Source organism: Escherichia sp. MOD1-EC4550 (assembly GCF_963876935.1).
Taxonomy (GTDB): domain Bacteria; phylum Pseudomonadota; class Gammaproteobacteria; order Enterobacterales; family Enterobacteriaceae; genus Escherichia; species Escherichia coli_F.
Window position 1 is genome coordinate 57,672 of sequence record NZ_CAWNSE010000012.1, and the last position, 56,267, is coordinate 113,938.

General features: G+C 50.6%; 62 protein-coding genes, 1 tRNA gene and 1 other RNA gene (1 of these 64 only partly in view). 25 read left to right on the plus strand and 39 right to left on the minus strand.

All coding sequences use genetic code 11. The annotated features are described in order from the left end of the window. The 9 genes from pabC to yceD all read right to left on the minus strand — a co-directional run. Positions 1–55: the 5' portion of an aminodeoxychorismate lyase gene (pabC, locus tag AACU19_RS07605; protein ID WP_105278045.1), read on the minus strand. 755 nt of this gene lie to the left of the window's left edge; the window shows 55 of its 810 coding nt (coding positions 1–55); the start codon lies at positions 53–55; the stop codon falls past the left edge of the window. Positions 56–174: 119 nt separating this feature from the next. Continuing rightward, positions 175–1,416, minus strand: a complete 1,242-nt coding sequence (gene fabF, locus AACU19_RS07610) for a beta-ketoacyl-ACP synthase II (RefSeq protein ID WP_000044678.1) — start codon at positions 1,414–1,416, stop codon at positions 175–177. 87 nt (positions 1,417–1,503) lie between these two features. Next, entirely contained in the window at positions 1,504–1,740 is a 237-nt protein-coding gene (gene acpP, locus AACU19_RS07615; RefSeq protein ID WP_000103754.1) for an acyl carrier protein, read from the minus strand. Positions 1,741–1,950: 210 nt separating this feature from the next. Continuing rightward, complete coding sequence (gene fabG, locus AACU19_RS07620) at positions 1,951–2,685, minus strand: 3-oxoacyl-ACP reductase FabG (protein WP_001008535.1); 735 nt, start codon at positions 2,683–2,685, stop codon at positions 1,951–1,953. Between the two features lie 12 nt (positions 2,686–2,697). After that, complete coding sequence (gene fabD / locus AACU19_RS07625) at positions 2,698–3,627, minus strand: ACP S-malonyltransferase (RefSeq protein WP_000191372.1); 930 nt, start codon at positions 3,625–3,627, stop codon at positions 2,698–2,700. Positions 3,628–3,642: 15 nt separating this feature from the next. Next, a complete protein-coding gene (gene fabH / locus AACU19_RS07630) occupies positions 3,643–4,596 on the minus strand; it encodes a beta-ketoacyl-ACP synthase III (RefSeq protein ID WP_000288132.1) in 954 nt (317 codons plus the stop codon). Between the two features lie 67 nt (positions 4,597–4,663). After that, on the minus strand, positions 4,664–5,734 hold the full coding sequence (gene plsX / locus AACU19_RS07635; RefSeq protein WP_000197578.1) for a phosphate acyltransferase PlsX: 1,071 nt from the start codon (positions 5,732–5,734) through the stop codon (positions 4,664–4,666). Positions 5,735–5,814: 80 nt separating this feature from the next. After that, positions 5,815–5,988: a 50S ribosomal protein L32 gene (gene rpmF / locus AACU19_RS07640; protein ID WP_000290727.1), complete on the minus strand. Its 174-nt coding sequence runs from the start codon at positions 5,986–5,988 to the stop codon at positions 5,815–5,817. Positions 5,989–6,039: 51 nt separating this feature from the next. Then, positions 6,040–6,561, minus strand: a complete 522-nt coding sequence (gene yceD / locus AACU19_RS07645; protein WP_001174481.1) for a 23S rRNA accumulation protein YceD — start codon at positions 6,559–6,561, stop codon at positions 6,040–6,042. Between the two features lie 198 nt (positions 6,562–6,759). On the opposite strand from yceD, the gene yceF reads away from it, so the two are divergent. Continuing rightward, positions 6,760–7,344 carry a 7-methyl-GTP pyrophosphatase gene (gene yceF, locus AACU19_RS07650; protein WP_001125202.1) on the plus strand — a complete coding sequence of 195 codons (585 nt, stop codon included), beginning with the start codon at positions 6,760–6,762 and terminating at the stop codon, positions 7,342–7,344. A 111-nt stretch (positions 7,345–7,455) separates the two neighbouring features. On the opposite strand, the gene rluC is transcribed toward yceF, so the two are convergent. Further along, positions 7,456–8,415: a 23S rRNA pseudouridine(955/2504/2580) synthase RluC gene (gene rluC / locus AACU19_RS07655; RefSeq protein WP_000846356.1), complete on the minus strand. Its 960-nt coding sequence runs from the start codon at positions 8,413–8,415 to the stop codon at positions 7,456–7,458. Positions 8,416–8,987: 572 nt separating this feature from the next. Between rluC and rne the strand changes: the two genes are divergently transcribed. Then, positions 8,988–12,173, plus strand: coding sequence for a ribonuclease E (gene rne / locus AACU19_RS07660; protein ID WP_105278047.1), 3,186 nt, complete (start codon positions 8,988–8,990; stop codon positions 12,171–12,173). 184 nt (positions 12,174–12,357) lie between these two features. Here the strand turns inward: rne and flgL are convergent, their stop codons facing one another. From flgL to flgB, 11 genes are all read right to left on the minus strand, one after another. Next, complete coding sequence (flgL, locus tag AACU19_RS07665) at positions 12,358–13,311, minus strand: flagellar hook-associated protein FlgL (RefSeq protein WP_105278048.1); 954 nt, start codon at positions 13,309–13,311, stop codon at positions 12,358–12,360. Between the two features lie 11 nt (positions 13,312–13,322). Next, positions 13,323–14,966, minus strand: a complete 1,644-nt coding sequence (flgK, locus tag AACU19_RS07670) for a flagellar hook-associated protein FlgK (RefSeq protein ID WP_000096479.1) — start codon at positions 14,964–14,966, stop codon at positions 13,323–13,325. A gap of 65 nt (positions 14,967–15,031) precedes the next feature. After that, the gene (gene flgJ / locus AACU19_RS07675; RefSeq protein ID WP_105278049.1) at positions 15,032–15,973 is read right to left on the minus strand and encodes a flagellar assembly peptidoglycan hydrolase FlgJ; all 942 of its coding nucleotides are present in this window, start codon (positions 15,971–15,973) and stop codon (positions 15,032–15,034) included. Next, positions 15,973–17,070, minus strand: coding sequence for a flagellar basal body P-ring protein FlgI (flgI, locus tag AACU19_RS07680; RefSeq protein WP_105277117.1), 1,098 nt, complete (start codon positions 17,068–17,070; stop codon positions 15,973–15,975). The genes flgJ and flgI overlap by 1 nt, the downstream gene beginning before the upstream one ends. Positions 17,071–17,081: 11 nt before the next feature. Further along, entirely contained in the window at positions 17,082–17,780 is a 699-nt protein-coding gene (gene flgH / locus AACU19_RS07685; RefSeq protein WP_001295442.1) for a flagellar basal body L-ring protein FlgH, read from the minus strand. Between the two features lie 52 nt (positions 17,781–17,832). Then, a complete protein-coding gene (gene flgG, locus AACU19_RS07690; RefSeq protein ID WP_000625837.1) occupies positions 17,833–18,615 on the minus strand; it encodes a flagellar basal-body rod protein FlgG in 783 nt (260 codons plus the stop codon). 170 nt (positions 18,616–18,785) lie between these two features. Further along, the gene (gene flgF, locus AACU19_RS07695; RefSeq protein WP_000349311.1) at positions 18,786–19,541 is read right to left on the minus strand and encodes a flagellar basal-body rod protein FlgF; all 756 of its coding nucleotides are present in this window, start codon (positions 19,539–19,541) and stop codon (positions 18,786–18,788) included. Positions 19,542–19,560: 19 nt separating this feature from the next. Beyond that, a complete protein-coding gene (gene flgE / locus AACU19_RS07700) occupies positions 19,561–20,766 on the minus strand; it encodes a flagellar hook protein FlgE (protein WP_032183932.1) in 1,206 nt (401 codons plus the stop codon). 25 nt (positions 20,767–20,791) lie between these two features. Further along, a complete protein-coding gene (flgD, locus tag AACU19_RS07705) occupies positions 20,792–21,487 on the minus strand; it encodes a flagellar hook assembly protein FlgD (protein WP_000020484.1) in 696 nt (231 codons plus the stop codon). Positions 21,488–21,498: 11 nt separating this feature from the next. Continuing rightward, on the minus strand, positions 21,499–21,903 hold the full coding sequence (gene flgC, locus AACU19_RS07710; protein WP_001196460.1) for a flagellar basal body rod protein FlgC: 405 nt from the start codon (positions 21,901–21,903) through the stop codon (positions 21,499–21,501). Between the two features lie 3 nt (positions 21,904–21,906). Further along, entirely contained in the window at positions 21,907–22,323 is a 417-nt protein-coding gene (gene flgB / locus AACU19_RS07715; protein ID WP_000884705.1) for a flagellar basal body rod protein FlgB, read from the minus strand. A gap of 154 nt (positions 22,324–22,477) precedes the next feature. Between flgB and flgA the strand changes: the two genes are divergently transcribed. The 3 genes from flgA to flgN all read left to right on the plus strand — a co-directional run bounded on the left by flgA (position 22,478) and on the right by flgN (position 23,927). Continuing rightward, positions 22,478–23,137, plus strand: coding sequence for a flagellar basal body P-ring formation chaperone FlgA (flgA, locus tag AACU19_RS07720; RefSeq protein ID WP_105278050.1), 660 nt, complete (start codon positions 22,478–22,480; stop codon positions 23,135–23,137). A 75-nt stretch (positions 23,138–23,212) separates the two neighbouring features. Continuing rightward, positions 23,213–23,506 carry a flagellar biosynthesis anti-sigma factor FlgM gene (flgM, locus tag AACU19_RS07725; protein ID WP_000020882.1) on the plus strand — a complete coding sequence of 98 codons (294 nt, stop codon included), beginning with the start codon at positions 23,213–23,215 and terminating at the stop codon, positions 23,504–23,506. 4 nt (positions 23,507–23,510) lie between these two features. Beyond that, positions 23,511–23,927, plus strand: a complete 417-nt coding sequence (gene flgN, locus AACU19_RS07730; protein ID WP_000197347.1) for a flagella biosynthesis chaperone FlgN — start codon at positions 23,511–23,513, stop codon at positions 23,925–23,927. Positions 23,928–23,966: 39 nt separating this feature from the next. Here flgN and murJ read toward each other — a convergent pair whose 3' ends face one another. The 4 genes from murJ to rimJ all read right to left on the minus strand — a co-directional run bounded on the left by murJ (position 23,967) and on the right by rimJ (position 27,779). After that, the gene (gene murJ, locus AACU19_RS07735) at positions 23,967–25,502 is read right to left on the minus strand and encodes a murein biosynthesis integral membrane protein MurJ (protein ID WP_001050688.1); all 1,536 of its coding nucleotides are present in this window, start codon (positions 25,500–25,502) and stop codon (positions 23,967–23,969) included. Between the two features lie 109 nt (positions 25,503–25,611). Next, complete coding sequence (locus AACU19_RS07740) at positions 25,612–26,535, minus strand: Gfo/Idh/MocA family protein (RefSeq protein ID WP_105278051.1); 924 nt, start codon at positions 26,533–26,535, stop codon at positions 25,612–25,614. Position 26,536: 1 nt separating this feature from the next. Next, on the minus strand, positions 26,537–27,184 hold the full coding sequence (locus AACU19_RS07745; protein WP_105278052.1) for a YceH family protein: 648 nt from the start codon (positions 27,182–27,184) through the stop codon (positions 26,537–26,539). A 10-nt stretch (positions 27,185–27,194) separates the two neighbouring features. Beyond that, positions 27,195–27,779 (minus strand): ribosomal protein S5-alanine N-acetyltransferase, encoded by a 585-nt coding sequence (rimJ, locus tag AACU19_RS07750; RefSeq protein WP_000468190.1) that lies wholly within the window; start codon positions 27,777–27,779, stop codon positions 27,195–27,197. Between the two features lie 235 nt (positions 27,780–28,014). On the opposite strand from rimJ, the gene mdtH reads away from it, so the two are divergent. The 10 genes from mdtH to AACU19_RS07800 all read left to right on the plus strand — a co-directional run bounded on the left by mdtH (position 28,015) and on the right by AACU19_RS07800 (position 35,441). Continuing rightward, a complete protein-coding gene (mdtH, locus tag AACU19_RS07755) occupies positions 28,015–29,223 on the plus strand; it encodes a multidrug efflux MFS transporter MdtH (protein WP_000092207.1) in 1,209 nt (402 codons plus the stop codon). Between the two features lie 63 nt (positions 29,224–29,286). Then, positions 29,287–29,934: a glutaredoxin 2 gene (gene grxB / locus AACU19_RS07760; RefSeq protein WP_000780912.1), complete on the plus strand. Its 648-nt coding sequence runs from the start codon at positions 29,287–29,289 to the stop codon at positions 29,932–29,934. 133 nt (positions 29,935–30,067) lie between these two features. Next, on the plus strand, positions 30,068–30,628 hold the full coding sequence (locus AACU19_RS07765) for a lipoprotein (RefSeq protein WP_001353288.1): 561 nt from the start codon (positions 30,068–30,070) through the stop codon (positions 30,626–30,628). 105 nt (positions 30,629–30,733) lie between these two features. Further along, complete coding sequence (gene pyrC / locus AACU19_RS07770) at positions 30,734–31,780, plus strand: dihydroorotase (RefSeq protein WP_105278053.1); 1,047 nt, start codon at positions 30,734–30,736, stop codon at positions 31,778–31,780. Positions 31,781–31,852: 72 nt separating this feature from the next. Then, positions 31,853–32,098 carry a DNA damage-inducible protein I gene (dinI, locus tag AACU19_RS07775; RefSeq protein WP_001217754.1) on the plus strand — a complete coding sequence of 82 codons (246 nt, stop codon included), beginning with the start codon at positions 31,853–31,855 and terminating at the stop codon, positions 32,096–32,098. A 287-nt stretch (positions 32,099–32,385) separates the two neighbouring features. After that, entirely contained in the window at positions 32,386–32,640 is a 255-nt protein-coding gene (gene bssS / locus AACU19_RS07780) for a biofilm formation regulator BssS (protein ID WP_000414437.1), read from the plus strand. 114 nt (positions 32,641–32,754) lie between these two features. Next, entirely contained in the window at positions 32,755–33,873 is a 1,119-nt protein-coding gene (gene solA, locus AACU19_RS07785) for an N-methyl-L-tryptophan oxidase (protein WP_000872836.1), read from the plus strand. A 47-nt stretch (positions 33,874–33,920) separates the two neighbouring features. Continuing rightward, on the plus strand, positions 33,921–34,034 hold the full coding sequence (locus tag AACU19_RS07790; RefSeq protein WP_001253418.1) for a YceO family protein: 114 nt from the start codon (positions 33,921–33,923) through the stop codon (positions 34,032–34,034). A gap of 261 nt (positions 34,035–34,295) precedes the next feature. Continuing rightward, complete coding sequence (locus AACU19_RS07795; RefSeq protein WP_105278054.1) at positions 34,296–34,862, plus strand: cytochrome b; 567 nt, start codon at positions 34,296–34,298, stop codon at positions 34,860–34,862. Positions 34,863–34,865: 3 nt separating this feature from the next. Further along, entirely contained in the window at positions 34,866–35,441 is a 576-nt protein-coding gene (locus AACU19_RS07800; RefSeq protein WP_000749261.1) for a YceI family protein, read from the plus strand. A gap of 41 nt (positions 35,442–35,482) precedes the next feature. Here AACU19_RS07800 and trhO read toward each other — a convergent pair whose 3' ends face one another. Next, positions 35,483–36,535: an oxygen-dependent tRNA uridine(34) hydroxylase TrhO gene (gene trhO / locus AACU19_RS07805; protein WP_001353290.1), complete on the minus strand. Its 1,053-nt coding sequence runs from the start codon at positions 36,533–36,535 to the stop codon at positions 35,483–35,485. 224 nt (positions 36,536–36,759) lie between these two features. Between trhO and lpxL the strand changes: the two genes are divergently transcribed. From lpxL to AACU19_RS07820, 3 genes are all read left to right on the plus strand, one after another. Then, positions 36,760–37,680: a kdo(2)-lipid IV(A) lauroyltransferase gene (gene lpxL / locus AACU19_RS07810; protein ID WP_001353291.1), complete on the plus strand. Its 921-nt coding sequence runs from the start codon at positions 36,760–36,762 to the stop codon at positions 37,678–37,680. Positions 37,681–37,851: 171 nt separating this feature from the next. Next, positions 37,852–39,078, plus strand: coding sequence for a multidrug efflux MFS transporter MdtG (gene mdtG / locus AACU19_RS07815; RefSeq protein ID WP_000074172.1), 1,227 nt, complete (start codon positions 37,852–37,854; stop codon positions 39,076–39,078). An 82-nt stretch (positions 39,079–39,160) separates the two neighbouring features. Continuing rightward, entirely contained in the window at positions 39,161–39,535 is a 375-nt protein-coding gene (locus AACU19_RS07820) for a MysB family protein (protein ID WP_000180063.1), read from the plus strand. Here the strand turns inward: AACU19_RS07820 and AACU19_RS07825 are convergent, their stop codons facing one another. The 3 genes from AACU19_RS07825 to mdoG form a co-directional block, all read right to left on the minus strand. Next, complete coding sequence (locus tag AACU19_RS07825) at positions 39,536–39,763, minus strand: YceK/YidQ family lipoprotein (protein WP_032183917.1); 228 nt, start codon at positions 39,761–39,763, stop codon at positions 39,536–39,538. Positions 39,764–39,933: 170 nt separating this feature from the next. Continuing rightward, positions 39,934–42,477, minus strand: a complete 2,544-nt coding sequence (mdoH, locus tag AACU19_RS07830; RefSeq protein ID WP_071830455.1) for a glucans biosynthesis glucosyltransferase MdoH — start codon at positions 42,475–42,477, stop codon at positions 39,934–39,936. Next, the gene (gene mdoG, locus AACU19_RS07835; protein ID WP_001300662.1) at positions 42,470–44,005 is read right to left on the minus strand and encodes a glucans biosynthesis protein MdoG; all 1,536 of its coding nucleotides are present in this window, start codon (positions 44,003–44,005) and stop codon (positions 42,470–42,472) included. Before mdoG ends, mdoH begins: the two co-directional genes overlap by 8 nt. A gap of 393 nt (positions 44,006–44,398) precedes the next feature. On the opposite strand from mdoG, the gene mdoC reads away from it, so the two are divergent. After that, positions 44,399–45,556 carry a glucans biosynthesis protein MdoC gene (mdoC, locus tag AACU19_RS07840; protein WP_001070350.1) on the plus strand — a complete coding sequence of 386 codons (1,158 nt, stop codon included), beginning with the start codon at positions 44,399–44,401 and terminating at the stop codon, positions 45,554–45,556. Between the two features lie 7 nt (positions 45,557–45,563). Here the strand turns inward: mdoC and clsC are convergent, their stop codons facing one another. From clsC to csgB, 6 genes are all read right to left on the minus strand, one after another. Then, on the minus strand, positions 45,564–47,045 hold the full coding sequence (gene clsC, locus AACU19_RS07845; protein WP_123057622.1) for a cardiolipin synthase ClsC: 1,482 nt from the start codon (positions 47,043–47,045) through the stop codon (positions 45,564–45,566). Then, positions 46,987–47,520 carry an O-acetyl-ADP-ribose deacetylase gene (gene ymdB / locus AACU19_RS07850; protein WP_000857405.1) on the minus strand — a complete coding sequence of 178 codons (534 nt, stop codon included), beginning with the start codon at positions 47,518–47,520 and terminating at the stop codon, positions 46,987–46,989. The genes clsC and ymdB overlap by 59 nt, the downstream gene beginning before the upstream one ends. Before the next feature lie 94 nt (positions 47,521–47,614). After that, complete coding sequence (ymdA, locus tag AACU19_RS07855) at positions 47,615–47,926, minus strand: protein YmdA (protein WP_105278056.1); 312 nt, start codon at positions 47,924–47,926, stop codon at positions 47,615–47,617. Between the two features lie 120 nt (positions 47,927–48,046). Next, positions 48,047–48,379 carry a curli assembly chaperone CsgC gene (gene csgC, locus AACU19_RS07860; RefSeq protein ID WP_000992818.1) on the minus strand — a complete coding sequence of 111 codons (333 nt, stop codon included), beginning with the start codon at positions 48,377–48,379 and terminating at the stop codon, positions 48,047–48,049. 58 nt (positions 48,380–48,437) lie between these two features. Beyond that, the gene (gene csgA / locus AACU19_RS07865) at positions 48,438–48,893 is read right to left on the minus strand and encodes a curli major subunit CsgA (protein ID WP_000771423.1); all 456 of its coding nucleotides are present in this window, start codon (positions 48,891–48,893) and stop codon (positions 48,438–48,440) included. Between the two features lie 40 nt (positions 48,894–48,933). Then, on the minus strand, positions 48,934–49,389 hold the full coding sequence (csgB, locus tag AACU19_RS07870; RefSeq protein ID WP_001360656.1) for a curli minor subunit CsgB: 456 nt from the start codon (positions 49,387–49,389) through the stop codon (positions 48,934–48,936). 755 nt (positions 49,390–50,144) lie between these two features. Here csgB and csgD point away from each other — a divergent pair. From csgD to csgG, 4 genes are read left to right on the plus strand one after another with little or no spacing between them, the layout of a single operon-like run. Beyond that, positions 50,145–50,795, plus strand: a complete 651-nt coding sequence (gene csgD / locus AACU19_RS07875; protein ID WP_000481500.1) for a biofilm master transcriptional regulator CsgD — start codon at positions 50,145–50,147, stop codon at positions 50,793–50,795. A 4-nt stretch (positions 50,796–50,799) separates the two neighbouring features. Beyond that, on the plus strand, positions 50,800–51,189 hold the full coding sequence (gene csgE, locus AACU19_RS07880) for a curli production assembly/transport protein CsgE (RefSeq protein ID WP_000833288.1): 390 nt from the start codon (positions 50,800–50,802) through the stop codon (positions 51,187–51,189). A 24-nt stretch (positions 51,190–51,213) separates the two neighbouring features. Further along, positions 51,214–51,630 carry a curli production assembly/transport protein CsgF gene (gene csgF, locus AACU19_RS07885; protein WP_001264088.1) on the plus strand — a complete coding sequence of 139 codons (417 nt, stop codon included), beginning with the start codon at positions 51,214–51,216 and terminating at the stop codon, positions 51,628–51,630. Between the two features lie 26 nt (positions 51,631–51,656). Further along, positions 51,657–52,490, plus strand: a complete 834-nt coding sequence (gene csgG, locus AACU19_RS07890) for a curli production assembly/transport protein CsgG (RefSeq protein ID WP_001189321.1) — start codon at positions 51,657–51,659, stop codon at positions 52,488–52,490. A gap of 63 nt (positions 52,491–52,553) precedes the next feature. Here the strand turns inward: csgG and AACU19_RS07895 are convergent, their stop codons facing one another. The 4 genes from AACU19_RS07895 to ghrA all read right to left on the minus strand — a co-directional run bounded on the left by AACU19_RS07895 (position 52,554) and on the right by ghrA (position 55,455). Further along, positions 52,554–53,045: a DUF1097 domain-containing protein gene (locus AACU19_RS07895; protein ID WP_001340063.1), complete on the minus strand. Its 492-nt coding sequence runs from the start codon at positions 53,043–53,045 to the stop codon at positions 52,554–52,556. Between the two features lie 101 nt (positions 53,046–53,146). Then, entirely contained in the window at positions 53,147–53,701 is a 555-nt protein-coding gene (ycdY, locus tag AACU19_RS07900) for a molecular chaperone YcdY (protein ID WP_001001911.1), read from the minus strand. 23 nt (positions 53,702–53,724) lie between these two features. Beyond that, the gene (gene ycdX, locus AACU19_RS07905; RefSeq protein WP_000283664.1) at positions 53,725–54,462 is read right to left on the minus strand and encodes a zinc-binding phosphatase; all 738 of its coding nucleotides are present in this window, start codon (positions 54,460–54,462) and stop codon (positions 53,725–53,727) included. Positions 54,463–54,516: 54 nt separating this feature from the next. Continuing rightward, on the minus strand, positions 54,517–55,455 hold the full coding sequence (ghrA, locus tag AACU19_RS07910; protein ID WP_032171099.1) for a glyoxylate/hydroxypyruvate reductase GhrA: 939 nt from the start codon (positions 55,453–55,455) through the stop codon (positions 54,517–54,519). A gap of 233 nt (positions 55,456–55,688) precedes the next feature. Here ghrA and AACU19_RS07915 point away from each other — a divergent pair. After that, positions 55,689–55,776, plus strand: a tRNA-Ser gene (locus tag AACU19_RS07915). A gap of 45 nt (positions 55,777–55,821) precedes the next feature. Next, a non-coding RNA gene (locus AACU19_RS07920) (RtT sRNA) lies at positions 55,822–55,957 on the plus strand. The last annotated feature ends 310 nt before the right edge of the window (positions 55,958–56,267 follow it).

Sequence of the window (56,267 nt, forward strand, 5' to 3'; positions counted from 1 at the left end):
TAGCCCGATCGCTTGCTGCCAGCGATTCCTGTTTATGACCGTTAATTAAGAACATACCAACTCCTTACCAGAGAATTGTTAGTGTGGCAGCATGTTCACTACGGAACAAGTCGGAATAAAAGCTAAGAAAAAAGGCCCGCAAGCGGACCTTTTATAAGGGTGGGAAATGACAACTTAGATCTTTTTAAAGATCAAAGAACCATTAGTACCACCGAAGCCGAAGGAGTTACACAGCGTGTATTCCATTCCGCTAACCTGACGCGCTTCGTGCGGTACGAAATCCAGATCGCAACCTTCATCCGGATTATCCAGGTTGATGGTTGGCGGAACAGCCTGATCGCGCAGTGCCAGGATGGAGTAGATAGACTCTACTGCACCCGCCGCACCTAACAGGTGACCGGTCATAGATTTCGTGGAGCTCACCAACACACGGCTGGCAGCTTCACCGAAGATGCTTTTAACAGCCTGCGCTTCAGCTTTATCGCCAGCCGGTGTAGAAGTACCGTGCGCGTTAACGTAGCCAATCTGACTCGCTTCAATGCCTGCATCACGCAGAGCATTTGCCATTGCCAGAGCTGCGCCTGCGCCGTTTTCTGGCGGTGACGTCATATGGTAAGCATCGCTGCTCATACCAAAGCCAACGAGTTCAGCGTAAATTTTCGCCCCGCGTTTTTTCGCGTGTTCGTACTCTTCCAGTACCAGCATACCGGCACCATCGCCCAGTACGAAACCATCGCGCTCTTTATCCCACGGGCGGCTCGCCGCTTGCGGGTTATCATTGCGGGTAGATAATGCACGTGCCGCGCCAAAACCACCAACGCCCAGCGGCGTACTGGCTTTCTCTGCGCCACCTGCAACCATCACGTCAGCATCGCCATACGCGATAATACGCGCAGCATGACCGATGTTGTGCACGCCAGAAGTACAGGCGGTCGCGATAGAGATGCTTGGGCCACGCAGGCCATACATGATAGTCAGATGACCTGCCACCATGTTCACAATCGTTGACGGAACGAAGAATGGGCTGATCTTACGTGGGCCACCATTCATCAGAGATGTGTGGTTTTCTTCAATCAGTCCGAGGCCGCCAATCCCGGAGCCAATTGCGGCACCAATACGGGTTGCGTTCTCTTCCGTTATTTCAAGGCCAGAATCCTGCATGGCCTGAACGCCAGCGACAATTCCATATTGAATGAAGGCATCCATCTTGCGCTGTTCTTTGCGCGAGATAATGTCCTCACAGTTAAAATCCTTTACTAAGCCAGCAAATTTCGTTGCATAGGCGCTAGTATCGAAATGGTCGATTAGGCTGATGCCACTCTGACCGGCAAGCAGAGCTTTCCAGGTAGACTCTACGGTATTGCCGACAGGAGACAACATGCCCAGTCCGGTCACAACTACACGACGCTTAGACACGTTTGTCCTCCAGGGAGGGAAAAAATGATTCTAGTGGGACAAAAAGATAAAACTCAGGCGGTCGAACGACCGCCTGGAGATGTTCACTTACGCCTGGTGGCCGTTGATGTAATCAATGGCAGCCTGAACGGTGGTGATTTTCTCAGCTTCTTCGTCCGGAATCTCAGTATCAAACTCTTCTTCCAGAGCCATTACCAGCTCAACGGTGTCAAGAGAATCCGCGCCCAGGTCTTCAACGAAAGAAGCATTGTTGGTAACTTCTTCCTGCTTAACGCCCAGCTGTTCGCCGATAATTTTCTTAACGCGTTCTTCGATAGTGCTCATACTCTTAAATTTCCTATCAAAACTCGCTTTCGCGATGGTTTTCGTAGTGTATAAAATGTTGAAAAATTTGCAACTAAATCCCGGCAGGTCTTACCACGATTTTACGTTATTTTGAGGCCTTACCCCCCAATAACGCAAATCATTTTGCACTAATTATTACTCATAACCACGCAGACTGCGCGCAACATGAGCATTTTGTGCAAATCGCGGTCAGACCATGTACATCCCGCCGTTCACATGCAAAGTTTCACCCGTGATGTAAGCTGCTTCGTCGGATGCCAGGAATGCAACCGCGTTGGCGATTTCCTGTGCACCGCCGAGGCGACCCGCAGGAACCTGCGCCAGGATACCCGCACGCTGGTCATCGCTCAGCGCACGTGTCATGTCCGTTTCAATAAAGCCCGGAGCAACAACGTTTACAGTAATACCGCGTGACGCAACTTCGCGCGCCAGTGATTTACTGAAGCCGATCAAGCCCGCTTTCGCCGCAGCGTAGTTGGCCTGACCGCCATTTCCCATGGTACCAACCACAGAACCGATAGTGATAATGCGACCATGACGCTTTTTCATCATAGCGCGCATTACCGCTTTTGACAGACGGAAAACAGATGAAAGGTTGGTTTCGATAATATCGTTCCACTCTTCATCTTTCATTCGCATTAACAGGTTATCACGAGTGATACCGGCATTATTGACCAGGATATCCACTTCACCAAATTCTGCGCGAATTTTTTCCAGAACAGATTCGATAGATGCTGGATCGGTCACATTCAACATCAGACCTTTGCCGTTGGCACCTAAATAATCACTGATCGCCTGAGCGCCATTTTCACTGGTCGCAGTGCCGATAACTTTCGCGCCACGGGCTGCGAGCGTTTCAGCAATTGCGCGGCCAATTCCGCGGCTTGCACCGGTTACCAGTGCGATTTTTCCTTCAAAATTCATGATTTTCCTCTTTTAAAGCTCGAGCGCCGCTGCCATCGCTGAAGGTTCGTTCAGCGCCGAGGCGGTCAGGGTGTCGACAATGCGTTTCGTCAGGCCAGTAAGCACTTTGCCCGGGCCGACTTCATAGAGATGTTCTACGCCTTGCGCTGCCATGTATTCAACAGACTTCGTCCACTGAACCGGGTTATACAACTGACGTACCAGTGCGTCACGGATGGCATCACCATTGGTTTCGCATTTCACATCAACGTTATTCACAACAGGAACTGTTGGTGCGTTAAAGGTGATTTTCGCTAATTCTACTGCCAGTTTGTCGGCTGCCGGTTTCATCAGCGCACAGTGAGACGGTACGCTCACTGGCAACGGCAGCGCGCGTTTTGCGCCTGCAGCTTTACAGGCAGCTCCAGCACGCTCAACGGCTTCTTTATGTCCCGCAATTACCACCTGGCCTGGAGAGTTGAAGTTTACCGGAGAAACCACCTGACCTTCTGCAGCTTCTTCACACGCTTTCGCAATAGACGCATCATCCAGACCGATGATTGCCGCCATAGCGCCCGTTCCTTCCGGTACGGCTTCTTGCATGAACTTGCCGCGCATCTCAACCAGACGCACCGCATCAGCGAAATCAATCACACCAGCGCAAACCAGCGCAGAGTATTCCCCGAGGCTGTGACCGGCCATCATCGCTGGTGCTTTACCGCCCTGCTGCTGCCATACGCGGTACAGCGCAACTGATGCAGTCAACAGCGCTGGCTGAGTTTGCCAGGTTTTATTAAGTTCTTCGGCTGGCCCCTGCTGAGTCAGCGCCCACAGGTCATAACCCAGCGCCGCAGAAGCTTCAGCAAACGTTTCTTCGACAATGGGATAGCTCGCCGCCATATCAGCCAGCATTCCAACGGTTTGAGAACCCTGTCCAGGGAACACAAATGCAAATTGCGTCATCTTTTAATCCTTATCCTAGAAACGAACCAGCGCGGAACCCCAGGTGAATCCACCGCCAAAGGCTTCAAGCAGAACCAACTGCCCCGGCTTAATACGCCCATCACGTACAGCTTCATCCAGCGCGCACGGGACAGAGGCCGCAGAGGTATTACCGTGGCGATCCAGCGTCACCACGACATTGTCCATCGACATGCCGAGTTTTTTCGCCGTTGCACTGATAATACGCAGGTTAGCCTGATGCGGCACCAGCCAGTCCAGTTGAGAACGGTCAAGATTATTCGCCGCCAGCGTCTCATCAACGATGTGCGCCAGTTCCGTTACCGCAACCTTGAAGACTTCGTTGCCCGCCATCGTCAGATGAATTGAATTCTCTGGATTCACACGGTCAGCATTAGGCAGCGTCAGCAATTCACCATAGCTACCATCGGCGTGCAGATGGGTAGAGATGATTCCCGGCTCTTCAGAGGCAGCCAACACCGCAGCGCCCGCGCCATCGCCAAAAATAATAATAGTCCCGCGATCTGTTGGATCGCAGGTGCGCGCCAGTACATCGGAACCGACGACCAGAGCATACTTCACCGCCCCAGATTTCACGTATTGATCGGCTACGCTTAATGCATAGGTGAAACCTGCGCAGGCTGCTGCAACGTCAAATGCCGGGCAACCTTTAATGCCCAGCATGCTTTGAATCTGACAAGCTGCGCTCGGGAAAGCGTGCGTAGCAGAAGTCGTTGCCACAACGATCAGGCCAATCTGGTCTTTCTCAATGCCCGCCATCTCAATTGCGCGTGTCGCCGCTTCAAAGCCCATGGTTGAAACGGTTTCGTTTGGCGCGGCAATGTGGCGTTCGCGGATGCCGGTACGAGTGACAATCCACTCGTCAGAGGTATCCACCATTTTTTCCAAATCGGCGTTTGTCCGCACTTGTTCGGGCAGATAGCTGCCAGTACCAATAATCTTCGTATACATGTACGCTCAGTCACTTTTCGGTTATATACCGTCACTTGCAAACTGCGAGTTCGCTGGCAGCGTCCTGCTACCGCAGAGTTCCGCTTTTGCCACCGTCCAGCAGCTCAAAACCAGCTGGGTATACAGATTCCAGGCGAGCGGCAATTCGCTGAGGAACTTGTCGCTGCACCGCCTGCACTGCCTGTTCAATCGCGACCGCAAAAGCTCGCTGATTGGCCGCACCATGACTTTTTATCACCGTGCCGCGCAATCCTAACAGACAGGCGCCGTTATACTGGTCGGGGTTGAGGTGACTGAATCGCCTCGTCAGGCTCTTTTGTAGCCAACGCTTTAATAACAGTAGCCACCACGACCGTTTTTTCCCTTCACCCTGAGATTTCAGCAGAGAAAGGAACATCCTGACAACACCTTCCATCGTCTTTAATGTGACATTTCCTGTAAAGCCGTCACAAACCAGCACATCTGTCTTGCCAGTTAACAACTCATTGGCTTCAAGATAGCCGATATAATTGATAGAAGGGATTGTTTTAAGCACCGCTGAGGCATCCCGAATACTGTCGAGACCCTTTACTTCTTCTTCACCAATATTGAGCAACGCCACGCGAGGATTGGGAATTTCCACCACCTCTTCAGCCAGGACTGAGCCCATAATGGCAAATTGCACCAACATTGTGCTGTCACAATCGACGTTGGCCCCTAAATCGAGAACCACCGTTTTGCCCTTTTGCTGATGCGGTAATACCGTCACCAGGGCCGGACGCTCAATCCCCTCCAGGGGCTTGAGTAATAATTTTGCCAGCCCCATCAGCGCCCCGGTATTACCAGCACTGACACAGGCTTGCGCTCGACCTTCTTTCACCAGCTCAAGGGCCACGCGCATTGAACTACCACGACTGGCGCGGATAGCTTGCGAAGGCCGGGCATCACTGGCGATAACTGACTGCGCAGGAATAATCTGCAGACGCGAACGTTGTTCAAAGTCAGCTTTAGCAAGTAATGGCGTGATGGCGTCGGGATTGCCGACTAAAAGAAGAGTGAGTTGCGAATTAGAATTCAGTGCCTGCAATGCTGCAGGCACTGTCACGGAAGGGCCAAAATCCCCTCCCATGACATCTAACGCCAGGGTTAGACGTGTCAAGGTATCGTCGCCGCCCGGTTTGGTCTTTCCCCAGTTGCCTGGGGAAAATCCTCACTAAGCTTCATCACGCAGACGCGTGATTACTTAGCGATGACCTTGCGGCCGCGGTAGTAACCGTCGGCAGTGATGTGGTGACGCAGGTGTTTTTCACCAGAAGTTTTGTCTACAGACAGGCTGGTGACTGCGGTCAGCGCGTCATGGGAACGACGCATGCCACGTTTGGAACGGGTTGGTTTATTCTGTTGTACGGCCATGGACCTTACTCCTCAATTACGGTTTATCCCCGATCCAACGGGGAGCACCAATTACTTACGCTTTAAGCTGGCTAATACGGCAAATGGGTTTGGCTTTTGCGCTTCTTCAGGCAGTTCACCAAAGACCATGTCCGCTTCGGACACTTCACAGTGTTCAGAATCATGCACCGGAACTACCGGCAAGGCGAGGATGATTTCATCTTCAACCATTGCAAGCAGATCGATTTCACCGAATTCGTTAACCTCAATCGGTTCATACGCTTCCGGCAGTGCTTCAGCCTGTTCGTCTGAACGCACAGGACTAAAACAATACGTTGTGTAGACCTGATGAGTAAACGGCTTCCCGCAACGCTGACACTCGAGCGTTACCGTCACCTTCGCATCGCCGTTTAACACTGCGAGACGTTGGTTATCGATAGCGAACGACATGGAGCATTCCACATCACTGTCCACACTGACTACGGATTCGGCGACGCGCTCAACCTGATCAGGGGTATAGATACCCTGGTAATCAAGGCGTTTTTGAGCCGTACGAACCGGATCGAGAGTCAGGGGTAATTTTACCTTTTGCATAGGGCGCGCATATTAACTTTGTAACGTCATAGAGTCAAAGAAAAAGGCAGCCTGTGGTTGCCTTTTGCCAATAATTCGCACACATTGCGGGTTACTGCTTTATTTTCGTTCAGTGCTGATAACGAACATCAACCTGCAAAACGAAGCGCATAGTTTAAAATGGCTATCATCAATACGCTATATCTGATGGAAAAAAATATGCCTAAACTTATTTTAGCCTCCACCTCGCCCTGGCGTCGCGCTCTTCTGGAAAAACTGCAAATCTCTTTTGAATGTGCAGCACCCGAGGTCGACGAAACCCCACGCAGCGACGAATCACCGCGACAGTTGGTGCTTCGACTGGCACAAGAAAAAGCGCAATCTCTGGCGTCACGTTATCCGGATCATTTAATTATTGGTTCAGACCAGGTATGTGTTCTTGATGGCGAAATCACCGGTAAACCGTTAACGGAAGAAAATGCCCGTCTGCAATTACGAAAAGCCAGCGGCAATATCGTCACCTTCTATACTGGACTGGCGTTGTTTAATTCGGCGAATGGGCATCTGCAAACAGAAGTGGAGCCTTTTGACGTCCATTTCCGTCACCTGAGCGAGGCGGAGATTGATAATTACGTGCGTAAGGAGCATCCCCTGCACTGCGCGGGTAGCTTTAAGAGTGAAGGATTTGGCATTACGCTGTTTGAGCGTTTAGAGGGGCGTGACCCTAACACGCTGGTTGGTTTACCGCTAATCGCGCTGTGTCAGATGTTACGTCGGGAAGGGAAAAACCCGCTAATGGGATAGTTTTTTGCGCCGGATGCGGTTACGTCGCATCCGGCAATCGGTGCTGGCGGCCTGATGCGGCGTAAACGCCTTATCAGGCCAACCGCCCATTATCAGGTTTATATGCTTGTATTAGCGCGCGTTACGCAGTTTCTGCAAACAACGCTTCAACCCCTCATCCATCGGTGCTTCGATACGCATCACCTCACCGGTTCCCGGATGGGTAAACTTCAACGCTGCGGCGTGCAGGAACAGACGATTTAATCCCGTGCCTGCTTCAGTGAGCTGTCTATCAAATTCACGGTCACCGTAGCGATCGTCAAAGGCAATCGGATGACCCGCATACTGTGTATGCACACGGATCTGATGAGTACGCCCAGTTACCGGGCTACAACGCACCAGGGTGGCAAATGCATAGCGTTCTTCCACTTTAAAGCGTGTTTCCGACGGTTTACCTTCCTGACTCACACGCACGATACGTTCGCCACTTTGCAGAATATTTTTCAGCAACGGCGCTTGTACGCTCTTCACATGCGACTGCCACTGACCGCGCACCAGCGCCAGGTAATCTTTTTGCATCCCTTTTTCACGTAATTGCTCATGCAGAGAACGCAACGCCGAGCGTTTTTTCGCTACCAGCAACACACCGGAAGTGTCCCGGTCGAGACGATGTACCAGTTCAAGGAACCGCGCTTCCGGGCGCAGCGCCCGTAAACCTTCGATAACGCCGAAGCTTAAACCACTGCCGCCATGTACCGCCGTACCGGAAGGTTTATTGAGTACCAGGATATGCTCATCTTCATATAAGATGACGTCCGCCAGCGCCGCCACCTTTTGCAGATGTGGCGAAACCGCCTCCTCTTCACGTTCAGCAACGCGAACCGGTGGAATACGCACCTCATCACCTGCTTCGAGTTTATATTCAGGCTTAATACGTTTTTTGTTCACCCGCACTTCGCCTTTACGCAAAATACGGTAAATCATACTTTTAGGTACGCCTTTCAATTGGGTACGCAAAAAGTTGTCGATACGTTGCCCCGCTTCGTCCGCGGTGATAGCAACAATTTTTACGGATGGAGTCTCTGTTTTCATGGTGGGCGATTCTAATTAGCCAACAGGATTCGCGCCACTCATTTTTCTATGCTTATATTTAGTTTTGCACCTTATTACTTCACTACGTCATCACTTTATTGATGGTTATTAAACCAATCACCATTAAGAAGTGAAAAAACTGTGAGTAAGCGGGTGATAAATGGTAAAAGTCATCTTGCTATAACGAGGCTTGCAGTGGAATAATGAGAACGTTTCCGTGTCCATCCTTGTTAAAACAAGAAATTTTACGGAATAACCCATTTTGCCCGACCGATCATCCACGCAGCAATGGCGTAAGACGTATTGATCTTTCAGGCAGTTAGCGGGCTGCGGGTTGCAGTCCTTACCGGTAGATGGAAATATTTCTGGAGAGTAATACCCAGTCTGTTTCTTTGATAATTGCGCTGTTTTTCCGCATGAAAAACGGGCAACCGACACTCTGCGCCTCTTTGAGCTGACGATAACCGTGAGGTTGGCGACGCGACTAGACACGAGGCCATCGGTTCACACCCGGAAAGGCGTTACTTTGCCCGCAGCTTAGTCGTCAATGTAAGAATAATGAGTAAGTTACGATGAAAAGAATGTTAATCAACGCAACTCAGCAGGAAGAGTTGCGCGTTGCCCTTGTAGATGGGCAGCGTCTGTATGACCTGGATATCGAAAGTCCAGGGCACGAACAGAAAAAGGCAAACATCTACAAAGGTAAAATCACCCGCATTGAACCGAGTCTGGAAGCTGCTTTTGTTGATTACGGCGCTGAACGTCACGGTTTCCTCCCACTAAAAGAAATTGCCCGCGAATATTTCCCTGCTAACTACAGTGCTCATGGTCGTCCCAACATTAAAGATGTGTTGCGTGAAGGTCAGGAAGTCATTGTTCAGATCGATAAAGAAGAGCGCGGCAATAAAGGCGCGGCATTAACCACCTTTATCAGCCTGGCAGGTAGCTATCTGGTTCTGATGCCGAACAACCCGCGCGCGGGTGGTATTTCTCGCCGTATTGAAGGCGACGACCGTACCGAATTAAAAGAAGCACTGGCAAGCCTTGAACTGCCGGAAGGCATGGGGCTTATCGTGCGCACCGCTGGCGTCGGCAAATCTGCAGAGGCGCTGCAATGGGATTTAAGCTTCCGCCTGAAACACTGGGAAGCTATTAAAAAAGCCGCTGAAAGCCGCCCTGCCCCGTTCCTGATCCATCAGGAGAGCAACGTCATCGTTCGCGCATTCCGCGATTACTTACGTCAGGACATCGGCGAAATCCTTATCGATAACCCGAAAGTGCTCGAACTGGCGCGTCAGCATATCGCTGCATTAGGTCGCCCGGATTTCAGCAGCAAAATCAAGCTGTACACTGGTGAAATTCCGCTGTTCAGCCACTACCAGATCGAGTCGCAGATCGAGTCCGCCTTCCAGCGTGAAGTCCGTCTGCCGTCTGGTGGTTCTATTGTTATCGACAGCACTGAAGCGTTAACTGCCATCGATATCAACTCCGCACGCGCAACCCGCGGCGGCGATATCGAAGAAACCGCGTTTAACACCAACCTCGAAGCTGCCGATGAGATTGCTCGTCAGCTGCGCCTGCGTGACCTCGGCGGCCTGATTGTTATCGACTTCATTGACATGACGCCAGTCCGCCACCAGCGTGCGGTAGAAAACCGTCTGCGTGAAGCGGTGCGTCAGGACCGTGCACGTATTCAAATCAGCCATATTTCTCGCTTTGGTCTGCTGGAAATGTCCCGTCAGCGGCTGAGTCCATCGCTGGGTGAATCCAGCCATCACGTCTGCCCGCGCTGCTCCGGTACCGGCACCGTGCGTGACAACGAATCCCTGTCGCTCTCTATTCTGCGTCTGATTGAAGAAGAAGCGCTGAAAGAGAACACTCAGGAAGTGCATGCCATTGTTCCTGTACCAATCGCTTCTTACCTGCTGAACGAAAAACGCTCTGCGGTAAATGCCATTGAAACTCGTCAGGACGGCGTGCGCTGTGTGATTGTGCCAAACGATCAGATGGAAACCCCGCACTACCATGTGCTGCGCGTACGCAAAGGGGAAGAAACCCCAACCTTAAGCTACATGCTGCCGAAGCTGCATGAAGAAGCGATGGCGCTGCCGTCTGAAGAAGAGTTCGCTGAACGTAAGCGTCCGGAACAACCTGCGCTGGCAACGTTTGCCATGCCGGATGTGCCGCCAGCGCCAACGCCAGCTGAACCTGCCGCGCCTGTCGCAGCCCCAGCACCTAAAGCTGCATCAACAACACCAGCAGCTCCTGCACAACCAGGGCTGTTAAGCCGCTTCTTCGGCGCACTGAAAGCGCTGTTCAGCGGTGGTGAAGAAACCAAACCGACCGAGCAACCGGCACCGAAAACTGAAACGAAACCGGAACGTCAACAGGACCGCCGTAAGCCACGTCAGAACAACCGTCGTGACCGAAATGAACGCCGCGACACACGTAGCGAACGTAATGAAGGCAGCGATAATCGCGAAGAAAACCGCCGTAATCGTCGCCAGGCACAGCAGCAGACTGCCGAGACGCGTGAGAGCCGTCAGCAGGCTGAGGTAACGGAAAAAGCGCGTACCACCGACGAGCAGCAAGCGCCGCGTCGTGAACGTAGCCGCCGCCGTAATGATGATAAACGTCAGGCGCAACAAGAAGCGAAAGCGCTGAATGTTGAAGAGCAATCTGTTCAGGAAACCGAACAGGAAGAACGTGTACGTCCGGTTCAGCCGCGTCGTAAACAGCGCCAGCTGAATCAGAAAGTGCGTTACGAGCAAAGCGTAGCCGAAGAAACGGTAGCCGCACCAGTGGTTGAAGAAACTGCCGCTGCCGAAACCATCGTTCAGGAAGTGCCTGCTCCGCGTACAGAACTGGCGAAAGTCCCGCTGCCAGTCGTAGCGCAAACTGCGCCGGAACAGCAGGAAGAGAACAATGCTGATAACCGTGATAACGGTGGCATGCCGCGTCGCTCTCGCCGCTCGCCTCGTCACCTGCGCGTAAGTGGTCAGCGTCGTCGTCGCTATCGTGACGAGCGTTACCCGACCCAGTCGCCAATGCCGTTAACCGTAGCGTGCGCGTCTCCGGAACTGGCCTCTGGCAAAGTCTGGATCCGCTATCCGATTGTACGTCCGCAAGATGTACAGGTTGAAGAGCAGCGCGAACAGGAAGAAGTACAAGTGCAACCGATGGTGACTGAGGTCCCTGTCGCCGCCGCTGTCGAACCTGTTGTTAGCGCGCCGGTTGTTGAAGAAGTGGCTGAAGTCGTAGAAGCCCCCGTTCAGGTTGCCGAACCGCAACCGGAAGTGGTTGAAACGACGCATCCTGAGGTGATTGCCGCCGCGGTAACTGAACAGCCACAGGTGATTACCGAGTCTGATGTTGCCATAGCCCAGGAAGTTGTAGAACACGCAGAACCGGTGGTTGAACCGCAGGAAGAGACGGCTGATATTGAAGAAGTTGCCGAAACTGCTGAGGTTGTGGTTGCTGAGCCTGAAGTTGTTGCTCAACCTGCCGCGCCAGTCGTCGCTGAAGTCGCAGCAGAAGTTGAAACGGTAGCTGCGGTTGAACCTGAGGTCACCGTTGAGCATAACCACGCTACCGCGCCAATGACGCGCGCTCCGGCACCGGAATATGTTCCGGAGGCACCGCGTCACAGTGACTGGCAGCGCCCTACTTTTGCCTTCGAAGGTAAAGGTGCCGCAGGTGGTCATACGGCAACGCATCATGCATCTGCCGCTCCTGCGCGTCCGCAACCTGTTGAGTAATAATTAGCTCAAGTAATCAAGCCCTGGTAACTGCCAGGGCTTTTTTATTTCATCTTTGAATCAACATATTAAATGGCATCCTTGCTAACCAACAATACAAAATAGGCAAAAAAATGCCCGCCCCGGCGATCCCAGAGCGGGCAGACAAAACATACCCAGTTTCATGATATGTTTTAAAGCGAGCTTATTTGTTGAGCTGGAAGAGCGACAATCCCTGCATATCGGTAAATGCTTTATACGATGCCTGCAATGCCGTTTGCTGCATGATGTAAGATGAAATAGTTGCATTCCAGTCCACATCAACCAGATCGCTCATCTGCTGCGTTTGCCCTAAAGCGCGATCGCTACCTAATGAATCCAGCGATTCCAGCTCGTTCAACTGCGTGCCTAATTCCGCGCGAACGGTCAGCACATTATTCAGCGAATTTTTCAGTCCGCGGTTGGTTTTATCCAGTGCCGCAGCGGCGGTTTCTTTATCCGCTTCGCTATCCGCGACCGGCGTTTTCAGGGCTGCGATGGCGCTATCCAGCATGGCAAAAAGATTGGTTTCAGAAGCGCTACCGTCTGGTTCCGCTACCGCGTTGCTGGTAATACTGTCGAAAATTTTGTCGCCGGTGTGTCCTATCACCATCGAACGCGAAGCATCGACTTGTTGTTTAATACTTTCTGATCCACCAACATAATCACCGTCAGCCTCGCTAAACGGTGCAGTTTCTGTTTTATAACCGGCAAAAATGTAGCGCCCGTTACCGTCAGTGGTGTTCGCCAGATTCAGTAACTGATCACGAAGCCCCTGAATATCCGTAGCCAGTGAGGCCCGGTCATCGTCACTCAAGGTGCCATTGCTGGCGTAGACAATTTTTTCCTGAGCATTCTGGATAGCAGTGGTGACCTGGCTAAGCACACTCTCTTCCAGTGACACTTTTTGAGTGGCGAAAGTACGCGCCAGCGTGTACTGGCTGTTTTGCGCCTGTGCCTGGGAGAGAACAACAGCTTGTGATGCAGCAATGGGATCATCTGAAGGGTTAACGACTCGCTTACCCGTCGACATCTGTTCGCCGTACTTCATCCATTCTGCCTGAGAATTGGTGATGCCACGCATGTTTTGCTGGTACATCATCTGGGTACTGAAACGCATTTTATCTCCCCTTAGCGAATGTTAATCAGCGCATCAAAAATCGCGTTTGCCGTCTGCAGAACCTGCGCATTCGCCAGGTAATACTGCTGAAAACGTTGCAAATTTCCGTACTCCTCATCGAGATTGACACCGGAAATCGACTGCTGCTGATTGGAAAGCTGCGTCACCACATTACCTTGCGTGGCGCTACTGGTTTTCAACGTCGCGGTTTTATTACCGATATCACTCACTAACGATGCATAAGCATCGTTAAAGGATTTCGCACCGCCCACCGTTTTACTGTTGCTTTGCAGATCCAGCAGGGCCTGACCGTTGCGGTTGTCGCTATCACCCGCATCTTCTTCGCTCGCCATGGCGATTTTCGCTTCGTCAGTGATTAATACATCCATGTTGACGATGGCGTCACTTACCGGTTTCAGCGTGAAGCTGTCGTTAACGGCAGGCGTTCCTGTAAACGTCAACTCCAGACCATCAAATGCCACTTTACCGTTGGCATCCGGCGTCACCGTAAAAGTGGTATTGCTGGCAAGGCGGGTGACCTGCCACTGATTATTATCGAACGAGATTTTGTAATCTGTCGCCAGTACCGCGGAGGCATCAGTTACCGTGGCACCGATCGCAACGTCACCTTTGTTTTTCGTGTTTTGCAGAACCGCGGGCTTACCGATAGCAAAGAAATCTTCACCGGCATCGCCGTTAGCATCAAATCCGGCTTTGTGTTGGGTGTTGAAAGCCTCGGCAAATGCCAGCGCCAGTTGTCCGAGCGTATTACGCGTCTGGTCCAGATCCTGAGAACGGAATGTCAGAATGCCGCCCAGCGACCCGGTATTCAGTAATTTCTCCGGGATCTCAATATTGCCTGCCGTCCCATCAACATAAGCGACAGTCGTACGAGAAGGGTCGGCGCTGGAAGGAACTGCCGCAAGTTGCCGCGCCGTACTTCCCTGAACCAGTGAGTAGCCATTGGCCATCGTGATGTTATAAGTGCCACCATCCTGAACGCTGACTTCTACGCCAACAATCTGGTTTAATTCGCTCACCAGTTGATCGCGTTGATCCAGCAGATTGTTAGGTGACGCCCCTGCCCCCACGCCTGTCAGGCGGGAGATCTGATCGTTCAGGCTGGCGATTTGTTTAGCGTAATTGTTGATCTGATCAACGCTGGCACCTATCGCGATATTGACCTGTTTGTCCTGGTCGCGCAGATATTGATCGGTGGTTTTAAACTGATTCACCAACCCTTCTGATTTCCCAATCAGCGCCTGGCGTGCTGCCGGGTCTTCCGCGTTACTTACCAGCGTTTGCAGGCTGGTGAAGAAATCCTGCATCTGTGTTGCCAGCGAAGAGGTACTGGTGGAGAGCATATTGTCGATTTTCGACATCTGCTCATAGCGGGCAGTCAGGCCGCTACTTTGCGTCTGAGCCGCACGTAACTGGTTGGTAATAAACGCATCATACTCACGCTGCACACCGGAAACGTAGACACCATTGCCAACCCAGCCACCCGCGCCCAACGTGCTGTTGGCCTGCGCCATAATAGTGGTTTGGCGGGTATATCCGGCAACGTTATAGCTGGAAATATTATTACTTGCCGTATTTAACGCCGCCTGAGCCGCGTTCAGTCCGCTCATGGCGTTATTGATCAAGCTGGACATGGAGGTTCCTTATAAGCCTTCAATTACAGAGTATTATCGGCAGCGACCCGCCGGACTTGAGTTATTCAGAACAGATTATCAATGTTCATGCTGTAGGTTTTGCTCACCTTGTCGCTTATCGATTTCATCTGCTGAATCATGTTGGTGAGTTTTCGGGCATAGTGAGGATCGGTAGCATAGCCCGCGTCCTGTAGGGCCTGCGCCCCCTGCTCCGCACTCGCGGCGGTCGTCACGGCAGCGTAGCGCGGGTTACGTGTTAATAGCCCAACGTAATCCGACAATGCTTCCAGATACGAGCTGTAGACCCGAAACTTCGCTTTTACTTTCTTCGCTTCGCCATTTTCATATTCAGTCGTGGTGATTTCAGTGACTGGCCCTTTCCAGTTGCCAGAGGCTTTGACGCCAAACAGGTTATAGCTCGGCTCGCCGTTTTCACGGCGGATTTGCCGTTGTCCCCAGCCAGATTCCAGCGCCGCCTGAGCGAGGATCAAATGATGTGGCACACCGCTTTGCTGGCTTGCCAGTTGGGCGGGCAACGAGAGTTGCGCGAGGAATGCTTTACTGTCACCCGGCAGCGAATCATCGTAGTTACGTGGTACGGCCTTTTGCACCAGCTGCGAAAGCGTCTGATTTTGATAACGCACCACGGTTTCGAGCGGGAATTTCATCGGTGCTGCTGGCGTGGACTCCTCTGGCAATGGTTGTTCTGGCGTCATCTGTTTAACCATCATCTCTGCCAGCCCCAGACCTTTGCCCGCCGTCATCTGTTGGGCAATCTGCTGGTCATACATACTGGTATACAGGCGAGTGTGCTCGCTGCTGAACAGGCCATCTTTTGGTAAAGCGTCGCGCATGCTTTTCAACATCATCTGCACGAACATCCCTTCCACCTGGCGGGCCACCGGACGGAGATTTGCCGCCGGATCTTCGCCCGCTTTCGCCTTAAGTTCGTTGAGCGATTGTGCATCCCAGGCCGCACTTGCCAGTAGTTTGCTGTCGCTGATCATCAGATGATTTCCAGTTTTGCCCGCAGACATCCCGCACTTTGCATTGATTGCAAAATAGACATCAGATCCATCGGCGTAGCACCCAGCGCATTGAGCGCGCGCACCACGTTATTGAGGCTGGCACTGGAGCGTACGCTTTGCAGCGAACCGCCGCTCTGGCGTAAGTCGATCTGCGTTTGTGGAGTAACCACAGTCTGCCCGCCACCAAACGGTGTATCTGGCTGGCTGACATTGGCCTGCCGATTTACCGTAACCGAGAGATTCCCCTGCGCTACCGCGCAGCTGTCGAGGGTCACTTCGCGATTCATCACCACCGAACCAGTGCGCGAGTTAATCACTACTTTAGCGTCCTGCGGGGAGACATTAACCTGCATATTCTGGATATCGGCAAGGAAACGGACCTGGGAACTGTTGCCACTCGGTACGCGCACCTGAATAGTCCGCGCATCTAACGCGGTGGCGCTGCCATATCCACGCACGCGGTTGATGGTGTCAGCGATTTGCTGCGCCATACTGAAATCTTCGTCGTTAAGTTGCAAATTAAGGGTATTCCCGACGCCAAACTGGCTGGGCAATTCACGTTCAATAACCGCACCATTGGTGATCCGTCCACCGTTCAGTTGGTTCACCTGAACACTGCTACCGCCAGCGGAGGCCCCTGCGCCGCCAACCAGAATATTGCCCTGTGCCAGCGCATACACCTGACTGTCAACGCCCTTAAGCGGTGTCATCAATAACGTACCGCCACGCAGACTTTTGGCATTTCCCATGGAAGAAACCACCACGTCAATGGTTTGCCCCTGACGTCCAAACGGTGGAAGTGACGCCGTCACCATTACCGCAGCGACGTTTTTTAGCTGCATATTAGTGCCCGTCGGAACGGTAATTCCCAGCTGTGAGAGCATGTTATTAAGCGTTTGTGTGGTAAACGGCGTCTGAGTTGTCTGGTCACCGGTGCCATCCAGCCCCACCACCAGGCCATAGCCAATCAGTGAGTTTTGCCTTACCCCCTGAACACTGGTGAGATCGCGAATACGCTCAGCCTGAGCTGCCGTGATAACCAGTAGAAGAATTAATGCAGAGAGAAATTTAATCACCACAGCCTCACTTACATTGGCGACAGGTTAAGGAAGAAACGCTGCAACCAGCCCATATTTTGCGCTTCGTTAATGTAGCCATTGCCTACGTATTCAATGCGCGCATCCGCCACCTGAGTAGACGGTACGGTATTACTGCCGCTGATGGTGCGAGGATTAACTACACCAGAGAAACGAATAAATTCGGTACCCTGATTAATGGCGATCTGTTTTTCACCCACCACATGCAGGTTACCGTTGACCAGTACCTGGTCAACCGTCACCGTCAACGTGCCGCTAAAGGTATTGCTGGCATTGGCCCCGCCTTTTCCGTTGAACGTGTTACCACCGGAGGCTTCGACATCGGCACGAGCGTTACCAAACAGCCCCTGCAAATAGCGCGGCACAGTATCAAAGCCAAAATTAGTTTTACCGTCACGGCTGGCATTCGCAGAGGAGCTTTTGCTGGCGCTGACGTTCTCCTGCAATACGATGGTCAGCGTATCGCCAATATTGCGTGGTCGACGATCTTCAAACAGCGGTTGATAGCCATAGTTAATCGGCTGAGCAGACTGGAAAATAGAACCGTTGGCGACGGGCGTCGGACCGGGAACCGGTTGTGCACTGGTCGCCCCCTGTACCAGCGGCGTGGAGGGTATCCAGGCGCAGCCGGTTAGTGAAAGCACCAACAAGCTGGAAATGGCATAAGTATGCGCAGCGTTTTTTTGCATGGCTATCATCTTCAAAAATCAGTAAACCGGTGAATCTGCCACCGGTTATGCCTTAGAGTTGCGTCAGTTTTTGCAGCATCTGATCGGTGGTGGATACCGCTTTACTGTTGATTTCGTAGGCGCGTTGCACCTGAATCATATTGACCAGTTCTTCCGCCACGTTGACGTTAGACGTTTCAACATACCCTTGATACAGCAGTCCCGCGCCGTTCAGGCCCGGCGTGCTTTCGTTCGGTGCACCGGAGGATTGCGTTTCGGTGTAGAGGTTTTCGCCAATGCTCTCCAGTCCGGTATCATTCATAAAGGTGGTGAGATTGAGCTGCCCAACCTGAACCGGAGCTGCCTGGCCTTGTTGGGTTACGCTGACCACGCCATCACGACCGATGGTGATACTTAACGCATTCGCCGGAATGGTGATCGCTGGCTGCACCTGAAAACCACCAGCCGTCACCAGTTGCCCGTTCTGATCCACCTGGAAAGAGCCGTCACGGGTATAGGCTGATGAGCCATCTGGCAACATCACCTGGAAAAAGCCCTGCCCTTTAATCGCGACGTCTTTACTGTTGTTGGTCTGCGACAGGTTGCCCTGGCTGTGTAAGCGTTCAGTGGCGACCGGACGTACCCCCGTGCCGATTTGCAACCCGGATGGCAAGGTGGTTTGTTCGGAAGACTGTGCCCCCGGCTGGCGGATGGTTTGATAAAGCAGATCTTCAAAAACGGCCCGCTGGCGCTTAAAACCGTTGGTACTGACGTTTGCCAGGTTGTTGGCAATGACGTCCATATTGGTTTGCTGGGCGTCAAGGCCCGTTTTGGCGATCCATAATGAACTGATCATAAAATGTCCTGTGGTGGATTATTGACAAAATGCATATGTCTTCATGCCGGATGCGGCGTAAACGCCTTATCCGGCCTACAAGGGATAGAAAAATCAATAAATTGCGATGTACCCCGTAGACCGATAAGTTTGCACACTGGGCAACTTACATTTGTCATGTATCCGTTCAATTAACTCATCGACAGCAGTTGGTTGGCACGGCCTGCGTTATCATCGACGCTGCTGATCACCTTCATCTGCATTTCAAAACGCCGCGCGCTGGCAATCATGTCGCTCATTGCCGCAACGGCATTGACGTTACTGCCTTCCAGAACCCCCGACATCACACGTAAGGTTGGATCTGCCTGCAGTACCGGCCCACGTGTGGCCTGGCTTTCCGCGCTTAAACGAAAAATGCCGTCGTCACCGCGTTGCACTTCGCTGCCCGTGGCTTTCACCAGCTTCAGACGCCCCACTGGCGCGACAGTATTTGCCGGATCGCCAGGATTCAGCGCCGAGATTGTGCCATCGGCAGCAATCGTGATTTCCGCCCCTTCCGGCACAGCAATTGGCCCCGCCTCGCCGATCACCGGATGCCCCTGAATTGTCAGTTGCCCGGTGGGATCAACCTGAATGCTGCCATTACGCGTATATCCTTCGCTGCCGTCAGCGGTCTGCACGGCCAGCCAGCCGTCCTGCTGCAACGCGACGTCCAGCGGGCGCGAGGTGTAATCCATCTTACCGGGCGTCATGTCAGCCCCCGGTGTTGACGCCGTAACCAGCGTGCGCGTGGGTAGTGAAAGCCCTTCCACCGGAACTGCACGCAAGGCGTTTAACTGTGCGCGAAAACCGGGCGTAGAGGCATTGGCCAGATTACTGGCGGTCACCGCCTGTTGATTCAGCGTCTGGCTGGCTGCCCCCATCGCGGTATAAATTGCGTGATCCATTGAGCTATCCCGTCAGCGATTAGCGTAAGTTAACCAGCGTGTTGAGGATCTGGTCCTGAGTTTTGATGGTCTGGGCGTTAGACTGATAGTTACGCTGGGCAACGATCATATTGACCAGTTCTTTGCTGAGATCGACATTGGACGCTTCCAGCGCTCCGTTGGTCAGCGTACCAAAGTTGCCCGTCCCGGCAGTCCCCAACAGCGCCACGCCAGAAGATTGCGTCGCAGACCAGACATTGTCACCTTCAGATGCCAGACCTTCGTTGTTAGCAAAGTTCGCCAGTACAATCTGCCCCAGCAGTTGGGTTTGTTCGTTGGAATAGTTGCCGACAACCGTACCGTCATCATTGATTTGATAACTCACCAGATCGCCCGGTTTGTAGCCGTTCTGGGTGGTTGCCACAATGTTGTTAGCACCGGTATTTTGCTGCATGGAGTTGAGGAAGCTCAGGCTAAACGTGGCGGGATCTGCGCCGTTAATTGCGCCGGTGGTAATATCCTTTGTTGGATCTGAGGTCAGAACGCCATTGGCATTAAACACCAGCGTCGTTGCAGGGTTAGCTGTGCCTTTTGGATCACTGCTATCCAGGGTGTAAACATCCCAGTTATTATCCCCGGTCTTCACAAAATAAACGCTCATATCATGAGCATTACCCTGACTATCGAAAACAGTCACCGAACCTTTTTTGTTATAGCTATCCGCATTGCTGGCATCGAATCCTTTAACAGAGGGAAGCGGATCACTGGAATTCAGGTTGATCTGCATCGACGCCGTGGTGGTAGTTTTCGCTGCCATCAGGGTATTCGGGATCGAAATATTGGTCGGATTCGCCCCTTGCTGAATAGTCGGCGGCGTACCGGTTGCCGGATACCCCGTCAGCTGTAATCCTTGCATATTCACCAGGTTACGATTTTCATCGAGCTTAAATTGTCCATTACGGCTGTAAAAAACCGAACCATTGCTGTCTACCAGACGGAAAAAACCATTCTGGCTGATAGCAACGTCCAGACCTCGCCCGGTGTTGGTGGTCGTGCCATCGGTAAAGTCCTGAGTGATACCGGCAACTTTTACCCCCAGTCCCACTTTCGAACCGGCAAACATATCGGCAAAAGAGGCCGTGCCTGATTTAAAGCCGTAGGTGGCGGAGTTGGCGATATTGTTGCCAATAACATCGAGGTTGGTGGCGGCAGCGTTTAATCCGCTAACCGCTTGAGAAAAGGCCATGACTGACTCCTGAAATTTGAGGGCTTTAAATTATCTGCCGTACTTCGTCGAGGGTGGTGGTGCCGTAAGTGCCGAGATCCAGCGTATTACCGTTGTTGCCGCGGATCACCCCCTGCACCAGAGCAAACTGCAGCGGCTGGGCAACCAGTTGTGTACCACCGTTACTGGCGCTAATCGCTACATTGTAAGAACCGTTCGGCGCAGTGCTGCCGTCAGTCAACGTACCGTCCCAGGTGAAACTGTGGACTCCGGCAGTCAGTTCACCGATATCAATGGTACGGACAACCGCGCCGTTTTTATCGGTGATGGTGGCCGTAACTTTGTCTGCCGCCTGCTGCAACTCAACACCAAACGGTGTGGTCGTGGTCACAGCCCCTTCTTCACTGCCGGTTCCCGCAAGAACAGTGGTGCCGGGGATCATCACGCCGTGACCGATCAGGTTACTGGCCTGTAACGACTGGCTGTTATCAATCTGTCCGGAAATAGATCCGAGTGTAGTATTGAGTTTTTCTATCCCGCTGACCGTGCTGATTTGCGCCAATTGCGACGTCAGCTCGTTGTTTTCCATTGGATTGGTCGGGTCCTGGTTTTTCAGCTGCGCCACCAGCAAAGTAAGAAAACTGCTTTGTAAATCTGCGGCGTTGCTACCCGTGAGCGAGCTACTGCTGGTGGTGCTAACGCCGGTATTTGTCGGATCGGTGGTGGTTACCGCAATGGACATAGATTTCTCCTTTATTGACCAAGCGTAAGGGTTTTCAGCATCATGCTTTTCACCGTGTTGAGCACTTCAACATTGGCCTGATAGCTGCGTGATGCTGACATGGTGTTAACCATCTCGCCGACAACATCAACGTTTGGCATTTTCACGTAGCCCTTTGCATCCGCCAGCGGATTACCCGGTTCATAAACCAGTTTGTCCGGAGCCTGACTTTCTATAACATCGGCAACCTTTACGCCGCCTGTCGCAGCGCCTGGCGCAGCGTTCACCTGGAATACCACCTGTTTTGCCCGATATGGCTGTCCATCGGGACCAGTCACGCTATCAGCATTCGCCAGATTACTGGCCGCCACGTTCAGGCGCTGGGACTGGGCAGTTAACGCCGACCCGGCGATATCAAAAATGTTCAGCAATGCCATCCGTTAATTTCCGCTCTGTAAAACGTTCATCATGCCTTTGATTTGCCCGCTCAACGCGCTAAGGCTCATCTGGTATTGCAGGCTGTTATCGGCAAACTGAGTGCGTTCGCGATCCATATCGACGGTATTACCGTCCAGCGAAGGCTGGTCCGGAATACGGTATTGCAGTTCTGCGGTAGGAGGCGTCAGCGCCTGCGCCGGAATGTGTTGCGTTGAGGTCATCGTCAGCGCAACCATGCTGGTTTCATCCCGTCCACGCTGCATGACCTTTTTAAGTTCACTGGCAAAATCGATATCGCGTGCCTGATAACCAGGGGTATCGGCATTGGCGATGTTTGCTGCCAGCACTTCCTGACGCTGGGCGCGCAGATTGAGCGCCTCTTGTTGAAAACGTAAGGCGGCGTCGAGCTTATCGAGCATATCTCCTCCGCAAGTATCAAAATTCTGCCATCAGCTTAAATGCTTTTACGCGCGCGTTATCGGCGGAATAAACGCAAAATGGGTCGCTATTTATGCCGTTGATGGTCATTGCGTACAGGTACAATTCACGTTGTAGAAATGGCTGGGAGCGAAAATGCTGACAATAAAACGTAGCGTGGCGATCATTGCGATACTGTTCAGTCCGTTAAGTGCGGCGAGCAATCTCACATCGCAGTTACAAACCTTTTTTAGCGCCCAGCTCGCGGGAGTAAGTGATGAGGTTCGTGTTTCTATTCGTACATCGCCCCATCTACTTCCGCCGTGCGAGCAACCACTGTTTTCGATAAGCAATAATTCCCGCCTGTGGGGAAATGTGAATGTGCTGGCACGCTGCGGTAACGACAAACGATATTTGCAAGTCAATGTACAGGCCACAGGAAATTATGTGGTTGCCGCGATGCCCATTGTGCGGGGAGGAAAGCTGGAAGCTGGCAATGTAAAACTGAAACGCGGACGACTGGACACCTTGCCGCCGCGTACTGTGTTGGATATCAATCAACTTATTGATGCCGTTAGCCTGCGCGATCTATCACCCGAACAGCCTATCCAATTAACCCAGTTGCGCCAGGCCTGGCGTGTAAAAGCGGGACAACGCGTCAACGTGATCGCCAACGGTGATGGATTTAGCGCCAACGCTGAAGGTCAGGCGTTGAACAATGCTGCCGTCGCACAGAATGCACGGGTGCGGATGGTATCGGGGCAAGTGATCAGTGGCGTTGTAGATGCAGATGGGAATATTCTTATAAACCTGTAACCTGTTAAAGATTACCCGACCCATGCCGATAAATAAGCAACACATGATAAAAGCGCCCTCAATGAGGAATAAACCATGAGTATTGACCGCACTTCACCTCTGAAGCCCGTAAGCACCGTTCAACCGCGTGAAACCACTGACGCGCCGGTAACGAATACCCGGGCGGCAAAAACAACCGCCGCCACCAGCACCAGTGTGACGTTAAGCGACGCGCAAGCAAAACTAATGCAACCCGGCAGCAGTGATATCAATCTTGAACGTGTCGAAGCGTTAAAACTGGCGATTCGTAACGGTGAACTAAAAATGGACACTGGCAAAATTGCCGATGCGCTAATCAACGAAGCGCAGCAAGACTTGCAGAGTAACTGATCGTATGACGCGTCTTGCAGAGATCCTCGACCAGATGTCCGCAGTGCTTAACGATCTCAAAACGGTAATGGATCAAGAGCAGCAACATCTCTCAATGGGGCAGATCAACGGCAGCCAGTTGCAATGGATTACAGAACAAAAAAGCTCACTGCTGGCGACGTTGGATTACCTCGAACAGTTACGCAGAAAAGAACCCAATGCAGAAAATAGCGTTGATATTAGTCAACGTTGGCAGGAAATTACGGTGCAAACTCAGCAACTACGTCAAATGAATCAACATAATGGCTGGTTACTGGAAGGACAGATTGAGCGCAATCAACAGGCGCTGGAAATGTTAAAACCGCATCAGGAACCGACGCTGTACGGGGCGAACGGTCAGACATCAATACCCCATCGCGGCAGTAAAAAGATTTCGATCTAAAGATTATCTCCGGCCTGCAGTGCAGGCCGGAATGCATTGTTATACCGTCCGACGGGCAAACTCTTTAACTTTGAAGCCCAACACCGCCAGTGCAGCGAAGTACGCGGCAATTCCCGCCAGCACGACCGCCATTAAACGCAGTAAACGCCAGGGCATAGTACCCAGTGACCACTCAGGCATAATATGTAACATACCTAAAAGCACGCCAGACATCACCAGTACCGCCACCACCAGACGCAACAGAAACGGCATCCAGCCGGGTTGCGGGGTAAAGATTTTCTGCTTACGCAACTGCCAGTAAAGCAGAGAAGCATTCAGACACGCCGCCAGACCAATAGAAAGGGACAGCCCGGCATGTTTCAACGGGCCGATAAACGCCAGGTTCATCAATTGCGTTAAAATCAGCGTAACGATGGCAATTTTCACTGGCGTTTTAATGTCCTGGCGGGAATAAAAGCCAGGAGCCAACACTTTCACGACAATCAGGCCAATCAAACCCACCGAGTAGGCAATTAACGCCCGCTGGGTCATCAGCGCATCAAAGGCGGTAAATTTACCGTACTGGAACAGCGAAACGGTTAACGGACCTGAAAGAATGCCCAACGCAACCGCACTCGGCAGCGCCAACAGGAAACAAAGACGCAGCCCCCAGTCCATCAAACGGTTGTATTCATCATGATTGCCACTGGCAAAACTTTTCGACAGCGACGGCAGCAAAATGGTGCCAAGCGCCACGCCCAGTACACCGGACGGAAACTCCATTAGGCGGTCGGCGTAATACATCCACGACACCGAACCGGAAGCAAGAAACGAGGCAAAAATGGTGTTGATGATTAAGGAGATCTGGCTCACAGAGACGCCAAGGATCGCTGGTCCCATCTGTTTCACCACGCGCATTGCCCCGGCATCGTGGAAGTTAATGCGTGGCAAAACCAGCATGCCGATCTTCTTCAAATGCGGTAGCTGATACACCAGCTGTAGGATGCCGCCGACCGTAACAGCCCATGCCAGCGCCAGCACCGGAGGATTAAAGTACGGTGCGGCAAACAGCGCGAAGCCAATCATGCTGATGTTAAGCAGCGTTGGAGCAAATGCCGGAATCGAGAAGCGGTTCCAGGTATTCAGAATCGCACCCACCAGCGACGCCAGGGAAATCAGCAAGATATAAGGAAAGGTAATCTGTAATAACTGGGTAGTCAGGGCAAATTTGTCGGCCGTGTCAGCAAAACCCGGCGCGGTCACCATGATCACCCACGGCGCGGCGAGCATCCCGGCGACCGTCACAACCGCCAGCGCGAGTGTCAGCAGGCCAGAAACATACGAGACAAAGACCCGCGTGGCGTCTTCACCCTGCTTGCTTTTATATTCCGCCAGAATCGGTACAAATGCCTGGGAAAATGCCCCTTCGGCAAAGATACGGCGCAACAAGTTAGGAAGTTTAAATGCGACGAAAAAGGCGTCTGTTGCCATCCCTGCGCCAAAGATTCTGGCGACAATTGCGTCACGTGCGAAGCCAAGCACACGCGAAAACATGGTCATCGAGCTTACGGCGGCCAGCGATTTTAATAAATTCATCGGTGTTCTAATCCAGACCCACGGGCAAAACGCCTGCAAGGCAGGCGCTGAAAGAGGCGAATAGTCTACCTGGATTATGGTGAATTGCTACCGCCAGATGTTACAGGGTTTATTCACTCATCGCATCGCGCCAGATCTTGTCAACGATACGTTGCGCCAGCACGGCCTGTTCGCCGGCGGTTTGCGGAACTGTCTGATTTTGCACGCATTCAATGAAGTGCCGCGCACAGCCGACAAATCCACGTTGCTCAAGAGTACTCTGCCAACCTGGAATAGGTTTATGCACCACGCCCTGCCCGCGCTCCTCACACCATTCGCGTATATCTATAATGTCGATGAGCGCACCGTCAGTCACGGCCTGCACGGCTTCACGCTGACTTCCGGCACGGCGATGCATACAGGTGGTAATCTGCAAAGGACCGGCCGAAAAATGGTGCTCGGCAAACAGCATTTCGCCCACGTCGTTAGTCAGTAGCATACCGCCATCCAGAGAGGCTTTGCCGCTCGACAACCACAGCGCGGTATCCACCACATGCAGATAATCATCCAGCAACGTGAAATAAAGATCGTGTGGCCCGACACTATTGCTACGATGTTTATCCATTCTTAGCGAGGCGGCGGTGGAGAGTTGTGTTTTTAACTCAACGTAGAGTGGTGCGAAACGACGGTTAAAACCGACCATCAACGTCAGTTTTTTCCGCGCCGCCAGTTCCACCAGCCGTTCAGCATCGCGCAGATTTTCTGCCAGCGGTTTATCGACACAGACATGTACCCCCGCATTGAGTAACGTACTGACCACGTCAAAGTGGCTGGCGGTGCTGGAATGCACAAAAACTGCATCGCAACTGGCAGCAAGGCTGGATAACGAATCGGCATAAGGAATGCGCCAGCTGTCACAAATTGGCAAGGCTTTCGCGCGCGTAGGCGACCACGCACCTTGTAACGTCCAGTCAGACGCTGCCGCCAGCACCGGTAACCACGCCTTTTGCGCGATGCCGCCTAACCCCACTACGCCGATACGTAATTTTTTCACTTTAATCTCCCAGATGGGCAAGCAACGAATCAAGACGCTGTTTCAGTTCTGCCACTTCAATTTCCAGGGTTTCGACGCGGGCCTGTAAATCACCGTTACCCACGTTCGACGTATCCGTTACCGCCGGCTGATCTTCAACCTCACCACTGAAAAGATGCATGTAGCGGCTTTCGCGTTTACCCGGTACGCGGGCCAGACGCACCACAAAAGGACCATCTTCGCGATTCGCCAGTTGTTCCAGCGTCGACTCCACTTCCGCCATATCGCTGAATTCATACATTCGCGCGGCGCGGCTACGCAGTTCACCCGGCGTCTGGGCACCACGCAATAACAACGTGGTGATTAACGCCACTTCTGCGGCGCTCAGTTTCAGATCGCCAAATTCTGAATTACAAAAACGTTGCTCATATTTGGTGACCCGATTACCAAAACCGCTCACCGTGCGTAGATAATGACGTTTGACCAGATTATCCAGCTGTTCCTGCACTTCAGATTCACTCAGATTCATGACCGGTTCACGGTTCGTTTTCTGATTACAGGCCGTTACTACACCATTTACTGATAGCGGGTATTGCTCCGGCGTAGTCACCTGTTTTTCCAGCAAGCAGCCAATCACGCGGGCTTCCAGAGCAGTAAGTTGATATTTCATCAGATTCTCCTTAGCGGCCAGGCGTCCAGTCTGGGGTGGTTAATGCCGTCAGAACATGATCGCGCCATTGTCCATCAATCAACAGATAGTTTTTCGCATAGCCTTCTTTTTCAAAACCCAATCGCGCCAGTAAATCACCGCTGCGTTTATTGTGCGGCATATAGTTGGCCATAATGCGATGAATATGTTGGGTGCGCTGCATATAACGAATGGCTGCGGTCAGGGCTTCAAACATGAGTCCTTTGCCCTGCCATTTTTGCCCAATCGAATAACCGAGATAGCAGGCATGAAAAGAGCCGCGAACAACATTGGAAAAATTGGCAACGCCAATAATCTCTTTTTCGTCCGGGTCGAATAAGCCAAAGTAGAAAGCTGAACCTTGTTTATGAAATTCGTTAATCATCCCTAGCCTGGCCTGCCAGCCTGATGGATAACAGTGGCTTTCGTCGCGCACTGGCTCCCAGGGCTTGAGGAAATGGCGATTCTCTGCGTAATAATCCGCAAGACGCCAGGCATCACGATCATGCACCAGACGCACGACCAGTCGGTCAGTGGTTAAGCGCACTTTTGGCACGTTACTGCGATAGCCAAACATTCTATACCTACTCCTTCCCGTAACGTCTTTAATACGCTGTAAGTATTACTATACCTGCGCAACCAGACCCTGTGAAAAGTCCAGAATGCCATTTTCTGCATTATTCACATATTTGATAAAAACTCTCTATCAAAGCGACGTTTTGATAAAAAAATATTGTCCCCGAAGTGATGGGAAAAGTCTTAGCGGCAATGCAGAATAGAAAGTGCTCATCTTTTATTTCCCGGGAGGGGAAATGTCCCGCGTGTCGCAGGCGAGGAACCTGGGTAAATATTTCCTGCTCATCGATAATATGCTGGTCGTGCTGGGGTTCTTTGTTGTCTTCCCGCTGATCTCTATCCGCTTCGTTGATCAAATGGGCTGGGCCGCCGTCATGGTCGGTATTGCCCTCGGCCTACGCCAGTTTATTCAGCAAGGTCTGGGGATTTTCGGCGGCGCAATTGCCGACCGCTTTGGTGCCAAACCGATGATTGTCACCGGTATGCTGATGCGTGCCGCCGGATTCGCCACAATGGGTATCGCCCACGAACCGTGGCTACTGTGGTTTTCATGCCTGCTTTCGGGACTCGGCGGCACGTTGTTTGATCCTCCGCGTTCGGCGCTGGTGGTGAAACTAATCCGCCCGCAGCAGCGTGGCCGTTTTTTCTCACTATTAATGATGCAAGACAGCGCTGGTGCTGTCATTGGCGCATTGTTGGGAAGCTGGCTGTTGCAATACGACTTTCGCCTGGTCTGTGCCACAGGAGCCGTTTTGTTTGTGCTGTGTGCTGCGTTTAATGCCTGGTTGTTACCGGCATGGAAACTCTCCACCGTACGCACGCCCGTTCGCGAAGGCATGACCCGCGTGATGCGCGACAAGCGTTTTGTCACCTATGTACTGACGCTGGCGGGTTACTACATGCTGGCTGTACAAGTGATGCTGATGCTGCCGATCATGGTCAACGACGTCGCGGGCGCGCCGTCTGCCGTTAAATGGATGTATGCCATTGAGGCGTGTCTGTCGTTAACGTTGCTCTACCCTATCGCCCGCTGGAGTGAAAAACATTTTCGTCTGGAACACCGATTGATGGCTGGGCTATTAATAATGTCATTAAGCATGATGCCAGTGGGTATGGTCAGCGGGCTACAACAACTTTTCACTCTGATTTGTCTGTTTTATATCGGGTCGATCATTGCTGAGCCTGCGCGCGAAACCTTAAGTGCTTCGCTGGCAGATGCAAGAGCACGCGGCAGCTATATGGGGTTTAGCCGTCTGGGTCTGGCGATTGGCGGCGCGATTGGTTATATCGGTGGTGGCTGGCTATTTGACTTGGGTAAATCAGCGCACCAACCAGAGCTTCCGTGGATGATGCTGGGAATTATTGGCATCTTCACTTTCCTTGCGCTGGGTTGGCAGTTTAGCCAGAAACGCACCGCGCGTCGTTTGCTGGAACGCGACGCCTGATTTGATACTCCCCCCTGACTCCTCCATACTGAAAGTGAACTGACAGCCAAATGGAGGAGTCACGTGAAGCTATACATTTACGATCACTGCCCTTACTGCCTCAAAGCCCGCATGATTTTCGGCCTGAAAAATATCCCCGTCGAATTACATGTTCTGCTCAATGACGACGCAGAAACACCCACCCGGATGGTCGGTCAAAAACAGGTTCCCATTCTGCAAAAAGATGACAGCCGCTATATGCCAGAAAGCATGGACATCGTTCACTATGTCGATAAACTCGACGGCAAACCGTTACTGACCGGCAAACGTTCACCTGCCATTGAAGAATGGCTGCGCAAGGTCAACGGCTACGCCAACAAACTGCTGTTACCGCGTTTTGCCAAATCGGCATTTGATGAGTTTTCTACTCCCGCCGCGCGCAAATATTTTGTCGACAAGAAAGAAGCCAGCGCGGGTAATTTTGCCGACCTGCTGGCCCACTCTGACGGTCTGATTAAGAATATCAGCGATGATTTACGTGCGCTGGACAAACTTATCGTCAAACCGAACGCCGTGAATGGAGAACTTTCGGAAGACGATATTCAGCTATTTCCGCTCCTGCGTAATCTGACGCTAGTAGCCGGAATCAACTGGCCAAGCCGCGTTGCTGATTACCGCGATAATATGGCGAAACAGACACAAATCAATTTGTTATCATCAATGGCGATTTAATCCTGACCCGCCGCGGCAGCCTGTATTCGCGGGTTGCCGCCGTTTTCAGTTTTTTCTGCTGGCGAGTTTATCGCTGGTGACACATGCTGCGTTGTGTCAGGATATTGACGCAGATTTCATGTCGAGGACTACCATGAACAAGTTTTTATTTGCCGCTGTATTGTTCGTCAGTGGCCTGCTCGTTGGCTGTAATCAACTCACCCAATACACCATCACCGAACAAGAAATTAACCAGTCGCTTGCGAAACATAATAATTTCTCAAAAGATATCGGTTTACCCGGCGTGGCTGACGCCCATATTGTTCTGACAAACCTGACCAGCCAAATTGGTCGCGAAGAGCCGAATAAGGTTACCCTAACCGGAGACGCCAATCTGGACATGAACTCCCTGTTCGGTAGCCAGAAAGCGACCATGAAACTGAAGCTGAAAGCGCTGCCTGTGTTTGATAAAGAAAAAGGCGCGATCTTCCTGAAAGAGATGGAAGTAGTCGATGCGACGGTACAACCGGAAAAAATGCAAACGGTGATGCAAACGTTGCTTCCCTATTTGAACCAGGCATTACGCAATTACTTTAACCAGCAACCTGCTTATGTCCTGCGCGAAGATGGCAGTAAGGGCGAAGCAATGGCGAAGAAACTGGCGAAAGGTATTGAAGTGAAGCCTGGTGAAATTGTCATTCCGTTTACTGATTAATCACGAGGGCGCATTTGCGCCCTTTATTTTTCGTGCAAAGGAAAACGTTTCCGCTTATCCTTTGTGTCCGGCAAAAACATCCCTTCAGCCGGAGCATAGAGATTAATGACTGCACCATCCCAGGTATTAAAGATCCGCCGCCCAGACGACTGGCACCTTCACCTCCGCGATGGCGACATGTTAAAAACTGTCGTGCCTTATACCAGCGAAATATATGGACGGGCTATCGTAATGCCCAATCTGGCTCCGCCCGTGACAACCGTTGAGGCTGCCGTGGCATATCGCCAGCGTATTCTCGACGCCGTACCTGCCGGGCACGATTTCACCCCGCTGATGACCTGTTATTTAACAGATTCGCTGGACCCTAATGAGCTGGAACGTGGATTTAACGAAGGCGTGTTCACCGCTGCAAAACTTTACCCCGCAAACGCAACCACTAACTCCAGCCACGGCGTGACGTCGGTTGATGCAATCATGCCGGTACTTGAGCGCATGGAAAAAATCGGTATGCCGCTACTGGTGCATGGTGAAGTGACACATGCAGATATCGACATTTTTGATCGTGAAGCACGCTTTATTGAAAGCGTGATGGAACCGCTGCGCCAGCGCCTGACTGCGCTGAAAGTCGTTTTTGAGCACATCACCACCAAAGATGCTGCCGACTATGTCCGTGACGGAAATGAACGTCTGGCGGCCACCGTCACTCCCCAGCATCTGATGTTTAACCGTAACCATATGCTGGTTGGTGGCGTGCATCCGCACCTGTACTGTCTGCCCATCCTCAAACGCAATATTCACCAACAGGCATTACGTGAACTGGTCGCCAGCGGTTTTAATCGCGTATTCCTCGGTACGGATTCTGCGCCGCATGCACGTCATCGCAAAGAAAGCAGTTGCGGCTGTGCGGGCTGCTTCAACGCGCCTACTGCGCTGGGCAGTTACGCTACCGTCTTTGAAGAGATGAATGCTCTACAGCACTTTGAAGCATTCTGTTCTGTAAACGGACCGCAGTTCTATGGTTTGCCGGTCAACGACACATTCATCGAACTGGTACGCGAAGAACAGCAGGTTGCTGAAAGCATCGCATTGACTGATGACACACTGGTGCCATTCCTCGCCGGGGAAACGGTACGCTGGTCCGTTAAACAATAAAAATCGTAGCTTCCTGTTGTCATTAGGTTATTTTAACTGTATAAATAACCAGTATATTCAACAGGGGCTATTATGCGAATTGAAGTCACCATAGCGAAAACTTCTCCATTGCCAGCTGGGGCTATTGACGCCCTGGCTGGCGAACTTTCCCGCCGTATTCAGTATGCGTTTCCTGATAATGAAGGCCACGTATCGGTACGTTATGCCGCAGCGAATAATTTATCGGTTATTGGCGCGACAAAAGAAGATAAACAGCGCATTAGCGAAATTCTCCAGGAAACGTGGGAAAGCGCCGATGACTGGTTTGTCAGCGAATAATATGCAGTGATTTTTTTTTGCCGGGTCGCCCCGGCTTTTTTATTTTACTTACGAATTTCGAGTACAAAATTTCTACACTTCCTCAAAATAATTGCACAATATGCTAAAAAAATATGAATGACATGCTGTTTTATTGTTCATATAAATCTTAAAAGCAAAAATTTATCTGTTCCCCCCTTTAAAAATTCGGTGAATACCCTTACTTATTGGTATACTGAAGTTGCTTCAGATAAAAACGCATTGAACCTCGAATAACGTTGTCTAGTAACACGAATTAGGGGGCCATGATGGAAAAAAATAATGAAGTCATTCAGACTCATCCGCTCGTAGGGTGGGATATCAGCACCGTTGATAGCTATGATGCGCTGATGTTGCGTTTGCATTACCAGACCCCAAATAAGTCCGAGCAGGAAGGGACTGAAGTTGGTCAGACGCTCTGGTTAACCACTGATGTTGCCAGACAATTTATTTCGATATTAGAAGCAGGAATCGCCAAAATTGAATCCGGTGATTTCCCGGTAAACGAGTATCGGCGTCATTAACATGACATGACCATCCACCCAAAAGGCACCTCACTGGTGCCTTTACCATTTCTGGGTTGTATATCTGCATTCAGTTAATTACTCTGCTTAAACCATGAGAGCAGAGAGAAAAAAATGAAATACGATCTCATCATTATTGGCAGCGGTTCCGTAGGCGCTGCCGCCGGGTATTATGCAACCCGTGCCGGTTTAAACGTGCTAATGACCGACGCCCATATGCCACCGCATCAACACGGCAGCCACCACGGCGATACGCGATTAATTCGCCATGCTTATGGTGAAGGCGAAAAGTATGTCCCGCTGGTCCTCCGCGCGCAAACGCTGTGGGATGAACTCTCCCGCCACAACGAAGAAGATCCCATTTTTGTACGCTCTGGCGTCATTAACCTTGGCCCGGCTGATTCCACATTTCTCGCCAACGTCGCCCACAGCGCCGAACAGTGGCAACTCAACGTTGAAAAGCTCGATGCGCAAGGGATTATGGCCCGCTGGCCGGAAATACGCGTCCCGGACAACTACATCGGCTTATTTGAGACTGATTCCGGCTTTTTACGCAGCGAACTGGCGATTAAAACCTGGATCCAACTGGCGAAGGAAGCGGGTTGTGCGCAGTTGTTCAACTGCCCGGTCACCGCAATTCGTCATGACGATGATGGCGTAACTATTGAAACCGCTGACGGTGAGTATCAGGCGAAAAAAGCGATCGTCTGCGCGGGAACATGGGTAAAAGATCTGCTCCCGGAACTGCCTGTCCAGCCCGTACGCAAAGTATTTGCCTGGTATCAGGCCGATGGTCGCTATAGCGTGAAGAATAAATTCCCGGCGTTTACCGGTGAACTGCCCAATGGCGATCAATATTATGGTTTTCCGGCAGAAAACGACGCGTTGAAGATTGGCAAACATAACGGAGGCCAGGTTATCCATTCAGCGGATGAACGTGTTCCGTTTGCGGAAGTCGTCAGCGATGGCTCGGAAGCCTTCCCGTTCTTGCGCAATGTATTGCCGGGTATCGGTTGCTGCCTGTACGGCGCTGCCTGCACCTATGATAATTCGCCTGACGAAGATTTTATTATCGATACTCTACCCGGCCACGATAATACACTGCTCATTACCGGCCTGAGCGGGCACGGTTTTAAATTTGCGTCAGTTTTAGGGGAAATAGCTGCCGATTTTGCGCAAGACAAAAAAAGCGATTTTGATTTGACGCCATTCAGGCTTTCCCGCTTCCAATAATCATCATTACGGCCTCCAGAATGAGGCCGTTTTTACAGGAGTATTTAATGCGTCGGCTGTTGCACTATCTCATCAATAATATTCGCGAGCATCTGATGCTTTATCTTTTTCTCTGGGGACTGTTGGCAATTATGGACCTGATCTACGTGTTTTATTTTTAGTTTTTCCGCACTGACATAAACTGACAAATATTTAATCTCCCTTTCATTTAGCGTGAAAAATTGAATGAGATTCTTCCTGCCTCTACAGCACTCACCAGACCTTCCAGATGCTGAACCCACTAAACTTATGAAGATTCTTTCATTATTAATTCAAAATTATTGAAATAAAAATAAATATCATTCAATTTGTTATTTTTGTGTTGCAATTCATTCTCCGACACGCCATTTTCTTTCTCTCGCAAATTCGTTTTGGATGCACTTATGTCATTCACAAATACCCCTGAACGCTATGGTGTTATATCTGCGGCCTTACATTGGCTAAGCGCAATTATTGTCTATGGCATGTTTGCTTTAGGTCTGTGGATGGTCACGCTCAGCTATTACGATGGCTGGTACCACAAAGCCCCCGAATTGCATAAAAGCATCGGCATTTTGTTAATGATGGGGCTGGTTATTCGCGTTCTTTGGCGCCTCATATCTCCACCGCCGGGTCCGCTGCAAAGTTATTCGCCCATGACTCGTGTTGGCGCAAAGGCTGGACATCTTGCATTGTACCTATTGCTGTTCGCCATCGGCATCAGCGGCTATCTGATCTCCACTGCCGATGGTAAACCGATCAGCGTTTTTGGCTGGTTTGACGTCCCCGCGACCCTCGCCGACGCTGGCGCACAGGCTGACTTTGCCGGTGCCCTGCATTTTTGGCTCGCGTGGAGCGTCGTAGTACTGTCCGTTATGCACGGATTTATGGCCCTGAAGCATCATTTCATCGATAAAGACGACACTCTGAAGCGCATGCTGGGAAAGTCGTCATCTGACTATGGAGTATAAAAAATGAAAAAAAGCCTGCTTGGTTTAACCTTCGCTTCCTTGATGTTCTCTGCCGGTTCAGCGGTTGCCGCCGATTACAAAATTGACAAAGAAGGTCAGCACGCCTTTGTTAACTTCCGCATCCAGCATCTTGGCTATAGCTGGTTATATGGCACCTTTAAAGATTTCGACGGTACTTTTACCTTTGATGAAAAAAATCCAGCTGCCGATAAAGTGAATGTGACAATTAACACCACCAGCGTCGATACTAATCACGCCGAACGCGATAAACATCTTCGCAGTGCAGATTTCCTCAATACCGCAAAATATCCACAGGCAACATTCACCTCCACTAGCGTAAAGAAAGACGGTGATGAGCTGGATATTACCGGCGATCTGACGCTGAACGGGGTCACCAAACCCGTCACGCTGGAAGCGAAATTAATTGGTCAGGGCGACGACCCGTGGGGCGGTAAACGTGCAGGCTTTGAGGCCGAAGGCAAAATTAAGCTCAAAGACTTCAATATCAAGACAGATTTAGGTCCAGCTTCTCAGGAAGTGGACCTGATTATTTCAGTGGAAGGCGTACAGCAGAAGTAAGCGTGAAATGTTGCCGGATGACACGCATCCGGCAATGATATTTATTCTGTTGGATCAGGAATGCCCAGTGTTGTATTCAGACGTCCACGAGACTTATTAAAGATCTTATTGCCATTTTCACGTCCTGCCCGACGGCGTCGCTGTTCTTCTGGCGGTAACGCGCTTTCTTCGCAGCAAATCTCACTGCAACAACCTTTGTATTTTTCTGCACATACTGGACACTGAATAAACAGCAGGTGGCAGCCATCATTTTTACAGTTGGTATGGCTGTCGCACGGCGCACCGCACTGGTGGCAATGCGCGATAATCTCATCAGATATACGTTCGCCCATCCGCTCGTCAAACACAAAATTTTTGCCAATAAAACGCACCGGTAAGCCCTGCTCGCGCGCCTTACGGGCGTATTCAATAATTCCGCCTTCGATATGCCAGACTTTATTGAATCCGTTATGTTTCATCCAGGCACTGGCCTTTTCACAACGAATGCCGCCGGTGCAGTACATAACGATTTTTTTATCTTTATGTTCCTGCATCATCTCGACTGCTTTTGGCAGCTGCTCACGGAAGGTATCTGCCGGAATTTCCAGCGCGTTTTCAAAGTGCCCCACTTCATACTCATAGTGGTTACGCATGTCGATAAACAATGCATCGGGATCGTCAAGCATGGCGTTCACTTCTGCCGCTTGCAGATACTCACCAACATTGCTGGCATCAAAGTGAGGATCGTCAATACCGTCGGCTACGATGCGATCGCGCACCTTCATGCGCAGTACCCAGAAGGATTTCCCGTCATCATCCAACGCGATATTCAGGCGTAAGCCATCTAAAGCCGGGTCGAAGCCGTATAGCTGTGCGCGAAATGTTTCAACATTGCTCGCAGGTACACTGATTTGCGCGTTAATCCCCTCATGCGCCAGATACACTCGCCCAAAAATATTCAGCGCAGTAAACAGCTGATATAAAGCGTCACGGGTCGCTTTCGGATCGGCGATGTGGAAATACTTATAAAACGAAATGGTGGTGCGCGGTTCGCGCTCAGCCAACATTTTGGCTTTCAGCGCGTCGTTGGAAATGCGGTTGTGTAACACTGGCATGGTGTACGGTTCCTGCGAGATGGGAAAGTAAAAATCCGCGGCATGATATAGCAATTATCGATAATTAACATCCACACATTTTACGCTACATTTGCGCATTAAAAATTATTTATTATTTACAAGCGCGGTAATTTCGCCCAGTCTTCAGCCACAAATTTTGGTTGCGGGCGAAAAAATGCGACAATACATACAATTGCCCGAATAGGTTGAAAAACAGGATTGATATGACGAATCTACCCAAGTTCTCCACCGCACTGCTTCATCCGCGTTATTGGTTAACCTGGTTGGGTATTGGCGTACTTTGGTTAGTCGTGCAATTGCCCTACCCGGTTATCTACCGCCTCGGTTGTGGATTAGGAAAACTGGCGTTACGTTTTATGAAACGACGCGCAAAAATTGTGCATCGCAACCTGGAACTGTGCTTCCCGGAAATGAGCGAACAAGAACGCCGTGAAATGGTGGTGAAGAATTTCGAATCTGTTGGTATGGGGCTGATGGAAACCGGCATGGCGTGGTTCTGGCCGGACCGCCGAATCGCCCGCTGGACGGAAGTGATCGGCATGGAACACATTCGTGACGTGCAGGCGCAACAACGCGGCATCCTGTTAGTTGGCATCCATTTTCTTACACTGGAGCTGGGTGCGCGGCAGTTTGGTATGCAGGAACCGGGGATTGGCGTTTATCGCCCGAACGATAATCCACTGATTGACTGGCTACAAACCTGGGGCCGTTTGCGCTCAAATAAATCGATGCTCGACCGCAAAGATTTAAAAGGCATGATTAAAGCCCTGAAAAAAGGCGAAGTGGTTTGGTACGCACCGGATCATGATTACGGCCCGCGCTCAAGCGTTTTTGTCCCGTTATTTGCCGTTGAGCAGGCGGCGACCACGACCGGAACCTGGATGCTGGCACGGATGTCCGGCGCATGTCTGGTGCCCTTCGTTCCACGCCGTAAGCCAGATGGCAAAGGGTATCAGTTGATTATGCTGCCACCAGAATGTTCTCCGCCGCTCGATGATGCCGAAACCACCGCCGCATGGATGAACAAAGTGGTCGAAAAATGCATCATGATGGCACCAGAGCAGTATATGTGGTTACACCGTCGCTTTAAAACACGTCCGGAAGGCGTTCCTTCACGCTATTAAATCTCCCAAGCCGGATGCTTGAGAATGGCATCCGGCATTCCCACAGCAAATCCTCCTGATTTAGCGATAAAAGCTCTCTGGATTGCGCCCCCTGGAAGTCGGGCGCATAATTAGTGTGCTTATCTTTTCTTCTTATGTTCACCGCGCCTGGCGCACCAACAGCGGATTGCTATGTCACCCTGTGAAAATGACACCCCTATAAACTGGAAACGAAACCTGATCGTCGCCTGGCTAGGCTGTTTTCTTACCGGTGCCGCCTTCAGCCTGGTAATGCCCTTCTTACCCCTCTACGTTGAGCAGCTTGGCGTTACCGGCCACTCCGCCCTGAATATGTGGTCCGGTATTGTCTTCAGCATTACATTTTTATTTTCGGCCATCGCCTCACCGTTTTGGGGTGGACTCGCCGACCGTAAAGGCAGAAAACTCATGCTATTACGCTCTGCCCTCGGCATGGGCATCGTGATGGTGTTGATGGGGCTGGCACAAAATATCTGGCAGTTTTTGATCCTGCGGGCGCTTCTTGGTTTACTTGGCGGATTTGTCCCCAACGCTAATGCTCTTATCGCCACACAAGTACCGCGTAATAAAAGCGGCTGGGCGCTGGGTACGCTCTCCACAGGCGGCGTTAGCGGTGCGTTGCTCGGCCCAATGGCTGGCGGTTTGCTTGCCGATAGCTACGGCTTACGTCCGGTATTCTTTATTACCGCCAGTGTGCTGATACTTTGCTTTTTCGTCACCCTGTTTTGCATCAGAGAAAAATTCCAGCCGGTCAGCAAAAAAGAGATGCTGCACATGCGAGAAGTGGTGACATCACTTAAAAACCCGAAACTGGTACTCAGCCTGTTTGTCACCACGTTAATCATCCAGGTGGCGACGGGTTCAATTGCCCCTATTCTGACGCTGTATGTCCGCGAACTGGCGGGTAACGTCAGTAATGTCGCCTTTATCAGCGGCATGATCGCCTCGGTGCCTGGCGTGGCTGCTCTGCTGAGTGCACCACGACTCGGCAAACTTGGCGATCGAATCGGACCCGAAAAGATCCTGATTACAGCGTTGATCTTTTCTGTACTGCTGTTGATCCCAATGTCTTACGTTCAGACACCGTTACAACTTGGGATCTTACGCTTTTTGCTCGGTGCTGCCGATGGTGCACTACTCCCCGCCGTACAGACACTGTTGGTTTACAACTCGAGCAACCAAATCGCCGGGCGTATTTTCAGCTATAACCAATCTTTTCGTGATATTGGCAACGTTACCGGGCCATTGATGGGAGCGGCGATTTCGGCGAACTACGGTTTCAGAGCGGTATTCCTCGTCACCGCTGGCGTAGTGTTATTCAACGCCGTCTATTCATGGAACAGTCTGCGCCGTCGTCGGATACCCCAGGTATCGAACTGATTTTTCGCCTTTCATACTTGCAAAAGCGGAGAATCAGCTATCCTTTTCCCTGAAACCTCATCAACTCAAAGGGAGAATCGTGATGACCATGTACGCAACGCTTGAAGAAGCCATTGACGCTGCACGCGAAGAATTTCTTGCAGACAACCCCGGCATCGACGCCGAAAATGCGAATGTGCAACAGTTCAATGCCCAAAAATACGTTTTGCAGGACGGCGACATCATGTGGCAAGTTGAGTTTTTTGCCGACGAAGGGGAAGAAGGTGAATGTTTACCCATGCTTAGCGGTGAAGCCGCGCAAAGTGTCTTTGACGGCGACTATGATGAGATAGAGATCCGCCAGGAGTGGCAGGAAGAGAATACATTACATGAATGGGACGAGGGGGAATTTCAGCTTGAGCCACCGCTGGATACGGAAGAAGGACGGGCAGCGGCTGATGAGTGGGATGAACGCTAATTACTCATACGGGCCATGATGAATGTCGATCGGCAGCAGTAAAGTATCGAAAACAAGGGAGAATGGCAGATCAAGGATCGTGACGTAACGCCAGGCGGAGTCACGCACATCCCATTGCACACCGGGATAATATTGGTTGCCATGCCCCTGCCCCGGTATAGTGCGACTAATGATGCTGCCACAGCCACACAGCAAGGTCACCATGATGCTCACCATAATTAAACGCATTTGATACCCCTTCCGTAAAAAAATACCGGCATAACGCCGGTATTTTTATTGGCTCGTTGTTTTTGCCGGATGCAGCGTGAACGCCTTGTCCGACCTACAAAATATTGCAAAATCAATACATCGTAGAACGTTGTAGGCCTGATAAGCGTAGCGCATCAGGCCACTACGTTTTATTGCGAAGCCGCATCCGATTTACGCAATGCCAGCGGATTCAGCTTTATCCCTTCATAATAACTCACCCATGAAGAATATCTCTCAGGGGAATTCCAGACGCGGAAATGCAGACGGGCCATCGTCACCGGATCGCTTAGCAGCACCAGGCGACGATCGCGATTCAGCTTCTCTGGCGTCTCGTTGAGCGCCTGTTCAACGTGGCGATCACGGGCGATTTCCAGCACCTTACTGGCGCGGTGACGCGCGGTCGCCATTGCGGTTGCCAGAGCGTTAAATGACGGGTTAAACACCGCGTGCATAAAACCATCATCAAGGGAGCGTTGACGATTCATCTCAAGGAAACGATCGGTATCAACCAGCACCTGCGGCGGTGAATACTCTTCCGGGATCAGGAACAGTTTCCAGCGTTTGGTTCGCAGACCAACGGTGGCACGGCTGGAAATCACCGAAACAAACGGTGACAGGATCAACGAGAAGACAATCGGTGCCAGCCAGAACAGGAAACGCAGATCCAGCCACGCCATACCAACTGCCCACACTAACCCCAACAGCAGCTGTGAGCCGTGGCGTTTGAACGCTTCGCCCCAGGAAGTGGAGTCATCATCACGCTGCGGTGAATTCCACACCACTTCCCAGCCAAGGAACGCGCTGACGACGAAGACCGTATGGAACAGCATGCGTACCGGAGCCAACAGCACGGAAAACAGCACTTCCAGCAGCAACGATAATGTAACGCGCCAGAAGCCGCCGTATTCTTTCGTTCCTTTGCACCAGATAAGCAAAATGCTCAATAACTTCGGCAGGAACAACAGCACCATGGTCGAAGCAAAAAGTGCAATCGCCAGCTCAGGACGCCACTGCGGCCACACCGGGAATAACTGCCGTGGTTGCAGGAAGTATTGCGGTTCGGTCAACGCATGCACTACCTGCAATGCAGTAGAGAGCGCGAGGAACATAAACCACAGCGGCGCGGAGAGATAAGACATCACGCCCGTCAGGAATACCGCACGGTGAACCGGGTGCATACCCTTAACCAGGAACAGACGGAAGTTCATCAGGTTACCGTGGCACCAGCGGCGGTCACGTTTTAGCTCATCAAGCAAGTTAGGCGGCAATTCTTCATAAGAACCCGGAAGATCGTAAGCAATCCACACCCCCCAACCTGCACGGCGCATCAACGCCGCTTCCACGAAGTCATGTGACAGAATTGAACCGGCAAAGGAACCTTCGCCCGGCAGCGGAGCCAGTGCGCAGTGCTCGATAAACGGTTTCACGCGGATAATCGCGTTATGTCCCCAGTAGTGCGACTCGCCAAGTTGCCAGAAGTGCAAACCGGCTGTAAACAGTGGCCCATACACGCGGGTCGCGAACTGCTGACAGCGCGCATACAGCGTATCCATACCGGACGCTTTCGGCGACGACTGAATGATCCCGGCGTTCGGGTTAGCTTCCATCAGGCGCACCAGGCCGCACAAACAATCACCGGTCATTACCGAGTCAGCATCCAGCACCACCATGTAGCTGTACTGGCTGCCCCAGCGACGGCAGAAGTCATCGATATTACCGCTTTTACGCTTCACGCGACGACGGCGGCGGCGATAGAAAATCTGACCTTCGCCACCGACTTCAGCGATCAGCTCCATCCACGCTTTTTGCTCTGCGACGCAGATATCCGGGTTGTAACTATCACTCAAAATGTAGACATCAAAGTGTTTGGCATTCCCGGTGGCTTTTACTGATTCCCACGTTGCACGCAGGCCAGCAAAAACACGGTTCACGTCTTCGTTACAGATAGGCATGATCAACGCCGTGCGATGCTCCGGGTTTAATGGTTCATCGCCAACTGTCGACGCAGATATACTGTATTTATCGCGACCAATAAGCAGTTGCAGGAAGCCCATCAACGCCGTCCAGAATCCGGCGGACACCCAACAGAACAGCACCGCAAAGAGGATCAGGATACCGGTTTGCAGCATATAAGGCAGAAGCTGCATAAAGGAAACCCACACATCCTGACCAACCATATCCATAGGATTAATCAGCGCCCACCCCTGATATGGAAGAATGGTCTTCATATACCAGGTCGCGACAACAGTTTGCGCGAGCGTCAGGATTAACAGAATGTAACGGCGGATGGTGCCGACGGTACGCCACTTTTGCTCGCTCTCCTGCTCTTCTTTGGTCAAACGAGCCAGATAGCGCGGCGTTACATCGCGTCCACGCAGGCGATCCCAGAAACGGCCTACCGGGTTGGTACGCCACGGGTCGGGAAACATCGAGGAGCGTTTTGCTTCTGGCATCGCCTTAAGCTGATCGCGCCCTTCATCGTCTTTAATTAACTGTCCATCAGCAAGTGAATCTGGCCAGGCTTGTTCCAGACGCGCCTTTACCGAGCCTTGCGGGGAGTCATCCTCCCGCGCCCAGGTGCGGTGTTCGGCATCCAGCGCCTGATGAACGGCGCGGATATCAGTCTTCGGCAATGCCGCTTTCTCGCTTGCGGCGATGGGCATTGCGTCAATGTACTCAGTTGTCTTATTCATTGGCAGGTAACTGGTAGCTCCAGGTTTCACTCAACGTCTGATCGGCATTCACCAGCGCAGCACGCATTTCAGTGGTTTTCTTGGCATCTTTCACTTTCACACGCATCACCAGACGCCAGCCTTTGGTAACCGGGTTATAGCGCACCGTGCTTTCAACTATCTCACCATTATCACCAATGCTGGTTTGCGCTGTGACCGGGGTATCCTCTGGCAGTTTTTTCATCTCTGCGCCGGTAAAATCGACCACAAAGGCGATAGTACCGTCAGGCTGGCGAATCAGGTTCGACTGCTTCACATCCCCCGTTGAACGACGCGTTTGTTGCACCCATGCGTTATCTGGTGCATGCAGTTTGTCTTCATCACGGCTAAAGGTGATGGTGTATTTAAAGTTCATCTCTTTACCCGGCTCCGGCAGCTGATCCGGCGTCCAGTAAGCGACGATGTTATCGTTGGTTTCATCGTTGGTTGGAATTTCCACCAGCTCAACGCTGCCTTTGCCCCACTCCCCTTTCGGAGTCACCCATGCGCTTGGACGGAGGTCGTAACGATCATCGAGATCTTCGAAGCGGGAGAAATCACGACCGCGCTGCAACAGACCGAAGCCTTGCGGATTTTCCATCGAGAAGCTGCTGACCGCTAAATGTTTCGGGTTATTCAACGGACGCCAGATCCACTCACCATTACCGGCATGGATAGAGAGACCGTTAGAGTCGTGCAACTCCGGGCGATAGTTATTTGCAGGCGAAGGTTGGTTCGGCCCAAACAGGAACATACTGGTTAACGGTGCAACTCCCAGTTTGCCGACTTTATCGCGCAGATAGATTTTCGACTGCACATCCACAACCGTGTCACGCCCTGGCATAACCACGAATTTGTAAGCACCTGTCGCACGCGGCGAGTCAAGCAATGCATAAATGGTTAAACGTTTATCAGTCGGTTTTGGACGCTCGATCCAGAACTCTTTGAAACGTGGAAATTCTTCACCCGATGGCAAGGCGGTATCAATTGCCAGGCCGCGGGCAGAAAGGCCATAAACCTGACCTGCGCCAATCACGCGGAAATAGCTGGCCCCGAGCATGCTGACGATTTCATCGTTTTTATCTTTGCTGTTGATCGGGTAAAGCACTTTAAAACCGGCAAAACCAAGGTCTTTTACCGTGTCTTTATCATGCTGAACATCGCCGAAAGTGAAATAATCCGGGCTGTATTTGATTCGTTTGACTGCGGTGGCAGTCACTTCATTTATTTTGACCGGGGTATCGAAGTACATACCCTGATGGTAGAACTCGAGTTTGAATGGGGTCTTCAGATTGTTCCAGTACGCTTTGTCATGATTAAACTGGATCTGCTGATAGTCCGCGTATTTCATGTCGCGGAAAACGGAGGGCAAGTTGCTTTTAGGCGCCTCATAGCCTTTCCCGGCTAAGGATTGAGCTTGCTTTGCGACATCATCAATACTGAAAGCCCAGCTTGAAGATGTATACAGGGTTAACATTACTGCAGCACTCAACCAACGCATTTTCATCATTTGTAGTTTATGTTTCATAATTAGTAAGCACTTCCCCCTTTGTGTGCTTATATCGATCCGATCTATTTTAATGGATAACCAGCCATTCCGACAACAGAATCCCGGTATCGTTCAGCACGCTGGCTCATGGATTAAGCACCTGATTGCAACCGTTTTCACTTTCCGTGCTTCTCCTAAAGACAGAAGCATCGACTTCGTGTAGGGTTTGCCAGCAAATTTATTTATCAACCGTCTTACAGACGCTTCCATTCTGGTTAGTGGTAGCGATGATGCTATGCATAAAAACCTTGCAGCCTGCGTCTGGCGCGGTCAGGTCGGTGTCGCTATGGCAACAAGCCTAAAGGCATAACCCGACAGGGATAAGACGAAAAATCCGAGATTAGTTAACCATATATGAACCCAGTACCCGCGCAACGTGAATATTTCCTCGACTCCATCCGCGCCTGGCTGATGTTGTTAGGGATCCCTTTTCATATTTCTTTAATCTATTCGAGCCATACATGGCATGTGAATAGCGCCGAACCGTCATTATGGCTGACCCTTTTTAATGACTTCATCCACTCGTTCCGCATGCAGGTATTTTTCGTTATATCCGGGTACTTTTCTTACATGCTTTTTTTACGCTATCCCTTGAAAAAATGGTGGAAAGTACGTGTCGAACGTGTAGGGATCCCGATGTTAACAGCCATCCCCCTACTGACATTGCCGCAATTTATTATGCTGCAATACGTCAAAGGGAAAGCGGAAAGTTGGCCTGGGCTGTCATTGTATGACAAATATAATACGTTGGCCTGGGAATTAATATCACACCTGTGGTTTTTACTGGTGTTAGTGGTCATGACGACGCTGTGCGTATGGATATTTAAACGCATCAGAAATAATTTAGAAAATTCTGATAAAACGAATAAAAAATTCTCGATGGTAAAATTATCGGTGATTTTTTTGTGCCTCGGCATCGGTTATGCGGTAATAAGAAGAACGATTTTTATTGTGTATCCACCCATTCTGAGTAACGGCATGTTCAATTTTATTGTCATGCAAACGTTATTTTATTTGCCGTTCTTTATCCTCGGCGCACTGGCTTTCATTTTCCCTCATCTTAAAGCCTTGTTTACCACGCCGTCTCGTGGCTGTACCCTTGCAGCAGCATTGGCATTTGTCGCTTACTTACTCAACCAGCGCTATGGCAGTGGCGATGCCTGGATGTACGAAACCGAGTCGGTGATCACGATGGTCCTCGGTCTGTGGATGGTGAATGTGGTCTTCTCCTTCGGCCACCGTTTGCTTAACTTCCAGTCAGCGCGGGTGACTTACTTTGTTAACGCATCGCTATTTATCTATCTGGTTCACCACCCGTTAACGCTGTTTTTCGGCGCGTACATTACACCGCACATCACCTCCAACTGGCTTGGTTTTCTCTGTGGCCTGATATTCGTAGTAGGGATTGCGATAATTCTGTATGAAATTCATTTACGCATCCCGTTACTGAAGTTTTTGTTCTCTGGTAAACCGGTTGTTAAGCGTGAGAACGATAAAGCACCAGCCCGTTAAGCCGCGTTTACAATAACCATTCCACAGGCAATATCGACGCCAGTCTGACCATAACCCGCTTCCAGAAACTGGTAGCGGGTTCTTTTTTGAGAACAATTTCTTTCTTTGCATGACGATCAACCCAGTTGATCCGCCCCCACCTGTCCAGACGGAGCTGCCAGGCCGCATCATACTGGCTCTGAATAAAGCGTTTATCAATTAACTGTGCCAGCGTTTCGCTCTCTATCACGAACCCCATTTCAGTATTGAGCAATGTCGAACGTGGATCGAAATTGAAAGAGCCAATAAACACCGTTTTACCATCGATGCTAAAGGTTTTAGCATGCAGGCTGGCACCGGAATTACCGGTTATGCCGCGATCGTGTAACGTACTACTTTGTTCACGCGTCGGCTTGAGTTCATATAATTCCACGCCGTAGCGGAGCAATTTTTTGCGCCAGCGCGCGTATCCGGCATGGACGACAGCAACATCGTTAGCGGCAAGAGAATTGGTTAGGATCGCAATCTTTACCCCTTTTCTCACCATCCGTAAGAGTTGCGCCACACCTGCGCGTGTCGGTACAAAATAGGAAGAGATAATATCGATGCGTTCACTGGGTGAGCCCATGATATCGAACAGGCGTTGCGGTAACAGTGAATGCCGTTTTGCCTTGCCTTCCCCTTTCGCCGGATCATCACTTAATAAACGTGTTTTCGCCCAGATAAGCGGCAACGTTCCATCAACCAGATGTTTTATAAAAGGGCTGGATTCCATTTTGCGTAAATAACGATGCGTCATGGCATCGTCATGCCAGGAGGCGGGTAACTCGATGCGATCCGCCATTTCACCTTCCGGGACATCCAGCACCTGCTGTAAGGGTGAAACCGATTTACAATACCAGTAGCGGGCGAAATCATCGGCAACGTCCTCTACAACTGGTCCTATTGCCATGACATCTAAATCCGAAAAAAGTGGCTCTTCCCCTGCACCAAAATAGGCATCACCAATATTTCGCCCCCCTACCAGCGTCACCACGCCATCGACAGTGAAACTTTTATTGTGCATACGGCGATTGAGACGGGAAAAGTCGGTGATATAACCAAGCGGACGTAGCAAGCGAAACGAGAAAGGATTAAAAAGCCGGACTTCAATGCGGGGATGACTGTCAAGCAAGCGTAAAATGTCGTCAAGTCCGGGTGTATTGTTGTCGTCCAGCAACAAACGGACGCGAACGCCACGCTTTGCTGCGGCTAACAGGGCGGAAAACAGTAACCGACCCGACATATCGTCCTGCCAGATGTAATACTGAACATCCAGCGTATGCTCTGCCATTTCGGCCAGACGATACCGGGCGGCAAACGCATCCAGACTTTTCTCCAGAGGGAAAAGGCCACACTGACCGGGATGTTGCGAACACAGTGGCAGCACCGCGCTCGCCAGCCGGGGCAAATCATTCATCTCCTTGTTGGGTAAGGAGTCTTTCGTAGAGGTGGGCGTTTTCTTCATCATAACAGACAAAGTATACCTGTTCGGGTAAAGCGTGACGGGTAATAAATTCTGAAACGGTTTTTACTGCGATTTCAGCCGCTGCCGCACGAGGGTAACCATAAACCCCAGTACTAATTGCAGGAAAAGCCACTGACGTATAGCTGTTTGCCGCCACCAGTCGTAGGCTATTGAGATAGGCATCCTGCAAAAGCTGGTCTTCGTTTTGTTCACCACCACGCCAGACTGGCCCGACGGTGTGCACTACGGCTTTAGCGGGAAGATCGCCTGCAAGCGTAATAACGGCATGCCCCGTAGGGCAATCGCCCTGCTGTTGCCTGACTTTTAAACAGGCATCCAGAAGGGCCGGACCCGCTGCGCGATGAATGGCTCCATCGACGCCGCCGCCTCCCATTAATGACGGATTAGCCGCATTCACAATCACATCAACGGCCAGTTTGGTAATATCACCCTGCACAACATGAATACGCGTTTTCATAACGCCTCCTTACACCTTCTTGTTTCTTAAGTGTACAGCAGGCTTTTTGGTTAAATCGCATTTTTCTGCTCAGCAAGGTGAGTTGTTCAGAAACTTAGTTATATTCGATGTTCATTACAGCCAGCTTTTTCTGTTTATCAAGATACTGCACTTTTACTGAGGCTATTTGCGCGTTTTTGACATTGCCGCTCATTAACGCTTTGCTGGAATAGGTTCTGCCCGGAACAGAGCCATTCTGTGGGCAGTTCATTTCTACGGGTGATGACTGGGTGCTGACGTCACATGCCGGTTCCACAATTTGGCCATAAAAATGGATCACGCCCCCTTGCGCGGTGCTTCCTGCGATGGCAATAAAAGGAAAAAACAAACTGCCGAGCATAAGAGAGTTTAAAAAAGATCTGAACATTTATTCTATTTCCTCAATGATTAGTCATCCTTGAGGGTTGTGTTATCCATACTTTCAGGTTGGCTGATCCGCAGCAGACCATTCTCTCCAGATTCATCTTATGCTCGATATTTCAACAAATTAAGACTTTTCTGAAGAGGGCGGCCATTGTTGTGATAAATGAAGTGACTGTCCATCAGAAACAGTAACAACTATTTTCACCCGATCGTCCGGGGAAATATTTAAACTCAACTTCGTCAAAGCAATGGGTTGATTAGCAGGCAATGAGAGGGTCTTTTCTTGCTTCGTCTGACTTTGTCCTGAACTGCCTTCACGCAGGGACAATATTTGTACTCTGCATAGACAAGATTGAGTAAGAGTGACTTCAGGAATAATGGTGTACATATCCCCTTGCTGGGTCGTATTAAAGGTTATCTGACTGGAAAGTGCCGCAAGGAGTAATAACGCATTCATATTCATCTCCCGAAAAAAAACAGGGCTTACGCCCTGTTTCTGTAATACGAAATATAAATTAGTACTGATGAGCGGTCGCGTTGTTGCCAAAACCAACCTGAGTAACGTTTACGCTAGAGTTAGATGCAGTTTGATCAACTGCAGCACCGTTACCACCACCAAACTGTTTAACAGTCATTTCAGAGTTTTTACCGTTCCACTGATCAAGAGTGGCACTGTTACCGAAGCCACGTTGGGTCAGATCGATTGAGCTGTCATCAGAGCCCTGACCAACATCTGCACCGTTACCGCCACCGTGCTGGGTAATAGTCAAGTCAGAGTTACGAGCATCAGTTTGCAGAGCAAGTGCAGAGTTACCACCACCGTACTGGTAAATATTCAGCTCTGAATTTGGGCCGCTATTATTACCGCCACCGCCATGGTGACCACCACCGCCATACTGAGGAATAGAACCTGCCAGAGCGCTACCAGAGAATACGATTGCTGCAATTGCTGCTACTTTTAAAAGTTTCATGTAAAACCCCCATCGGATTGATTTAAAAGTCGAATGGAAATTAACGTTGTGTCACGCGAATAGCCATTTGCGACTGTCTCTGCACTACAATTGCCGTTTTTTGAGTACCATACTGTGTAATATTTGCTTTATTACCAGAACCTTTCTGGATAATCATCGCAGTATTACCATAAGCACCTTGCGAAATACTGGCATCGTTGGCATTGCCCGCCTGATCAATATATGCAAGGTTATAATCTCCTGTCTGGTCAATCTTTGCCCGGTTGCTACTACCTTCTTGCGCAACAACCGCCAAAAGTTTTGAGCCTCCCTGCCGTAACTGAGCACTATTATTAGTCCCAGCTTGACCAATTATGGCTGCCTGATTAAATGAAGACTTACTCAATTCATTTACCGCGAAGTTATATTCTGAATTAGCTAAATCATAACCTGCTGCGGCTGCAATCCCAGGCGCACCCAGTATTGTTAACATCATAAATAACAATTTGTTTTTCATGTTGTCACCCTGGACCTGGTCGTACATTTAAGAAATTAAATCATTTCAACTTGGTTGTTAACGCAACCTGTATTTTGTTAACGCCGCGTTACGATGGAAAGTATGTCTGCGGAAATATTTTTAATAACTCACCCGCGCGTTGTATTTTTCTTTTTTTGTTCATACCAAAGTATTAAAACCCACGTAAATACGCTGTTATCTACGCAAAAAAAATATTTTGTTTTCTTTTAAATTTCGGTTTTCCGCAATCAAAAATCACCAGACAGTCATTCTTCTTGCCCGTCGCTGATTGCTGCGATATGTCTTGCGCACAAGCCGTGACAAACCTCGTCTTTTTGCAGTAAAAAATTGTCCACGGAGGTGTGTAGAAAAAACAAGAACGTTTTACATGACGAAAGGACTACACCGAAATATTTTTTATATGCATTATTAGCAAGTTAGCACCATTTGTATGATTTTTTAAAATTGTGCAAGAAAAACCAAATGTACAACTTTTCTATCATTTCTAAACTTAACAAAACCTTAAGATTAACATTTTAATATAACGAGTTACATTTAGTTACATGTTTAACACTTGATTTAAGATTTGTAATGGCTAGATTGAAATCAGATGTAATCCATTAGTTTTATATTTTACCCATTTAGGGCTGATTTATTACTACACACAGCAGTGCAACATCTGTCAGTACTTCTGGTGCTTCTATTTTAGAGGCAGCTGTCAGGTGTGCGATCAATAAAAAAAGCGGGGTTTCATCATGTTTAATGAAGTCCATAGTATCCATGGTCATACATTATTGTTGATCACTAAACCTTCTTTGCAGGCGACAGCTCTCTTGCAGCACCTTAAACAATCGCTGGCAATTACAGGAAAATTACATAATATTCAACGTTCTCTGGACGATATATCTTCAGGTTCTATTATTCTTCTGGATATGATGGAAGCGGATAAAAAGCTTATCCATTATTGGCAGGATACTTTGAGCAGGAAAAACAACAATATCAAAATATTGTTGCTAAATACGCCTGAAGATTACCCGTACCGCGACATTGAAAACTGGCCTCATATCAACGGCGTTTTTTATGCCATGGAGGATCAAGAACGTGTTGTCAATGGGTTGCAAGGCGTCCTGCGCGGCGAATGCTACTTTACGCAAAAGCTTGCCAGTTACCTGATTACGCATTCAGGTAACTATCGTTATAACAGCACGGAATCAGCCCTCCTTACTCATCGGGAAAAAGAGATCCTGAATAAGCTGCGTATCGGCGCGTCTAATAACGAGATCGCTCGTTCGTTGTTCATCAGCGAAAATACGGTTAAAACGCATCTTTATAATCTTTTCAAGAAGATAGCCGTAAAAAACCGGACTCAAGCGGTTTCCTGGGCAAACGATAACCTCAGGCGATAAAGCCATGAAACGTTATTTACGCTGGATTGTGGCGGCAGAATTCCTGTTCGCCGCAGGGAATCTTCACGCCGTTGAGGTAGAAGTCCCGGGCTTGTTAACTGACCATACTGTTTCATCTATTGGCCATGATTTTTACCGAGCCTTTAGTGATAAATGGGAAAGTGACTATACGGGTAACTTAACGATTAATGAAAGGCCCAGTGCACGATGGGGAAGTTGGATCACAATAACGGTCAATCAGGACGTTATTTTCCAGACTTTTTTATTCCCGTTGAAAAGAGACTTCGAAAAAACTGTCGTCTTTGCACTGATTCAAACTGAAGAAGCACTAAATCGTCGCCAGATAAATCAGGCGTTATTGAGTACGGGCGATTTGGCGCATGATGAATTCTAAATAAAAAATTGTTCGGAGGCTGCAATGCGTGTCAAACATGCAGTAGTTCTACTCATGCTTATTTCGCCTTTAAGTTGGGCTGGAACCATGACTTTCCAGTTCCGTAATCCAAACTTTGGTGGTAACCCAAATAACGGTGCTTTTTTATTAAATAGCGCCCAGGCACAAAACTCTTATAAAGATCCGAGCTATAACGATGACTTTGGTATTGAAACGCCATCAGCGTTAGATAACTTTACCCAGGCCATCCAGTCACAAATTTTAGGTGGGCTACTGTCGAATATTAATACCGGTAAACCGGGCCGCATGGTGACCAACGATTATATTGTCGATATCGCTAACCGCGATGGTCAATTGCAGTTGAATGTGACGGATCGCAAAACCGGACAAACCTCGACCATCCAGGTTTCGGGTTTACAAAATAACTCAACCGATTTTTAAGCCCCAGCTTCATAAGGAAAATAATCATGCAGCGCTTATTTCTTTTGGTTGCCGTCATGTTACTGAGCGGATGCTTAACCGCCCCGCCTAAAGAAGCCGCCAGACCGACATTAATGCCTCGTGCTCAGAGCTACAAAGATTTGACCCATCTGCCAGCGCCGACGGGTAAGATCTTTGTTTCGGTATACAACATTCAGGACGAAACCGGGCAATTTAAACCCTACCCGGCAAGTAACTTCTCCACTGCTGTTCCGCAAAGCGCCACGGCAATGCTGGTCACGGCATTGAAAGATTCTCGCTGGTTTATACCGCTGGAGCGCCAGGGCTTACAAAACCTGCTTAACGAGCGCAAGATTATTCGTGCAGCACAAGAAAACGGCACGGTTGCCATTAATAACCGAATCCCGCTGCAATCTTTAACGGCGGCAAATATCATGGTTGAAGGTTCGATTATCGGTTATGAAAGCAACGTTAAATCGGGCGGTGTTGGGGCAAGATATTTTGGGATCGGTGCAGACACGCAATACCAGCTCGATCAGATTGCCGTGAACCTGCGTGTCGTCAATGTGAGTACCGGTGAGATCCTCTCCTCGGTGAACACCAGTAAGACGATACTTTCCTATGAAGTTCAGGCGGGGGTCTTCCGCTTTATTGACTACCAGCGCTTGCTGGAAGGGGAAGTAGGTTACACCTCGAACGAACCCGTTATGCTGTGCCTTATGTCGGCTATCGAAACAGGCGTCATTTTCCTGATTAATGATGGTATCGACCGCGGTCTTTGGGATTTGCAGAACAAAGCAGAACGGCAGAATGACATTCTGGTGAAATACCGCCATATGTCGGTTCCACCGGAATCCTGATAGATAAAAATGCCGGAATTATCATCCGGCATTTTACTGTTCAAGCGAAAGCGTGAGTGCCCCTCACGCTTTATTTTTGATTTGCTGCTCACGGTGAGCCGTCTTTGCACTACGCGCCGCCAGCCACAAGCCGCTGTTTTTCATTGCGTAACCAAATACCAGTCCAAGCGCCAGCGAAGGTAACACCAGTTTCCAGTCACCCTGCCCGGCAAACGTCGCGCATGCGCCTATAAACGTCCCCGGAACAAATGAAAGCAGCAGCTGTTTCGCCTGAATACACATCAGAAACGCGACAATACCGGTTATGACATAACCGAGAATTTCCAGATGTGGTGCCAGTGCACTACCGTAAATAATGACCATCGCCCACACCACGCCACTAAGCAGGGTTGCAGCGGAGATCGCCAGCCCTTTCAGCCCACCTTGCGGGCAGGCAAAGTAGGCCGTACAGCCCAGGAAGCCCGCCCAGCTTAGTAAGCCCAGGGAAACAGCCACCCATCCCCAGATACCGGAGAGAATGCCTGTTGTGATTGCAATAGAGAGAAGTATGTTCATGCCGCGCATGATAGCAGAAAACGCGGCCATGAATGAGATCGAGCACACATTTTATGCAACAACAAATTATCTGTTGCAGTTATGAGTGATGGAGATCACATTTACTCTTCAGAATCTTCTTCCAGCTCGTCCCACATTGCACTAATAGCATCGCGGGTTAGCGGTGCCATGGTGCGCCAGAAAGGCGTAGTTGCATGGGCCTCCACTTTGCCAAGGAACGCACCACACCAGGGTAACAGATACTCACTGAACAGTGTTTCCAGTGCTTCGCTCTCATCTTCCGTTGACTGATCTTCCAGCCAGGAAGCCGCGAGCAGCAATGTACCGATGTGATCGGCTGGCGTATCCGCTAATGGCATCCCTCGTTCGGAAAGAAAAGCGCGCACTTCCGCTTCCGTCGCGCCCTCAACCCATGCGCTACGATATGGCGGCACAGCACATTCATCGCCGATAAACAACGCATTGTATTCGGCAGAGACTTGCGCCATATCACAGCTTTTCTGTAAACGTGTCAGTAACTCATCCTGCTCCAGTGGCCAGTTCGCAGCCAGTTTCCCCTCACGAATCAGGGTAAACAGCGGCACCAGTAAAGGATCTTGCGGTTGGCGGTAATAGAGCGAACCCAGCACACGACAGAGGATAGAAAACTCGTTCATTAATATATTTCCATGACTAGTAATTAAAGGTCTGCAAATTCCGCAATCGGTGCCATACCACGAGATTCAAGGAAGTTCAGTAAGCGGCGCGGAGAAACATTCAAAATGCGCTCTGGCGGAAAATCTACCGCGTCGAGGATTTTAAGACACTCTTCAAATTCACCCATGGTAAACGCGGTGTGAGAATCCGAGCCTAATGCCACCCAACCTCCAGCGTCACGTACCGCTGCGGCTACCGCACGACAGTTGTCTTCACTGCCCTTACGTGAGTGTAAAAATGAGGAATTATTGATTTCCAGCGCCACCTGATGTTTCGCAGCTGCTTCAGCAACGGCTTTAACATCTATTTCATATTTCGGATTTCCGGGATGGCTTATTATATGCACATTGCCGCTGGCGATAGTGGCGATCATCGCTTGCGTATTGGTCGCTTTGTCATGCGGCGCAAACACCGGCTCATGAAAACCGGCAATAATCAGATCCAGCGAATCAAACATTTTGCCACTGCAGTCAATTTCACCGTCAACATTTTTAATGTTAGCTTCGATGCCGCGCAGGATCCCAACCCCATCAACCACTCGCGGCCAGATACGCATGTTAATGAAGTGCCAGTGATGCGGCGCATCTTCCATATCTGGGCCATGATCGGTGATCGCAAAAAGTTTAATGCCCTTTTGTTTGGCCTGGGCAATGTAATCACTCAATGTGCTATATGCATGCGTGCTGGCAACGGTATGCATATGAAGGTCGACGGGATACATAACTCTCTCCTGTATTCAATTCCCGCCAAGGATAGCAGGAAACCTGATGCTTTATTAGTAGCCGCGTGCGCGGTCGACTTGCCCGCAGACCCTCTCCCCTTTTTCGAGCTGGGCAATGGTGCGAGAAATGTACTCCACAGCTTCAGCGGGACGGGTAATCGCGGCGACATGTGGTGTTATCGCCACGCGTGGATGTTGCCAGAGCGGACTTTCCGGCGGTAAGGGTTCGCGATTAAAAACATCCAGCATTGCACCTTTAACTTTGCCGCTATCCAGCGCCGCGAGCAGGTCATCTTCCACGACATGAACACCACGCGCCAGGTTGAGGAGATACGCGCCATCCGGTAATTTTTCGATTAATTGTTGATTAATAATGCCGACGGTTTCAGGGGTATTCGGTAACAAATTAATCAATACCCGGCATTGGCTCAGAAATGCAGAGAGTTCTTCCCGTCCGGCAAAGCTTTGCACGCCAGGCCACGATTTACGGGTTCGACTCCAGCAACGCAGCGGGAAGCGCCAGGTTTGCAGACTCTGTGCAACTTTACTGCCCAGTACGCCTGCGCCCAAAATGCCGATGGTAAAATCTTCCCGATGATATTCAGGCAGCGGTTGCCAATGCGAACTATTTTGCTGGATGCGATAATCGTCAAAACGTCGAAACCAATGCAGCACCTGACTAACGGCATATTCCTGCATTTGCTCGCCCATACCGGTATCTTCCAGGCGAAAAAGTGGAACAGAAGGCTTCAGCATTTCAGGGTGTGCCTGTAGCTTGCTCAAAATAGAATCAACACCGGCCCCGAGTGCGAACACCGCTTTAAGATCGCGCCCTGCCAGCATTTCAACTGGAGGATGCCAGACTAAAGCATAATCAGCAGAGTCATTATCTCCGCTTTTCCATGCTCTGACTCTTGCCTGAGGAATCGCTTTGCGCAGTGCCTCAATCCACCATTGGGTATCGAACGTTGGGTGATAAAAGATGATGTCCATACTGACTCCCGAAAAGCGTTGCGCGAAATTTATTCGCACTTATCGTTATGATCTACAAAGGCCACCAGCATAACAAATCCGTGGTCGGTGGCAAAAAAAGCAGATTTCGCTTATTAAAACTGCATATTGATTGAAGTTTGAATAAACGCGCGATTTTTTAAAAAAGTTTGTTGACCTCAGGTCATGATTTCCCTAAATTAGCGCCCGTTCCAGCACGACAGGAACGACAATTTGGTGAGGTGTCCGAGTGGCTGAAGGAGCACGCCTGGAAAGTGTGTATACGGCAACGTATCGGGGGTTCGAATCCCCCCCTCACCGCCATCTTTAAAGAAGAGCTCGTACGAAAGTACGGGCTTTTTTTTTCGTATATTGCACACACCGGGGGGATGAGAAGCCCCGACAGGGGTTCGACAACTGGCGACAGCCAGTTGGACAGACCGTGAACGCAGTGAGCGGGCTGCCCGCAGGGCGAGCGAAGCGAGTCAATCCCCCCTCACCGCCATCTTTAAAGAAGAGCTCGTACGAAGGTACGGGCTTTTTTTTTCGTATATTGCACACACCGGGGGGATGGGAAGCCCCGACAGGGGTTCGACAACTGGCGACAGCCAGTTGGACAGACCGTGAACGCAGTGAGCGGGCTGCCCGCAGGGCGAGCGAAGCGAGTCAATCCCCCCTCACCGCCATCTTTAAAGAAGAGCTCGTACGAAGGTACGGGCTTTTTTTTCGTATATTGCACACACCGGGGGATGAAAAGCCCCGACAGGGGTTCGACAACTGGCGACAGCCAGTTGGACAGACCGTGAACGCAGTGA

Excerpts from the sequence above, each read along its gene's own strand:
- acpP (WP_000103754.1), bottom strand. The coding sequence starts at position 1,740 with ATGAGCACTATCGAAGAACGCGTTAAGAAAATTATCGGCGAACAGCTG.
- fabG (WP_001008535.1), bottom strand. The coding sequence starts at position 2,685 with ATGAATTTTGAAGGAAAAATCGCACTGGTAACCGGTGCAAGCCGCGGA.
- fabD (WP_000191372.1), bottom strand. The coding sequence starts at position 3,627 with ATGACGCAATTTGCATTTGTGTTCCCTGGACAGGGTTCTCAAACCGTT.
- fabH (WP_000288132.1), bottom strand. The coding sequence starts at position 4,596 with ATGTATACGAAGATTATTGGTACTGGCAGCTATCTGCCCGAACAAGTG.
- rpmF (WP_000290727.1), bottom strand. The coding sequence starts at position 5,988 with ATGGCCGTACAACAGAATAAACCAACCCGTTCCAAACGTGGCATGCGT.
- yceD (WP_001174481.1), bottom strand. The coding sequence starts at position 6,561 with ATGCAAAAGGTAAAATTACCCCTGACTCTCGATCCGGTTCGTACGGCT.
- yceF (WP_001125202.1), top strand. The coding sequence starts at position 6,760 with ATGCCTAAACTTATTTTAGCCTCCACCTCGCCCTGGCGTCGCGCTCTT.
- rluC (WP_000846356.1), bottom strand. The coding sequence starts at position 8,415 with ATGAAAACAGAGACTCCATCCGTAAAAATTGTTGCTATCACCGCGGAC.
- rne (WP_105278047.1), top strand. The coding sequence starts at position 8,988 with ATGAAAAGAATGTTAATCAACGCAACTCAGCAGGAAGAGTTGCGCGTT.
- flgL (WP_105278048.1), bottom strand. The coding sequence starts at position 13,311 with ATGCGTTTCAGTACCCAGATGATGTACCAGCAAAACATGCGTGGCATC.
- flgK (WP_000096479.1), bottom strand. The coding sequence starts at position 14,966 with ATGTCCAGCTTGATCAATAACGCCATGAGCGGACTGAACGCGGCTCAG.
- flgJ (WP_105278049.1), bottom strand. The coding sequence starts at position 15,973 with ATGATCAGCGACAGCAAACTACTGGCAAGTGCGGCCTGGGATGCACAA.
- flgH (WP_001295442.1), bottom strand. The coding sequence starts at position 17,780 with ATGCAAAAAAACGCTGCGCATACTTATGCCATTTCCAGCTTGTTGGTG.
- flgG (WP_000625837.1), bottom strand. The coding sequence starts at position 18,615 with ATGATCAGTTCATTATGGATCGCCAAAACGGGCCTTGACGCCCAGCAA.
- flgF (WP_000349311.1), bottom strand. The coding sequence starts at position 19,541 with ATGGATCACGCAATTTATACCGCGATGGGGGCAGCCAGCCAGACGCTG.
- flgE (WP_032183932.1), bottom strand. The coding sequence starts at position 20,766 with ATGGCCTTTTCTCAAGCGGTTAGCGGATTAAACGCTGCCGCCACCAAC.
- flgD (WP_000020484.1), bottom strand. The coding sequence starts at position 21,487 with ATGTCCATTGCGGTAACCACCACCGATCCGACAAATACCGGCGTTAGC.
- flgC (WP_001196460.1), bottom strand. The coding sequence starts at position 21,903 with ATGGCATTGCTGAACATTTTTGATATCGCCGGGTCGGCGTTAACTGCC.
- flgB (WP_000884705.1), bottom strand. The coding sequence starts at position 22,323 with ATGCTCGATAAGCTCGACGCCGCCTTACGTTTTCAACAAGAGGCGCTC.
- flgA (WP_105278050.1), top strand. The coding sequence starts at position 22,478 with ATGCTGACAATAAAACGTAGCGTGGCGATCATTGCGATACTGTTCAGT.
- flgM (WP_000020882.1), top strand. The coding sequence starts at position 23,213 with ATGAGTATTGACCGCACTTCACCTCTGAAGCCCGTAAGCACCGTTCAA.
- flgN (WP_000197347.1), top strand. The coding sequence starts at position 23,511 with ATGACGCGTCTTGCAGAGATCCTCGACCAGATGTCCGCAGTGCTTAAC.
- murJ (WP_001050688.1), bottom strand. The coding sequence starts at position 25,502 with ATGAATTTATTAAAATCGCTGGCCGCCGTAAGCTCGATGACCATGTTT.
- AACU19_RS07745 (WP_105278052.1), bottom strand. The coding sequence starts at position 27,184 with ATGAAATATCAACTTACTGCTCTGGAAGCCCGCGTGATTGGCTGCTTG.
- rimJ (WP_000468190.1), bottom strand. The coding sequence starts at position 27,779 with ATGTTTGGCTATCGCAGTAACGTGCCAAAAGTGCGCTTAACCACTGAC.
- mdtH (WP_000092207.1), top strand. The coding sequence starts at position 28,015 with ATGTCCCGCGTGTCGCAGGCGAGGAACCTGGGTAAATATTTCCTGCTC.
- AACU19_RS07765 (WP_001353288.1), top strand. The coding sequence starts at position 30,068 with ATGAACAAGTTTTTATTTGCCGCTGTATTGTTCGTCAGTGGCCTGCTC.
- pyrC (WP_105278053.1), top strand. The coding sequence starts at position 30,734 with ATGACTGCACCATCCCAGGTATTAAAGATCCGCCGCCCAGACGACTGG.
- dinI (WP_001217754.1), top strand. The coding sequence starts at position 31,853 with ATGCGAATTGAAGTCACCATAGCGAAAACTTCTCCATTGCCAGCTGGG.
- bssS (WP_000414437.1), top strand. The coding sequence starts at position 32,386 with ATGGAAAAAAATAATGAAGTCATTCAGACTCATCCGCTCGTAGGGTGG.
- solA (WP_000872836.1), top strand. The coding sequence starts at position 32,755 with ATGAAATACGATCTCATCATTATTGGCAGCGGTTCCGTAGGCGCTGCC.
- AACU19_RS07790 (WP_001253418.1), top strand. The coding sequence starts at position 33,921 with ATGCGTCGGCTGTTGCACTATCTCATCAATAATATTCGCGAGCATCTG.
- AACU19_RS07795 (WP_105278054.1), top strand. The coding sequence starts at position 34,296 with ATGTCATTCACAAATACCCCTGAACGCTATGGTGTTATATCTGCGGCC.
- AACU19_RS07800 (WP_000749261.1), top strand. The coding sequence starts at position 34,866 with ATGAAAAAAAGCCTGCTTGGTTTAACCTTCGCTTCCTTGATGTTCTCT.
- trhO (WP_001353290.1), bottom strand. The coding sequence starts at position 36,535 with ATGCCAGTGTTACACAACCGCATTTCCAACGACGCGCTGAAAGCCAAA.
- lpxL (WP_001353291.1), top strand. The coding sequence starts at position 36,760 with ATGACGAATCTACCCAAGTTCTCCACCGCACTGCTTCATCCGCGTTAT.
- mdtG (WP_000074172.1), top strand. The coding sequence starts at position 37,852 with ATGTCACCCTGTGAAAATGACACCCCTATAAACTGGAAACGAAACCTG.
- AACU19_RS07820 (WP_000180063.1), top strand. The coding sequence starts at position 39,161 with ATGACCATGTACGCAACGCTTGAAGAAGCCATTGACGCTGCACGCGAA.
- AACU19_RS07825 (WP_032183917.1), bottom strand. The coding sequence starts at position 39,763 with ATGCGTTTAATTATGGTGAGCATCATGGTGACCTTGCTGTGTGGCTGT.
- mdoH (WP_071830455.1), bottom strand. The coding sequence starts at position 42,477 with ATGAATAAGACAACTGAGTACATTGACGCAATGCCCATCGCCGCAAGC.
- mdoG (WP_001300662.1), bottom strand. The coding sequence starts at position 44,005 with ATGATGAAAATGCGTTGGTTGAGTGCTGCAGTAATGTTAACCCTGTAT.
- mdoC (WP_001070350.1), top strand. The coding sequence starts at position 44,399 with ATGAACCCAGTACCCGCGCAACGTGAATATTTCCTCGACTCCATCCGC.
- clsC (WP_123057622.1), bottom strand. The coding sequence starts at position 47,045 with ATGATGAAGAAAACGCCCACCTCTACGAAAGACTCCTTACCCAACAAG.
- ymdB (WP_000857405.1), bottom strand. The coding sequence starts at position 47,520 with ATGAAAACGCGTATTCATGTTGTGCAGGGTGATATTACCAAACTGGCC.
- ymdA (WP_105278056.1), bottom strand. The coding sequence starts at position 47,926 with ATGTTCAGATCTTTTTTAAACTCTCTTATGCTCGGCAGTTTGTTTTTT.
- csgC (WP_000992818.1), bottom strand. The coding sequence starts at position 48,379 with ATGAATGCGTTATTACTCCTTGCGGCACTTTCCAGTCAGATAACCTTT.
- csgA (WP_000771423.1), bottom strand. The coding sequence starts at position 48,893 with ATGAAACTTTTAAAAGTAGCAGCAATTGCAGCAATCGTATTCTCTGGT.
- csgB (WP_001360656.1), bottom strand. The coding sequence starts at position 49,389 with ATGAAAAACAAATTGTTATTTATGATGTTAACAATACTGGGTGCGCCT.
- csgD (WP_000481500.1), top strand. The coding sequence starts at position 50,145 with ATGTTTAATGAAGTCCATAGTATCCATGGTCATACATTATTGTTGATC.
- csgE (WP_000833288.1), top strand. The coding sequence starts at position 50,800 with ATGAAACGTTATTTACGCTGGATTGTGGCGGCAGAATTCCTGTTCGCC.
- csgF (WP_001264088.1), top strand. The coding sequence starts at position 51,214 with ATGCGTGTCAAACATGCAGTAGTTCTACTCATGCTTATTTCGCCTTTA.
- csgG (WP_001189321.1), top strand. The coding sequence starts at position 51,657 with ATGCAGCGCTTATTTCTTTTGGTTGCCGTCATGTTACTGAGCGGATGC.
- AACU19_RS07895 (WP_001340063.1), bottom strand. The coding sequence starts at position 53,045 with ATGAACATACTTCTCTCTATTGCAATCACAACAGGCATTCTCTCCGGT.
- ycdY (WP_001001911.1), bottom strand. The coding sequence starts at position 53,701 with ATGAACGAGTTTTCTATCCTCTGTCGTGTGCTGGGTTCGCTCTATTAC.
- ycdX (WP_000283664.1), bottom strand. The coding sequence starts at position 54,462 with ATGTATCCCGTCGACCTTCATATGCATACCGTTGCCAGCACGCATGCA.
- ghrA (WP_032171099.1), bottom strand. The coding sequence starts at position 55,455 with ATGGACATCATCTTTTATCACCCAACGTTCGATACCCAATGGTGGATT.